Source organism: Xanthomarina sp. (genome assembly GCF_035306605.1).
Classification (GTDB): domain Bacteria; phylum Bacteroidota; class Bacteroidia; order Flavobacteriales; family Flavobacteriaceae; genus Xanthomarina.
This window is the reverse complement of sequence record NZ_DATGNR010000024.1, coordinates 1-56,693: the sequence shown is the minus strand read 5'-3', so window position 1 is coordinate 56,693 and position 56,693 is coordinate 1. Positions and strand designations below refer to the sequence as shown.

54 protein-coding genes and 1 pseudogene are annotated in these 56,693 nt (G+C 33.7%); 33 read left to right on the top strand and 22 right to left on the bottom strand.

Annotation, left to right across the window (positions count from 1 at the left end; all coding sequences use genetic code 11):
- The 3 genes and pseudogenes from VKY41_RS03440 to VKY41_RS03430 all read left to right on the top strand — a co-directional run.
- Positions 1 to 95 (top strand): annotated as a pseudogene (locus tag VKY41_RS03440) (bifunctional phosphoribosyl-AMP cyclohydrolase/phosphoribosyl-ATP diphosphatase HisIE); the annotation flags it as partial.
- Between the two features lie 520 nt (positions 96 to 615).
- Entirely contained in the window at positions 616 to 1,401 is a 786-nt protein-coding gene (locus VKY41_RS03435; protein ID WP_500813036.1) for a tRNA pseudouridine synthase A, read from the top strand.
- 242 nt (positions 1,402 to 1,643) lie between these two features.
- Complete coding sequence (locus VKY41_RS03430; RefSeq protein WP_500813035.1) at positions 1,644 to 2,192, top strand: hypothetical protein; 549 nt, start codon at positions 1,644 to 1,646, stop codon at positions 2,190 to 2,192.
- A 54-nt stretch (positions 2,193 to 2,246) separates the two neighbouring features.
- On the opposite strand, the gene VKY41_RS03425 is transcribed toward VKY41_RS03430, so the two are convergent.
- The 10 genes from VKY41_RS03425 to VKY41_RS03380 all read right to left on the bottom strand — a co-directional run bounded on the left by VKY41_RS03425 (position 2,247) and on the right by VKY41_RS03380 (position 13,347).
- A complete protein-coding gene (locus VKY41_RS03425) occupies positions 2,247 to 3,092 on the bottom strand; it encodes an ATPase (RefSeq protein ID WP_500813034.1) in 846 nt (281 codons plus the stop codon).
- A gap of 147 nt (positions 3,093 to 3,239) precedes the next feature.
- Positions 3,240 to 4,361, bottom strand: a complete 1,122-nt coding sequence (locus VKY41_RS03420; protein WP_500813033.1) for an ABC transporter permease — start codon at positions 4,359 to 4,361, stop codon at positions 3,240 to 3,242.
- 1 nt (position 4,362) lies between these two features.
- A complete protein-coding gene (locus VKY41_RS03415) occupies positions 4,363 to 5,469 on the bottom strand; it encodes an ABC transporter permease (protein ID WP_500813032.1) in 1,107 nt (368 codons plus the stop codon).
- Positions 5,466 to 6,194, bottom strand: a complete 729-nt coding sequence (locus VKY41_RS03410; protein ID WP_500813031.1) for an ABC transporter ATP-binding protein — start codon at positions 6,192 to 6,194, stop codon at positions 5,466 to 5,468. The genes VKY41_RS03415 and VKY41_RS03410 overlap by 4 nt, the downstream gene beginning before the upstream one ends.
- Before the next feature lie 72 nt (positions 6,195 to 6,266).
- Positions 6,267 to 7,169 (bottom strand): ABC transporter ATP-binding protein, encoded by a 903-nt coding sequence (locus VKY41_RS03405; RefSeq protein WP_500813030.1) that lies wholly within the window; start codon positions 7,167 to 7,169, stop codon positions 6,267 to 6,269.
- Positions 7,170 to 7,654: 485 nt separating this feature from the next.
- Positions 7,655 to 8,161, bottom strand: coding sequence for a hypothetical protein (locus VKY41_RS03400; RefSeq protein ID WP_500813029.1), 507 nt, complete (start codon positions 8,159 to 8,161; stop codon positions 7,655 to 7,657).
- A gap of 24 nt (positions 8,162 to 8,185) precedes the next feature.
- Positions 8,186 to 9,079 carry an HlyD family secretion protein gene (locus VKY41_RS03395; protein ID WP_500813028.1) on the bottom strand — a complete coding sequence of 298 codons (894 nt, stop codon included), beginning with the start codon at positions 9,077 to 9,079 and terminating at the stop codon, positions 8,186 to 8,188.
- 1 nt (position 9,080) lies between these two features.
- Positions 9,081 to 10,334: a TolC family protein gene (locus tag VKY41_RS03390; protein WP_500813027.1), complete on the bottom strand. Its 1,254-nt coding sequence runs from the start codon at positions 10,332 to 10,334 to the stop codon at positions 9,081 to 9,083.
- Between the two features lies 1 nt (position 10,335).
- The gene (locus tag VKY41_RS03385) at positions 10,336 to 10,950 is read right to left on the bottom strand and encodes a TetR/AcrR family transcriptional regulator (protein ID WP_500813026.1); all 615 of its coding nucleotides are present in this window, start codon (positions 10,948 to 10,950) and stop codon (positions 10,336 to 10,338) included.
- Between the two features lie 108 nt (positions 10,951 to 11,058).
- Complete coding sequence (locus tag VKY41_RS03380) at positions 11,059 to 13,347, bottom strand: type IA DNA topoisomerase (RefSeq protein ID WP_500813025.1); 2,289 nt, start codon at positions 13,345 to 13,347, stop codon at positions 11,059 to 11,061.
- Positions 13,348 to 13,493: 146 nt separating this feature from the next.
- On the opposite strand from VKY41_RS03380, the gene VKY41_RS03375 reads away from it, so the two are divergent.
- The 4 genes from VKY41_RS03375 (at position 13,494) to VKY41_RS03360 (ending at position 17,110) form a co-directional block, all read left to right on the top strand.
- The gene (locus tag VKY41_RS03375; RefSeq protein ID WP_500813024.1) at positions 13,494 to 13,829 is read left to right on the top strand and encodes an ArsR/SmtB family transcription factor; all 336 of its coding nucleotides are present in this window, start codon (positions 13,494 to 13,496) and stop codon (positions 13,827 to 13,829) included.
- A 39-nt stretch (positions 13,830 to 13,868) separates the two neighbouring features.
- The gene (locus tag VKY41_RS03370; RefSeq protein ID WP_500813023.1) at positions 13,869 to 14,477 is read left to right on the top strand and encodes a low molecular weight phosphatase family protein; all 609 of its coding nucleotides are present in this window, start codon (positions 13,869 to 13,871) and stop codon (positions 14,475 to 14,477) included.
- 263 nt (positions 14,478 to 14,740) lie between these two features.
- Positions 14,741 to 16,369, top strand: a complete 1,629-nt coding sequence (locus VKY41_RS03365) for a transcriptional regulator (protein ID WP_500813022.1) — start codon at positions 14,741 to 14,743, stop codon at positions 16,367 to 16,369.
- Positions 16,370 to 16,597: 228 nt separating this feature from the next.
- Positions 16,598 to 17,110, top strand: a complete 513-nt coding sequence (locus VKY41_RS03360; protein WP_500813021.1) for a hypothetical protein — start codon at positions 16,598 to 16,600, stop codon at positions 17,108 to 17,110.
- A 55-nt stretch (positions 17,111 to 17,165) separates the two neighbouring features.
- Here VKY41_RS03360 and VKY41_RS03355 read toward each other — a convergent pair whose 3' ends face one another.
- Entirely contained in the window at positions 17,166 to 18,107 is a 942-nt protein-coding gene (locus VKY41_RS03355) for a peptidoglycan DD-metalloendopeptidase family protein (RefSeq protein WP_500813020.1), read from the bottom strand.
- Between the two features lie 273 nt (positions 18,108 to 18,380).
- On the opposite strand from VKY41_RS03355, the gene VKY41_RS03350 reads away from it, so the two are divergent.
- The 4 genes from VKY41_RS03350 (at position 18,381) to VKY41_RS03335 (ending at position 20,735) form a co-directional block, all read left to right on the top strand.
- Positions 18,381 to 18,908 (top strand): glutathione peroxidase, encoded by a 528-nt coding sequence (locus tag VKY41_RS03350; protein ID WP_500813019.1) that lies wholly within the window; start codon positions 18,381 to 18,383, stop codon positions 18,906 to 18,908.
- Complete coding sequence (locus tag VKY41_RS03345) at positions 18,905 to 19,366, top strand: TspO/MBR family protein (RefSeq protein ID WP_500813018.1); 462 nt, start codon at positions 18,905 to 18,907, stop codon at positions 19,364 to 19,366. The genes VKY41_RS03350 and VKY41_RS03345 overlap by 4 nt, the downstream gene beginning before the upstream one ends.
- Positions 19,367 to 19,384: 18 nt before the next feature.
- The gene (locus tag VKY41_RS03340; RefSeq protein WP_500813017.1) at positions 19,385 to 19,867 is read left to right on the top strand and encodes an SRPBCC family protein; all 483 of its coding nucleotides are present in this window, start codon (positions 19,385 to 19,387) and stop codon (positions 19,865 to 19,867) included.
- A gap of 262 nt (positions 19,868 to 20,129) precedes the next feature.
- A complete protein-coding gene (locus VKY41_RS03335; protein WP_500813016.1) occupies positions 20,130 to 20,735 on the top strand; it encodes a hypothetical protein in 606 nt (201 codons plus the stop codon).
- Between the two features lie 91 nt (positions 20,736 to 20,826).
- On the opposite strand, the gene VKY41_RS03330 is transcribed toward VKY41_RS03335, so the two are convergent.
- Together VKY41_RS03330 and VKY41_RS03325 are read right to left on the bottom strand one after the other, a co-directional pair.
- A complete protein-coding gene (locus VKY41_RS03330; RefSeq protein WP_500813015.1) occupies positions 20,827 to 21,303 on the bottom strand; it encodes an Hsp20/alpha crystallin family protein in 477 nt (158 codons plus the stop codon).
- A gap of 191 nt (positions 21,304 to 21,494) precedes the next feature.
- The gene (locus VKY41_RS03325; RefSeq protein ID WP_500813014.1) at positions 21,495 to 22,268 is read right to left on the bottom strand and encodes an XRE family transcriptional regulator; all 774 of its coding nucleotides are present in this window, start codon (positions 22,266 to 22,268) and stop codon (positions 21,495 to 21,497) included.
- A gap of 52 nt (positions 22,269 to 22,320) precedes the next feature.
- Between VKY41_RS03325 and VKY41_RS03320 the strand changes: the two genes are divergently transcribed.
- The 11 genes from VKY41_RS03320 (at position 22,321) to VKY41_RS03270 (ending at position 35,915) form a co-directional block, all read left to right on the top strand.
- Entirely contained in the window at positions 22,321 to 23,535 is a 1,215-nt protein-coding gene (locus VKY41_RS03320) for a DNA polymerase Y family protein (RefSeq protein WP_500813013.1), read from the top strand.
- Positions 23,535 to 26,492 (top strand): DNA polymerase III subunit alpha, encoded by a 2,958-nt coding sequence (locus VKY41_RS03315; RefSeq protein ID WP_500813012.1) that lies wholly within the window; start codon positions 23,535 to 23,537, stop codon positions 26,490 to 26,492. Before VKY41_RS03320 ends, VKY41_RS03315 begins: the two co-directional genes overlap by 1 nt.
- A 344-nt stretch (positions 26,493 to 26,836) precedes the next feature.
- Positions 26,837 to 27,052, top strand: coding sequence for a cold-shock protein (locus tag VKY41_RS03310; protein WP_500813039.1), 216 nt, complete (start codon positions 26,837 to 26,839; stop codon positions 27,050 to 27,052).
- Between the two features lie 156 nt (positions 27,053 to 27,208).
- Positions 27,209 to 28,540 carry a DEAD/DEAH box helicase gene (locus VKY41_RS03305; RefSeq protein ID WP_500813011.1) on the top strand — a complete coding sequence of 444 codons (1,332 nt, stop codon included), beginning with the start codon at positions 27,209 to 27,211 and terminating at the stop codon, positions 28,538 to 28,540.
- A gap of 5 nt (positions 28,541 to 28,545) precedes the next feature.
- The gene (locus VKY41_RS03300) at positions 28,546 to 29,859 is read left to right on the top strand and encodes a DEAD/DEAH box helicase (RefSeq protein ID WP_500813010.1); all 1,314 of its coding nucleotides are present in this window, start codon (positions 28,546 to 28,548) and stop codon (positions 29,857 to 29,859) included.
- A gap of 80 nt (positions 29,860 to 29,939) precedes the next feature.
- Positions 29,940 to 30,389, top strand: a complete 450-nt coding sequence (locus tag VKY41_RS03295; protein ID WP_500813009.1) for a KTSC domain-containing protein — start codon at positions 29,940 to 29,942, stop codon at positions 30,387 to 30,389.
- Between the two features lie 179 nt (positions 30,390 to 30,568).
- A complete protein-coding gene (locus tag VKY41_RS03290; RefSeq protein WP_500813008.1) occupies positions 30,569 to 31,969 on the top strand; it encodes a nicotinate phosphoribosyltransferase in 1,401 nt (466 codons plus the stop codon).
- Positions 31,970 to 32,044: 75 nt separating this feature from the next.
- A complete protein-coding gene (pncA, locus tag VKY41_RS03285; protein WP_500813007.1) occupies positions 32,045 to 32,650 on the top strand; it encodes a bifunctional nicotinamidase/pyrazinamidase in 606 nt (201 codons plus the stop codon).
- 148 nt (positions 32,651 to 32,798) lie between these two features.
- The gene (locus VKY41_RS03280) at positions 32,799 to 33,884 is read left to right on the top strand and encodes a nickel-binding protein (protein WP_500813006.1); all 1,086 of its coding nucleotides are present in this window, start codon (positions 32,799 to 32,801) and stop codon (positions 33,882 to 33,884) included.
- A 236-nt stretch (positions 33,885 to 34,120) separates the two neighbouring features.
- Entirely contained in the window at positions 34,121 to 34,495 is a 375-nt protein-coding gene (locus VKY41_RS03275) for a group I truncated hemoglobin (RefSeq protein ID WP_500813005.1), read from the top strand.
- Positions 34,496 to 34,526: 31 nt separating this feature from the next.
- Positions 34,527 to 35,915, top strand: coding sequence for an FAD-binding oxidoreductase (locus VKY41_RS03270; RefSeq protein WP_500813004.1), 1,389 nt, complete (start codon positions 34,527 to 34,529; stop codon positions 35,913 to 35,915).
- Positions 35,916 to 35,965: 50 nt separating this feature from the next.
- Here VKY41_RS03270 and VKY41_RS03265 read toward each other — a convergent pair whose 3' ends face one another.
- From VKY41_RS03265 to VKY41_RS03245, 5 genes are all read right to left on the bottom strand, one after another.
- Entirely contained in the window at positions 35,966 to 36,829 is an 864-nt protein-coding gene (locus VKY41_RS03265; RefSeq protein WP_500813003.1) for a hypothetical protein, read from the bottom strand.
- A gap of 226 nt (positions 36,830 to 37,055) precedes the next feature.
- On the bottom strand, positions 37,056 to 37,700 hold the full coding sequence (gene thiE / locus VKY41_RS03260; protein WP_500813002.1) for a thiamine phosphate synthase: 645 nt from the start codon (positions 37,698 to 37,700) through the stop codon (positions 37,056 to 37,058).
- 96 nt (positions 37,701 to 37,796) lie between these two features.
- Positions 37,797 to 38,537, bottom strand: a complete 741-nt coding sequence (locus VKY41_RS03255; RefSeq protein ID WP_500813001.1) for an acyl-CoA desaturase — start codon at positions 38,535 to 38,537, stop codon at positions 37,797 to 37,799.
- Positions 38,538 to 38,615: 78 nt separating this feature from the next.
- Positions 38,616 to 39,185 carry a Crp/Fnr family transcriptional regulator gene (locus VKY41_RS03250; protein WP_500813000.1) on the bottom strand — a complete coding sequence of 190 codons (570 nt, stop codon included), beginning with the start codon at positions 39,183 to 39,185 and terminating at the stop codon, positions 38,616 to 38,618.
- A 196-nt stretch (positions 39,186 to 39,381) separates the two neighbouring features.
- Entirely contained in the window at positions 39,382 to 40,125 is a 744-nt protein-coding gene (locus VKY41_RS03245) for an arylesterase (RefSeq protein WP_500812999.1), read from the bottom strand.
- A 26-nt stretch (positions 40,126 to 40,151) separates the two neighbouring features.
- On the opposite strand from VKY41_RS03245, the gene VKY41_RS03240 reads away from it, so the two are divergent.
- Together VKY41_RS03240 and VKY41_RS03235 are read left to right on the top strand one after the other, a co-directional pair.
- A complete protein-coding gene (locus tag VKY41_RS03240) occupies positions 40,152 to 40,841 on the top strand; it encodes an ABC transporter ATP-binding protein (protein ID WP_500812998.1) in 690 nt (229 codons plus the stop codon).
- Between the two features lie 46 nt (positions 40,842 to 40,887).
- Positions 40,888 to 43,383, top strand: a complete 2,496-nt coding sequence (locus tag VKY41_RS03235) for an ABC transporter permease (RefSeq protein WP_500813038.1) — start codon at positions 40,888 to 40,890, stop codon at positions 43,381 to 43,383.
- A gap of 147 nt (positions 43,384 to 43,530) precedes the next feature.
- Here the strand turns inward: VKY41_RS03235 and VKY41_RS03230 are convergent, their stop codons facing one another.
- From VKY41_RS03230 to VKY41_RS03215, 4 genes are read right to left on the bottom strand one after another with little or no spacing between them, the layout of a single operon-like run.
- On the bottom strand, positions 43,531 to 44,691 hold the full coding sequence (locus tag VKY41_RS03230; protein WP_500812997.1) for an iron-containing alcohol dehydrogenase: 1,161 nt from the start codon (positions 44,689 to 44,691) through the stop codon (positions 43,531 to 43,533).
- 26 nt (positions 44,692 to 44,717) lie between these two features.
- Positions 44,718 to 45,716 carry an NADP-dependent oxidoreductase gene (locus tag VKY41_RS03225; protein ID WP_500813037.1) on the bottom strand — a complete coding sequence of 333 codons (999 nt, stop codon included), beginning with the start codon at positions 45,714 to 45,716 and terminating at the stop codon, positions 44,718 to 44,720.
- Between the two features lie 11 nt (positions 45,717 to 45,727).
- Complete coding sequence (locus VKY41_RS03220; RefSeq protein WP_500812996.1) at positions 45,728 to 46,360, bottom strand: nitroreductase family protein; 633 nt, start codon at positions 46,358 to 46,360, stop codon at positions 45,728 to 45,730.
- Between the two features lie 24 nt (positions 46,361 to 46,384).
- Positions 46,385 to 46,969 carry a TetR/AcrR family transcriptional regulator gene (locus tag VKY41_RS03215; RefSeq protein ID WP_500812995.1) on the bottom strand — a complete coding sequence of 195 codons (585 nt, stop codon included), beginning with the start codon at positions 46,967 to 46,969 and terminating at the stop codon, positions 46,385 to 46,387.
- A 282-nt stretch (positions 46,970 to 47,251) separates the two neighbouring features.
- Here VKY41_RS03215 and VKY41_RS03210 point away from each other — a divergent pair, with 282 nt between their 5' ends.
- The 9 genes from VKY41_RS03210 to VKY41_RS03170 form a co-directional block, all read left to right on the top strand.
- A complete protein-coding gene (locus VKY41_RS03210) occupies positions 47,252 to 48,817 on the top strand; it encodes an SDR family NAD(P)-dependent oxidoreductase (protein WP_500812994.1) in 1,566 nt (521 codons plus the stop codon).
- Between the two features lie 230 nt (positions 48,818 to 49,047).
- Complete coding sequence (locus VKY41_RS03205; RefSeq protein WP_500812993.1) at positions 49,048 to 50,052, top strand: LLM class flavin-dependent oxidoreductase; 1,005 nt, start codon at positions 49,048 to 49,050, stop codon at positions 50,050 to 50,052.
- A 19-nt stretch (positions 50,053 to 50,071) separates the two neighbouring features.
- Positions 50,072 to 51,271 (top strand): acyl-CoA dehydrogenase family protein, encoded by a 1,200-nt coding sequence (locus tag VKY41_RS03200; RefSeq protein WP_500812992.1) that lies wholly within the window; start codon positions 50,072 to 50,074, stop codon positions 51,269 to 51,271.
- A gap of 112 nt (positions 51,272 to 51,383) precedes the next feature.
- A complete protein-coding gene (locus tag VKY41_RS03195; protein WP_500812991.1) occupies positions 51,384 to 52,898 on the top strand; it encodes a catalase in 1,515 nt (504 codons plus the stop codon).
- A 125-nt stretch (positions 52,899 to 53,023) separates the two neighbouring features.
- On the top strand, positions 53,024 to 53,593 hold the full coding sequence (locus VKY41_RS03190) for a YceI family protein (RefSeq protein ID WP_500812990.1): 570 nt from the start codon (positions 53,024 to 53,026) through the stop codon (positions 53,591 to 53,593).
- Positions 53,594 to 53,595: 2 nt separating this feature from the next.
- Positions 53,596 to 53,976, top strand: coding sequence for a nuclear transport factor 2 family protein (locus VKY41_RS03185; protein WP_500812989.1), 381 nt, complete (start codon positions 53,596 to 53,598; stop codon positions 53,974 to 53,976).
- A gap of 260 nt (positions 53,977 to 54,236) precedes the next feature.
- The gene (locus VKY41_RS03180; RefSeq protein WP_500812988.1) at positions 54,237 to 55,484 is read left to right on the top strand and encodes an amidohydrolase family protein; all 1,248 of its coding nucleotides are present in this window, start codon (positions 54,237 to 54,239) and stop codon (positions 55,482 to 55,484) included.
- 66 nt (positions 55,485 to 55,550) lie between these two features.
- A complete protein-coding gene (locus tag VKY41_RS03175; RefSeq protein ID WP_165149213.1) occupies positions 55,551 to 56,282 on the top strand; it encodes an MgtC/SapB family protein in 732 nt (243 codons plus the stop codon).
- A 55-nt stretch (positions 56,283 to 56,337) separates the two neighbouring features.
- Positions 56,338 to 56,693 (top strand): MFS transporter (locus VKY41_RS03170; protein ID WP_500812987.1); only part of this gene is annotated, 356 nt, incomplete at its 3' end.

Here is a 56,693-nt window from a genome sequence, read left to right as displayed (position 1 = left end):
CCGACTTACTTTTTCATTATTTGATTTTACTTCAAGCCAAAGGATTTCAATTTAATGATATTATAAAGGTTTTAGAGAAAAGGCATTTAAAATAAAAATGGAAGTAACTTAAGAAATCCAATTTCTAAAAATACATCTATTAGCAAATGTTACTTGGTAAATACCAATTAAAATAATAAAAACTGTAATAGCCATGACTATTGGGCCATACAGTTTTCTAACTTTGCTTTTGAAAAAGCTATAATTCATTTAAACTATAATTCCAATTAATGAGATTATAAAGAATATGAGCGCTGTTTTTTTCTTAAACAATAAGGATATCGCTACTAATGTGCCTGCAAAAACAGCTACTGAAGCCCATATTGGAATATGAAATAATGCTTGATGCTTTTGGATTAATTAAGCTAATTGATCGTCTGTTATAAAAGCCTGTTTTAAATACGCTGTGACTCCAATAAGATTCCTAACCAATGTGGCAATTGCTACAAACCAAAGCCATAAAGCAGGCTTATTAGCCATAATGATAATATTTAGGATTCTTATTTACATACAGGGTATAAAAAATTTGGCAGTTCTCTAAAATGCCTTATTTTCCCCAAATAAAATTATATCGGCGTGTTTAATAAAAGATACTACTACATTATAACGGTTCAATATTTAGGTTATAGATTTCATGGTTGGCAAAAACAACCGAATTTAAAAACCGTCCATTTAATGATAGACCGAACTCTAAACTTTATTTTTGAGGGGAAACGTTTTAAAACGTTAGGATCGGGTAGAACAGACGCTATGGTTTCTGCTCAAGAAGCTGCGTTCGAGTTGTTTGTTTATGAGCCTTTAGAGGATTTAGATGAGTTTTTGACACTGTTTAATTACAATTTACCCCAGGATATTCGTGGACTTTCTGTTAGAGAAGTAACCAAGGAGTTTAATGTTATTAATGACGCAAAAATAAAAGAATACCTATATGTTTTTGCTCATGGCGAGAAATACCACCCATTTTGTGCACCCATTATGACTACAATTTTAGATGAACTGGATATAGAAATCATGAAACAAGGAGCTAAGCTATTTGAAGGCTTTCACAACCTGAAAACATACTGCTATAAAGCCACAGATAATGGTATTTACAACAGAGAAATACTGACTTGTGAAATAGTCGAAAACACACTATTTACGGCTAATTTTTTCCCCGAAACCTCCTATTTACTTCGAGTTAGGGGACAAGGTTTTATGCGAAATCAAATCCGATTAATTATGGGAGCCCTAATAAAACTCGGGAAAGGGGAGATTACTCTAGATTATATATCTGAATCCTTAAAGCCAGAAAGTACAGAGGTAATGGATTATATAGCGCCAGCTTCAGGTTTAATTCTTAATAAAATTGATTTCGAATTATAAGTTTTCACAAAAAAGTGTTGGTTCTAAAACACGAAAACATACTTGGTGTTTTTCAAGCCTGATAATTATTGATAACAATGCTATCTAAAAATAATGAATCTACTTCTACTGTATTAATTAGGGTTAGAGTTAATATATTTTCTTTTAAGGTTAAGTTGAATACTATTTTTACTTCATATTTGTATTACAAGCTTGATAGTCAGGCTTGCTTAAAAACAAGTAATCTTTTAAAATTTATCAAAATGAAGAATATATTATATATAGTAGTATTGATGTTTACTACGGTAATTTTCGCACAAAATAAACCTAAAAACGTTTCGGAAGAAACAACAACCAAAACCATTAAAGTAGATGATGGAAGTCAAGTATTAGAACAAAAGGTAAAAATTACTACACGTGAAGAACAACAAATTGAGTTGGATGCAAAGGATAAAAATAAAGTGAACCAGGATATTGTTAGTTCTCCTTCAAAAGTTACACAAACTATTGAAGTTGCAACTGAAAAGGATCCGATGTACGATTCTAAAACAGAAACTATTTATTATAATTATAACGACGAGAGCTATATTTTCAAGAAAAATAATAAAGGATTTTTAGTTTCCGAGTTAGCCTCAGATTCAGAAATGAATTTTGGAAATGTTTTAAGAACTAGTAGAGCGAATAACTACTATTTTGTTTCAGATGATTATACTGGAATAGGGCATTTCGATTCAAACAATAATTTTGTTATTGAATATTACGATGCTAGTAAAGAAGCTATTGTAAGAAAGGTTTTTAACTTGAATAAATAATTATATACAGTATTATATAAAGGAGGCTGTTTGAAAAGACAGTCTTTTTTTATGTTATTGTATCATCAAACATAATTTTTTAACTTCATTAACAACTCTTTTTATTCGTGTTTCTGACACGCCAATATGTTTCAAGGTCTCTATAGAAAGGGCCAATTCTTTAACCAAAACAATGTTTTTTTCTATGAGTTCGTGTTTCTCCTTTTTAGTTAAGCTTGTTAAGGTGGTAACAGGATACAAGGCATAACTGTCAATATTTGCCTTTAAACCATCGTTTTTAGGGTAATCCCAACTCAATAAAGTAAGCCCTACACATTTTGCATAATTAACCGCATCTTCAGTAAATCTGGTATTAGTGATCAACCATCCTTGCTTTAAAACAGTTTTATTGTTTGGGTTTGAGTTCCATTGTTCTTGGATATCTAAAAACCTTGAATTAATATATAAAGGCACTCTAACATTACTGGTAGCTCTAGGATCCGAATGAAATTTACATTCAATGGCATATACATTGTTATCTATTTCGGCTAGTACATCAATTTCATGAGTAACACACTTTCCTTGTAAAATAACGCCAACCTCAGTGTTAAAACCCTTTTCTTTTAAAAGGGCACCTATTAGCCGTTCAAAAGGAAAACCCGTAGGACCTAAATCGAAAATAGCTCGTTTTAAACTATATCTGGAAGCAGATATCCGATTATTCTTTTTTAATAGAGCAAACGCTTTTTTATAGATTTCATTAGATGACATCCCATCATAAACTTCTTGTTTAATAGTTGTTACTATAGGGTCAACCACATCTTTAGGGGCTCCAGCAGAATGCAGAGAGTTTCTTAGTTTATCAAACGAGAAAAGTTCAACATCGCCGTTAAACTTCTTAATATAAACTTGCTTTTTCATCTTTATATATTTTTTCTAAAACTTTAGGATGCCAGTCATCATTTCAAAGCTAACGATTGTAACTTGGTAGTCAAAACAAAAATGAAATTAATCCTCATGATAGTAATACCACATATTTGACTTATAAAGACAATAGCTGTTTTGTAGTTAATTTGTTTTTTTATAACTCCAAATAGCTAATCCATTGGTTACTATGGCAAAAACAAGGGTTTTAATAAATTGTGGAAGTATATCCATAAATACAGAACCTTTTAGCATAACCATACGCATGACTTCAACATAATATTTAATTGGATTAAATTCTGTAAGAGTTTGTGCCCAATCAGGCATACTTTCTATAGGTGTAAACAAACCACTCATGAGTATGAATATCACGACAAAGAACCAAGCAATAAACATGGCTTGCTGTTGCGTATCTGTAAAATTTGAAATAAATAATCCCATTCCAAGAATTACTGCTATATAAATAGAAGTATAAGCGTACATTAATAACAAACTCCCTACCATTGGAACATCAAATATTAACCTTGCTAAAATTAAACCTATAGTTAGTAAACCCATGCCTATAAGCCAAAATGGAAATAATTTTCCAATTATGAATTGACTTTTTTTAATTGGTGTTACGTTTATTTGTTCTATGGTACCAATTTCTTTCTCTCTAACGATATTCATTGCTGAAAGAAATAAAGTAATCATAGTAACTAACAAAACAAGAATACCTGGAACCATAAAAGTTTTATAATTCAGGGTTTCGTTGTACCAAAATAACGGGATTGTTACCATGTTAACGGGCTGAATTTTTGAATCAGATATTTGCATTAAATCTGATTGAATATGCTTGTTATAGCTTTTAATAATTTGTGTAATATATACATTTTCTACACCTGCAGCAGCGCCATCTATGGCATTTATAGTTATACCAAGATTTGCTTTTTTGTTATTTTGTAAGTCCCGTTCAAAATGTAAGGGAACGTTTAATACAACATCTACCTCGCCTTTTAACATGGCTGAACTCGCCTGAATTTCCGTAGGAAAGTAGGTTATCACATTAAAATAAGTAGAAGCCTCAAATTTTTCTATTAATGCTTTAGATGAAGAACTGTAATCGTTGTCTATATAAGCGAATCTGATATTTTTTACTTCAAAAGTGGCTGCATTTGATAAAATAACCAATTGGAGTAGTGGTAACACAAAAATAATAGGAAGCATGCCTTTATTTCTAAAAATTTGCTTGAACTCCTTTTGTATGATGTAGAAAATTATCTTCATGTTATTCTAATCGAATTTTATACCTTCTCACACTTAATCCAATAAAAAATATCGTCATTCCTAATAAAATCAAGGTTTCCTTCCAAATAAATTGTAAACCAACACCTTTTAGCATAATCCCTTTTAAAATGATGATAAACCATTTCGCTGGAATGACATGACTAATTATTTGTAAAGGTAGTGGCATGCTTGAAATAGGAAAAATAAAACCAGACAATAAGATAACAGGAAGCATGAGACCCATTAAGGAAATCATCATAGCCGTTTGCTGGCTTGCTGAAATGGTTGAAATTAAAATTCCTAAGGCCAAAGCCGAAATAATAAATAACACACTTACTAGTCCTAATAAAAGCAAACTTCCTTGTACGGGCATTTTAAAAATGAAAATGCTTAATAATACAATTACAACAGCATTAATTATAGATAGAAAAATATATGGAAACACTTTCCCAATAATGACTTGAAAGGGTTTTAAAGGAGACACTAATAAAATTTCCATAGTACCAAGCTCTTTTTCTCTGGTTATGGAAATAGAAGTCATCATAGCCGAAACCAACATTAAAATAATAGTCATAACCCCAGGAACAAACATATAGACGCTTTTTAATTCTGGGTTGTAAACCATTCTTGGTTGTGGGGTAATTACATAGTTGATGGCAATAGCTTTGTTTTGCTCTTGCTGGTAATTTTGTAAAATAGAATTTACATAATTACTAATAGTACTTGCTGAGTTAGGATCTGTAGCATCTGTAATTATTTGTATAGTAGCTTGATGTTCTTTGATAAGGTTTTTATTAAAATCTTTTTCAAAATTTAAAACAGCCCTTACTTTTCCTTTTTTGAAAACGGCCTCTATGTTAGCTTCACGATCAATATGTTGATTTATGCTAAAATATCTGGAAGCGGAAATTTTATTTATAATCTCTTTGGTAGTGGCGTCTTTAGAATGATCTAATATAGCGATATCCACCTTGTTGATTTCATTGGTTATAGCAAAACCAAAAAGTAAAACTTGAACGATAGGCATCCCGAAAAGTATAAACAACGAACGTCTATCTCTAAAAATGTGGTAAAACTCCTTCGTTACAAAGCCTTTAAATCGTTTCATCCTCTAGCTAGTTTTAAAAACACATCGTTCATGCTGTCCACATTAAACTGTTTTTTTAATTTCTTTGGTGTATCTAAAGCTTCAATTTTACCATTTACCATTATGGAAACACGATCACAGTATTCGGCTTCATCCATATAGTGAGTAGTGACAAAAATGGTTGTACCTTGATGTGACGCTCTGTAAATTAGTTCCCAGAACTGACGTCTAGTTATAGGATCAACACCTCCAGTAGGCTCGTCTAAAAACACAATTTTGGGTTCATGTAATAAAGCCACAGAAAATGAAATTTTTTGTTTCCAACCTAAAGGCAAGGAACCAATCAACTGATCGGATACTTCCTTCAACCCTAAATCTTCTATAAGCTCTTTGGTTTTTTCTTTAATTCTTACTTTTGATAGCCCATAAATTCCACCAAAAAATGTAATATTTTCTTTAACGGTTAAATCATCATACAAAGCGAATTTCTGACTCATGTATCCAATGTTTTTCTTGATGTTTTCAGCTTGTGTAAAAACATCAAAACCAGCTACTTGTGCAGAGCCGGAAGTAGGGGTAGAAATACCTATAAGCATTTTCATAGCTGTCGTTTTTCCTGCCCCATTTGCACCAAGAAACCCAAATATTTCCCCCTTTTTAACATCAAAAGTAATAGCATTTACAGCCATAAAATCTCCAAACATTTTGGTTAAGCCTACTGCCTGTATAACGTTGGTTTTTTTCATTTAGATTTTAATTGTCGTAGCGATTGCAGTTGAGATGTTTCATTAAGCTTTGATTGCATTCGAACTAACTAGTTATTTTGCTAATTCCATAAAACTATCTTCTATGGTTGCTTGTGTTTGCTCTATGGTAATATTAGAAAGGTTGTTTTCTTCTAAATATATTTTTAAATCATTGGGATTAAAATCTAAACGTGTATCAGTGTAATGCACAAACTCACCAAAAGGATACACACTATATTGATGAGGATAGGTTTTTAAGCTATTTATTAATTGGTACATATTGTTGGCACTCACATCATATATGGTTTTAGGGTATTGTTTCACAATGTTTTCAGGAGTATCAATCAGTAAAATTTTTCCATCTTGAATGAGTGCAATCCTATCACATAAAGCGGCTTCATCCATATATGGTGTCGAAACCAAAATGGTAATACCTTTTTGTTGTAAGCGCTTGAGCATTTCCCATAATTCTTTTCTTGAAACAGGATCTACTCCGGTTGTAGGCTCATCTAGAAACAAAACCTTAGGTTTGTGAATTAAAGAACAGCATAAGGCTAGTTTTTGTTTCATACCACCAGATAATTTTCCGGCTCTACGGTCTTTAAAAGGTTCTATTTGAACGTAAATATCTTCTATTAACTCGTAATTTTCTTCTAGGGTAGTTCCGAAAATGGTGGCAAAGAACTTTAGATTTTCTTCAACAGTTAAATCTTGATATAATGAAAATCTACCCGGCATATAGCCCACATGTTTTCTAATGTCTTTAAAGTCATCCAACACATCAAAACCTGCTACAGTGGCTTTCCCTTCATTAGCAATTAATAAGGTAGTTAGGATCCTGAAAAGCGTTGTTTTACCAGCCCCATCAGGACCTATAAGCCCGAAAAGTTCATTTGGTTTTACTTCAAACGAAATAGTCTGTAGGGCTTTGACCTTTTTATAGGATTTTGATATGTTAGAAACAGTAATTCCCACGGTTTTCTAGTTGTACACTGGTATTTTAGTTGTTAAAGTAACTTTAGATGTATGGAGTGTGAGATTAAACAAACTTTTTCAGATTTCTCTATTATTCACTCAGCACGATCTCGTTGGTTTTTATCTGAATCAACAACTTCTGGAAATAATAGAATTTCACTCATTACAAATTTACCATCTACTTATTTTAAAAGACCTTTCGAAGGGATTAAAAACTGATGAATTGCTATTTTGAATATTCAGAGATTGCTGAAAAAGTCGTCATGAAATAATTACACTAACGGCACCTGTAAATAGATGTTCTGGCAACCATATAGGTGGTATGCGATTAGGAAACTCAGGTGCTGTCGCAACTTCCTAACAGTTGGTTTCCTGAGTCTCCTAATTATCTATTTCTAGAGAACACATGTTTTTCATTTCGGTCTTTTGTTCAAATAATACCTACATTATAAACTTGTTTTTCCATAGTGATTTTTATTTAGAGATTATTTGAAATAGGTGGTATAAGCATTTAGGTTGTCCGTAATACTTTTTAAGACTTTCGCGCCTTCCTCAGTAGTTTTTGTCTCCAAAAGCACATCAATTTTTTCAATTAAAGGATGTAAAAACACATGAAGGTTGTCGTGAGATGGTCCGGTCATTGTACATTCCTTTACTAAGGTGTTTTTTCTAGTATTCAGTTTATCGGCTAAACTTAAATAGTCTTCAATACTTTCTGTTTTAGCTTCAGAAATTAACTTAAGCATATCATTTACACCATCCGTAGTTTCTATATTGGCTAACCATTTAGAACCATTATCCAATTGAATCTCATTCATCCAATTGTTGTTCAAAACAGAACTTGCATCATGAGAATCATGATTTTCATGTGAAACAACTTCGGTATCTTCTTGAGTGATTTGTTCTGCAGCAGGTGCTTCCTTTTTGTTGTTGTTGTTACAACTTGTAAGAATAAATGCCATCATTGCGATTGATAAAAGTGTTTTTTTCATAATATGTAATTTTAAAGGTTATTTTTAATTGTTAAGCCACATTTCGGCTGGCATACCTATTTTTAAGCTACCATCATTTTTAACAGAAATTTTTACTGCATAAACTAAGGCTACTCGTTCTTCTTTTGTTTGAATAATTTTTGGTGTGAATTCGGCTTCTGATGCAATCCAAGTAATTGTTCCTTCATAATCCTTCATGTCATCTTGATCATCTATCTTTACAGTAACTTTTTCACCAATCTTTAAATTAGCCAATTGAGTTTCGCTTACAAAAACACGTAATTCCATGTTGTTTAAATCGGCTATTTTGTATAGAGGTTTGCCAAAAGATGTAGTTTCACCGGGTTCTGAGTATTTGGTCAAAACGGTCCCGTTTATGGGATTGATAATTTTGCATTTTTCAATCTGGTCTTCTACTTGCTTAATTTGTACATCGATGCTTTTTAGTTCATTTACAACAGGTGCATTTTGGATTTCTACACTTCTAATTTGTTGTTTTATGACGTCTATTTCACCCAAAACATCGTCTAATTGCTTTTGTGTACCAGCATTATCTTTAATAAGGTTTTTAGTCCTAGTTTTATTGATATTGACCGTATTTAATCTTGCATTTAATACGGCAATTTGTGATAAAACGCCTTGAGATTTAGAGCTTACAAGATCTTTTGAAACTAAAAGTTGTTCGCGTTTTAAAGACAGAGGAATGGTGTCAATATAACCAATAAAGGTTCCCTTTTTTATTATGTCCCCTTCATTTATTTTAAACACCATAAGTTTTCCATTATTTTCAGCAGAAACCGTTATTTCGGTGACTTCAAAGTTGCCGTAACCATCAGCTTTTAGACTAGAATCATTACAAGATACTAAGCTTAAAATGGATAGGCTAATTCCAATAAAATATGTGTGTATTTGTTTCATTTTATTGTCCTTGAGTGATGTTGTAATTTGCTTTTGCTAATTCTAGCTGAATATGGTGCGTAACAAGCATATTTTCTGCTTCAAACAAATTTGTTAGTTCAGTAATATAGGTTGACGTTGTAATCACGCCATGTCGCAATTGAGATTCTGTGGCTGATAAAACGTCTTTTCTAAGGCTGATGATTTCAGAATCAATCAAAATATTTTCTGAGATTTTAAGGATTTCTGTTTCATATTGGTTCAATTCGATATGAGTGTTTAGTTGAAAAATCTCCGTTTCGTTATCAATAATATCTTTATGAATCAATAAAGATTCTCGTTTCTTTTTATTGGCATTCCAATCGAACACATTCCAGTTTAATTTCACGCCAACGGTATAAAATGGTTGAAATGAATTATCTAACATGTTTAAACCTGGGTTTCCAACGCCTCCCGAGGCAAATCCCAATAGTTTTGGAATGTTTTCCTTTTGAATGAGTTGTTCCTGACTCTCAATTTCTTCTTTTTTCAACTGGAACAACTCCATTTCTGGGCGTTGAACTGTAGGAGTGAGGTTGGTTGAAATTTGAGGTTCTTGAAACTTGGTAGACTCATCTAAAGACTGACCAATTAAAGAAGACAAAGTTTTAACTAATACCTTTTTATTGTTGTTGATTTCAGAAAATTGCTGTCTGATTCTCAATAATTCGGCTTCAATAACTTTATCTGATGAAGGTAAAATGGTTCCATACTGAATCCCCGATTTCACTTCTTTGAGCTTACTTTCTAATTGGGTTTGCTTTGTTTTTAATAAGTGAACCGATTCATCAGAAAGTAAAATAGAAAAATAAAGCTGATTGACCTGCTGTTTTAATTGATACAAACTGACTTCCAATTGTTTTTGTTGGGTTTTTAATTGAGCCATTTTTACTTTTGAAGAGGCATCAATAGAACCTCCATTATATATTAGCTGATTCACCGAAAGTGTGGCGCGATATTGATCGTTGTTTGGTGGCTCGACTCCTGTATTTGGCAATGGGACCTGGGTAACATCTGATAAATAAGCAGCTTGGGCATCGAAATCAAATTGAGGTAATTTCCCTGCATCTATGGCTTTTAATTCTAATTCATTTTTACTTTCCAATAAGGCTTTTTGTTTGACCAACGGATAATTTTCCGAAACCAATTGATAACAAGTTTCCAATGTAATTTGTTGTTGCGACCAACTAGCAATAGGGAGTAAAAAGAAAACCAAGATGCTAATAGATGTTTTCATTTTAATATTGTTTTATGGCTTGAGTTATAAATTCTGAAACCTCTGTTTTTCTCTGTTCCATAATTTGTTTAAAGCCTTTGTCGTCTTCTTTAGTAAAAGCTTTTATAAGAGGTTTTGCTACAAAAGGGAAAATGTTTAAGGCTAGTATATTTATAAATAATTGCTCACCTTTAATGGGTTTTAGAATTCCTTTGCTAACTTCCAACTCGACCTGTGATTTAAATTTTTCAATATTTAATAGAGTGGTGTTTTCTTGAATTTTTAGAATAAAGTCAGGATTCCTATTAAGTTCTTGAATGATAAAATTTGGTAAATAAGGATGTTTAAGTATAAAAGAAATATAATTAGAGGTAAAATTCTTCACCTTGTTCTCTATAGAAGAATCATCATTTAAAATCTTATTTAATTCTGGAGCCAATAAAGAAAAGGCACTCTTAAAAACGGCCTCAAATAATAGTTGTTTGGTTTTGTAGTAGTAATGAAGCATAGCCTTATTAATACCAGCCTCATCTGCAATTTCTTGCATACGTGCGCCATCCATGCCTTTAGATTGGAATATATTTTTAGCAGCAATTAAAATTTGCTCTTCTGTTGTATTATCTTTTGATTTTGCCATTGTCAACTATTTGGTTTAACCATTTGGTTAATAAAGATAACAATTAATTTCAATATGGATCAAAAAACTAGAAATATAATTAAAACAGTAGAGTTACAGTAAGATTAATTAAGCTTGGTTTAAAATACTAAACACCAATTCTCTGGTAGGTTTCTGGTTCCCTAGTTTACTTCTTAATTCCTCGAAAGAATACCTGAAATCACAGCCATCTTTATAGGCCGAACAACCGTAAGCAGTCTTGCCTTTTACTACAGTTCCTTTTTTACATTTAGGACATGTTAAAGTATCAGGAATGTTTTTTGATTTAGCTTTCTTAGGCTCTAAAACCAACTGAAAACTATCGTTAAAACGCAATAACCCATCCACTTTTTCATTGTCTTTAGTAAATCCTTTTAAATTCACTGTAGATCCTTTTTGTAGCAATCTTAGAAATTGCTTTTCGGAAATCTTTTTATCATATACTTCAAAGGGTAAAATAAATTTACAACCTTCTTTATAGCTAGAACATCCATACGCTGTTTTTCCCTTTATTAAGGTTCCATTCTTACATTTTGGACAGGTTTCTGCTGTAAGTCCCGCTTTCTTTTTGTTTTCGCTTTTTACTTGTCGTTGTTTAACAACTGTGGCTTGTGAGATGTTAGCTCGAGTAGTTTCACTTCTTACTTCATAAACTAGCTCATCAACCATTTTTTTCATGTTGAAAATGAATTGACTAGCACTAAATTCGCCTTTTTCAATATCCTTTAATTGCTTTTCCCATAAACCAGTAAGTTCGGCAGATTTTAATAGTTCATTTTGAATGGTATCTATTAAGGCAATTCCGGTAACGGTCGGTAATATTTGTTTTTTATTACGCTTAATATATTGACGCTTAAATAAGGTTTCAATAATATTGGCTCGGGTTGATGGTCGGCCAATCCCGTTTTCTTTCATCAAATCACGTAACTCATCATCGTCTACCTGTTTTCCGGCCGTTTCCATAGCACGTAGGAGAGAGGCTTCAGTAAACTGATTGGGTGGCTTGGTTTGTTTTTCAAGAAAGCTAGGCTCATGTGGCCCCTTTTCACCTTTTACAAAAGTTGGAAGGATATCTGATTCTTTTTTGTCTTTCTCATCCGATTCAAAAACCACACGCCAACCTTTTTTTAAAATTTCTTTTCCTGTTGTTTTAAAGTTAACATCTGCGACTTTTCCAATTACAGTGGTGTTAGAAACGGAGCAATCATCGTAAAATACAGCAATAAAACGCTTAACAATGATGTCGTAAACCTGTTGTTGATTGTATTGTAAGTTCGTTTGAATACCAGTTGGAATAATAGCGTGGTGATCGGTTACTTTTTTATCGTTAAATACTTTCGACGACTTTTTTATTTTCTTTCCTAAAAGAACTTGGGTCAGAGTAGAGTAATTAGTCAGTTTTTGAAGAATTCCAGCTACTTTTGGATATACATCGTTTGGTAAAAAGGTAGTATCAACTCTCGGATAGGTTACCACTTTCATTTCATACAATTTCTGTACAAGTTTTAAGGTTTCATCTGCTGAAAACCCAAACTTCGTATTGCAATACACTTGTAATCCGGTTAAATCGAAAAGTTTTGGTGCATATTCCGTACCTTTCTTTTTAGTAATGGATTCAATCTCAAACTCATGTTCTTTAACTTTATTAGCTAAAACTTCACCATCTTCCATTTTAGTGAAACGCCCTTCTTCATAAGCAAACAAAGTGTCGCGGTACATGGTTTGTAATTCCCAATAGGGCTGTGGCTTAAAGTCTTCAATTTCTTTAAATCTATTTACAACCATGGCAAGTGTTGGAGTTTGAACCCGTCCTATAGAAAGTACTTGCTTATAACCTCCATGCTTTACAGTGTATAACCTTGTGGCGTTCATTCCTAAAAGCCAATCGCCAATAGCTCTAGAAAACCCCGCATAATAAAGATTATCGTAATTCTCTGAAGGTTTTAAATTTTCAAACCCCTCCTTAATGGCTTCGGTAGTAAGTGAAGAAATCCAAAGTCTTTCAACCTTACCTTTATATTTTGCTTGATCCAAAACCCAACGTTGAATAAGCTCTCCTTCCTGGCCAGCATCCCCACAGTTTATAACAACATCGGCTTTATCGAAAAGACTTTTTACAATTTTGAATTGTTTTTGTATTCCAGAATTGCTAACCACTTTGGTTTTAAATTTTTCTGGAAGCATGGGTAAGTTGTTTAAATCCCAGCTTTTCCAATGTGGTTTATAGTCACTTGGCTCCATTAGTGTGCACAAATGCCCAAAAGTATAAGTTACAGCATAGCCATTGCCCTCATAATAACCATCATGTTTGTTCGTAGCTCCAAGAACAGAAGCTATTTCTCTGGCTACACTAGGTTTTTCGGCAATACAAACTTTCATTTCTTACTTTTTTATTAGTCATGCAAAGTACATCTTTTTTCTAAAAATTGTAAGTCTATTTCAAAGACAATTATCAAGTTTTATTAAGATTGTTTTCACCTAAACTTAGTTAATCGTAATATTGCAATGATTTATTAATTCACGATATGGGACTGACTAAAACAGAAATTTTTACCGAAGAAAAAAATAGAATAGCTTCAATAGCGAAAGCTTTTGGACATCCAGCAAGAATTGCTATTATACAGCACTTATTTAAAATAGAAAGTTGTGTTTGCGGCGATTTAGTAAATGAAATAGGCTTAGCACAACCAACCATTTCACAACATTTAAAAGAGCTTAAAAATCTTGGGATAATAAAAGGGAATATTGAAGGAACTAAAGTGTGCTATTGTATAGACTTTGATGAATGGCAAAATGTTAAACAGTTGTTTATGCAGTTTTTAGAACAAGACAATAATAGGGTAGAAGGTTGCTGCCAATAAAATGTAGTCAATTATATGTAAGAAAATGAAAGCATAAGTATGTATAAAAAAACTGTAGATATTATTAATTCTCTAGATATTAAAAGTATTTCTAATGAGCGTAAAGCATTACTAAAACCGCTGATAGACTACATTCAGGAGAAAATCTTAAATAAAGATAAAGTTCTATTGAATTTTATTTGTACCCATAATTCTCGACGGAGCCATTTATCGCAAATATGGGCTCAAACTTTAGCACATCATTTTCAAATTAAAAATGTATTCTGCTATTCGGGAGGAACTGAAGCTACGGCATTGTATCCAATGATAGTAACAACTTTAGAGGAGACGGGCTTTCAAATAGAGAAATTGTCTAACGAGAAGAATCCTGTTTATAATATAAGGTTTTCAGAAAATGAATCTCTAATTATCGGGTTTTCTAAAGTTTATGATAATATCCTAAATCCGAAAACTAATTTCGCAGCTATCATGACTTGTTCTCAAGCAGATGAGGGGTGTCCTTATATACCAGGAGCTGAAAAACGTATTCCAATAACTTATGAAGATCCAAAGCATTCAGACAACAGTCCTAATCAGAAAGCGGTATATAAGGAACGAAGCTTGCAAATAGCCACCGAAATGTACTTTGTTTTTTCACAAATTAAATAGAACTTACTTTATTAGTCTATCTTGATAAGTTTCGGGTGTGTTTCGAGTGTCTTAAACCTTAATATTAAGGAGTATATGTCAAGATTATGTTGCAATTATCTTGTATATTTGAGTAAAGTAAACAAATAATTCTATTTTATACAGTGGTATTTATCAGGTACTTGCAACTAATTGTCTTTTTAATTATTAGCAGTGTTTGTTATGCCCAAGAAGTACTTAAAAGCAAACAAGCATTAAAAAAATATGATTCTATAACGGCTGTTATGGAACTATCATTTCCTGAAAATGAATATAAAACATACAAAAGAGAATCGTTTTCAGAACAACAACTACAAACCTACTTATCTCAACATTTTCAACGTTTAGATTTATTACCATTAATAGAAGGACATCACTATTTTAAAATTCAAAATTATTTACATTCTGGTAATTGGTTTCGGCAAATAGGCTTCCCAAAAGAATCCATTAAATGGTATAAAGTTTTCTTTGAATATTATAACCAACATCAACAGGATTTAAGTTTTTCAGAAAAATATGCCTTAGTTAAAATGCAAACCTATTCCTATGGTATTTTAGCGGAAAATTATGCCAATGTAGGATATTTAGACAGTGCTGCTTTAGAGCATAAAAAAAACATTCATTTTGTTAATGAATTAAATACCATATCAAAACCATCCGCTTATAACAATTATGGATTGTTTTTTTATTGGTCAAAAAAGGATTTAGATTCGGCCTTAATTTACATTAATAAAGCTTTCGATTTAACTACCAGTAAGTTCCCAAACCACTCATTGATAGGTAGTATTCGAGATAATTTAGCTGATATTTATAGAGATAAAAATCAAATAGAAAAAGCATTACCCTTATATCGTGCTAATTTCTTGTTCTACCAAGCCTATAAAAATGATGAGTCTGGGAAGATAGATGTAGAGAGACTTATAAGTTCAGGTTGTCAGTTAGTGGAAGCAGAAATTGCTATAAATAAGTTGGAAGATGCACAATTATCTTTTAATGAACTTAACAAGCAAATCTCTAAATTTTCAAACGAAATAGGACCGAAGTCTAAACTAGAGTTTTTAAAGACGGAAGAGAAATTGCTCGTGGTGCAACAGAATTATAAAAAAGCCTATGAAGTTTCTAATAAACGACACTTTTTAACAGATAGTTTGAATGTGCTTTCAAAAATTGCAGATAAAAAATGGCAAGAAGAGTTGAATTCTATTTCTTTAGATCGTGTTGCTTTAAATTTTAAAATAGATAAAATAGAGAAAGAGAATAAGATTCAAAATCAACGATCAAAACTTTTAATTGTAAGCTTATTATCTTCTTTAGTTCTTATTTTATTATTATCCTTGTTTTTAAGAAGACGTCAGCATATAATAAATGCAAATAACAAGCAATTACTTGCTGAGCAATCTCGAGATTTAACAGCATTAAAAAACAAGCAGTTAGAGTCTGAAATTGAATCTAAAAAGCGGGATTTGTCAGATTTCGCCATCAATCTAACTCAAAATCAAGAATGGGCAGAATCTCTGGCCGAAAAGTTGACAGCTATAAAAGAAGCCGGTTCTAAAGAACAAGGTTTGTTAATTGAGGAGTTAGAAGAAGCGATTAAAAATAAAATAACTTTCGATAGCGATACCAAGTTTTTTTACGAACGTTTGGATAAATTAAGTGATGCCTTTTACAGTAACCTTACCAAGCAATTTCCTAATTTAAGTAAAAATGAAATCCGGTTATGTTCATTAATTCGTTTAAAAATGGACAGTCGGAGTATTGCAACACTCCAAAATATCACCGTATCTTCTTTAAATACAAGTAGATATCGTCTTAGAAAAAAACTTCATTTGTCTGAGAATGAAGATTTAGATGAATTTATCCAAAACATATAACTCAGTATTCTAAACGTGACTTTATAGTCTTTTTATTGCGCTCAGTCTATCAATTGTCTATAGTCTGTACATTACGTGTCTATCTGTTTTTCAATGTTTTAACAGCTTATTGAGTTAACTTTGACTCAAGTTAAACGATTAAAATAAGTTTTGAATTTTAAAAGTTTCTCTATCTCTTTTAATTTAAATAATAGCAATCACATTGTATAATCTTAAAATTTAAAACTTATGAAAACGTATGTACTTGGTTTTTTACTTATAGGTCTAACCAACCTAATGATTGCTCAAAATGATTTAGCCATATTAACACCTGCTAACAGAATGATGTATTCATCTAATTATACAGCTCTTAATGCTGATTATTTAAATACAGTCACACATCAAGATTTTTCAAAAAAGATTGAAAAACTTCAAAATCTGGTTGCTAATTATGATATTAAAAGTTCAGAAGTATATCAATCCAAGGGAAATGGTAGCTATACCGTTGATTTTAAAGAAGGGGATAACTATATAACTGCTGTTTATGACAAAAAAGGAACTTTACAGAGTTGCGAAGAAAATTATCAAGCTATTAAATTGCCTTACTCTATAAGTTCAGATTTAATGAAAGAATATCCACAGTGGTCTATTAAAGAAGTAAAATGCAATATTAGATATACTGAAAACAAAGAGCGAACAATTATCTATAAAGTGTTGATTAATAAAGGTAACAAAACAAAAAACATTACCATTAAAGTATAAATGTTACACTTAGTTAATTATTGATTAAAACAGAAATTCAAATATAGATTCTGTTTTAATCAATAATTAATTTCTGGCCAATACGTAAAGTGCTATTTTGCTTTATTTTATTGGTTTTACAAAGTGCCGCTATACTAATGTTATTTCGTGAAGAAATTTTTGATAAGGTATCTCCTTTTTTAACTATATAAACGCGTGTAGGTTTAACGCTTTTTGATACAAGTGCTGCGGCTAAAGCTTCCTCTTCACTAGAATAGATTTCAAGTTCGCTTTGGCGTTTACTGTTGTGAAGTTCTGGTCGTGTCCAGGTTTTAGTAATCCAGATATCTTGAGAACGAACTTCGTTGTTTTCATCAAAACTTAAAAGGTATTCGGGGTTCACAGGAATTCCCTTGTAGTACATTTCTAAATGTAAATGACTGCCTCTAGCATTACCCGTAGCACCTCCTTTACCTAAATAGTCACCAGCTATAAGTGAATCGTTTTCTTTCACCTCTAGGGCAGATAAGTGTGCGTAAACAGTTTCTAAGCCATTAAAGTGCCTTAACACAACCGTATTTCCATGACCATTACTGTAACTAGCAAAACGAACGACACCATCAAACATAGCGTATAAGCTATCGCCTGTTACTAAATCTATATCAATGCCTTTATGTGCGCGACCTCTACGCCAGCCGTAACGAGATGTTACAACTTTATTTCTTGAAACAGGAGATACATAATTTGTTTCTTTAAACTGAATGTTTATTGGGAAACTAACATCGGTATTGTATTCAATTCGAACTTTACTGGTGTCCCAAAACTCTGAAGTAATATCAATGTTTTCTTCAACTTTTTCAGAAGGAATAGGAAGGATGTTTTCATTAGACTCTCCAACGAAAGTTTTATAGTCTTCAATAAGGTTTGCTAATTTTGGTTTGGAAATGATAGTAGGTGTATTTTGACCTATAAATCTAATAGGTAAACAAAATATAAGCAGGAAAAACAATGATCTCATGGGCTATAACTCAATGTACTAGACATTTTTATTGGTTTTTCAAATTTTTGATGGACGAATTTACACAAAAAAACGATGTGCTGCGTTAATTTATTGTTAGAGTAAGTGTTAAATTATTCTTATAAAATTAGAACGCAATCTTTGTTGGTTTTTAACAATTATTTCAGGGAGTTACCCGCTTATTTCAGCTAACTTTGTAACATCACCAGTTGAGCATTTTTAATAACAACTATGAACATTATGAATCCAATTTATCTAACACTTTTTATACTTATGTCTTTTTCTTTTTTTTCTAAAAATAATAACGCTGCAAAAAGCGAACAGGAACCTAAAAGTATTTATAACTTAGCTATAAATAGCTTAGATGGAAGTCCTATTGATTTAAGTAGTTTTAAAGGGAAGAAAATCCTAATAGTCAACACAGCATCCGAATGTGGATTTACTGGGCAATATGAAGGCTTACAAGAACTATATGATACGTATAAAAACAACTTAGTAGTTATAGGAGTTCCATGCAATCAGTTTGGTGGTCAGGAACCTGGTTCAGCATCAGAAATTCAAACCTTTTGTAAACAAAATTATGGAGTAACTTTTTTAATGACTGAAAAAGTTGATGTTAAAGGAGATAATCAACATCCGCTATATACTTGGCTTACTAGTAAAGAGTTAAATGGAGTAAGTAGCTCTTCAGTAAAATGGAATTTCCAAAAATATTTAATTGCTGAAGATGGAAGTTTTATAGATTATTTTTACTCTATAACGAAGCCTAATAGTTCTAAAATTACAAAGTATTTAAAATGAAAACCTACCAACTAACAATTATTTTTCTTATTATTAACTTGGCAGCTCTAGGTATTGGTAGTTGGCTTATGGATAATGGAGCAACCTCTAAGTGGTATTTAATGCTAAATAAGGCTCCATGGACACCTCCGGGTTGGGTTTTTGGTGCTGCTTGGACTGGTATCATGATTTGTTTTTCGTTTTACATGGCAAATTTAGTAAAACAACAGGCTAGCACGTTCGTTTTTGGCTTGTTTGCTATACAATTTCTGTTGAATGTATCTTGGAATTACATCTTTTTTAATCAGCATTTAGTTAGCTTTGGCTTAATTACCATTATTTTATTAACTTTAGTGGTTGGTTTTTTCATGTTTAAATATGCACCCGTATTAACTGTTAAAACTTGGTTGATTGTGCCTTATTTTACTTGGCTGCTTATAGCTACTAGCTTAAATGCCTACATACTGTTAAATAATTAGTTTTAATTATATTCTTAAATGAATTTCTCCACAAAAGGTAAGATTTACACCTTAACTTCTAAACAAAAACTTCCCATCACTATAGATGAAGCATGGGAGTTTTTGTCAAGTCCTAAAAATCTTAAAACTATTACGCCAGATTATATGGGGTTTCATATAATTTCGGAATCCAACAAACCCATGTTTGCTGGTCAAATCATTCAATACATAGTCACGCCCGTACTTGGAATTAAAACCCATTGGGTAACAGAAATTACACATGTTGTGGAAAAACAGTACTTCGTAGATGAGCAACGTTTTGGACCTTATGCTTTATGGCATCATAAACATTTTTTAAAGGAAATTGATGGTGGAGTGGAAATGGAAGATATTATCGACTATAAAATACCTTTCGGATTTTTAGGAAGGTTAGTGCATCCTATTTTAGTTAAACCCAAACTCACCGAAATCTTTAATTATCGTACCAAAAAGCTAAACGAACTATTTGGTACATGGATTTAATAGGCTAATAACACAAGGGTTTTAATTTAAAAGAATCAAGCTAGTACTCAAGAGCGGTAATCTCAGTAAATGATTTTGATTTTAAGGTTTCTGTAAGCCTTTTAATTGTGTTAAAACAGGTAACTATCAGGTTATATGTGTATTACGTCGATAGTTTTGTAATATTTTTTCATTTCATCGGGTAATTTTATAGTTCATAAGATTTTTTTTGAGTGATAGATCTAATACTATAGTTTTAAGAATATTAAATGTCTTTTAACTTATGAAAAATCTCTTTATCACTTTATCAATGGTCCCTTTTTTATATTTTTCACCTACATTAAAAGCTCAAGATTCGGCCAGTGTTTTAGAGGAAGTTCCTTTTGATTATAGGTCTAGAAGTCCTATTTATGATTATTATGAAAAACATTTGAGTAATACAGATACTATTCCCGATTTTGAAACCATGGAAAATAAGTTGAAAATCACAGGAACAGTTTATTTAAACGATGGACTCACACCTGCAAAAGATGTAATTCTATTTATAAACCAACCCAACGAGGATGGGGAATATGATTTGAAATTTGAAAACGATAAACGCTATGTTTACCACAGAGGATGGGTTAAAACCAACGCTGATGGAGCTTATACCTTCTATACTTTTATTCCTGGATCTTATAGGCATTCCAAGGAATTAAGGCGAATTCACCCTATAGTTAAGGAAGCTGGAAAACCAGAATACACCTTAAACTCTTTAATTTTTGAAGACGATCCGTTTTTAACCAAAGCATGTCGAAAAAAACTAAAGAAAAAAGAAATCAACAACATACTTACTACCTTAAAAAAAGGTGATATGTACGTAGCTAATTATAATATTATTTTGGAATAAAAATAAAAAAGACCCGATAAGGGGCCTTTTTTATTTATTTTAAGTTTAATAAAGGGCTATCAATAGCTGTGCTCAGACTTAATTTTTATAATTAAGATATTTCAATACTTCTTGCTGGTTTTTTCTTGGCTCCTTCTTTTTTTGGCAATAAAATACTTAATACGCCATCTTCATGCTTTGCCTCAATCTTTGCTTCATCTACCGTTTCAGGTAGTGTAAAAGTTCTCTTAAAACTTGAGTAGCCAAATTCTCTTCGTGTAAAATTATCTTCTTTATGTTCTGTTTCTTCTTTCATTTCAGTTGAAATAGAAAGAACATCATTATCAAGGTCGATATTTAAATCGGATTTCTTAATTCCTGGAATAGCCATTTCTAAAATAAATGATTCTGATGTTTCTTTAATATTTATCTTAGGTGAAGAAATAACATGATCAAAATTTGAAGTAAATACATTTGGAAGATCCTTGTTAAAAACATCTTCTATCCAATTCGTCCAAGTAGGAAGGTTAACGTTTGAGTTAGTGCTTGATAAACCCCCATTTTTAGGAACATTAACTAAAGTGCTCATAATAATAAAAATTTTAAGTTAAACAATAAATCAAAATTTTGAAGTTTGAAGCTTCGTACTTAAATGAGCAAACAAAGTACCAAATGGAGTTTTTTGTTTATTGAACTGATTTTCGTGCTGTTCGACTGTCATTTTGGCAATTTTTATAAAGTTTAAATGTCAAATTGACACCTTTAAGCTTGTAATAAGATTTACTTAATTGCTTTTTCTAAAGCTTTAAGTTCAATACCCAATTCGTTGAACATGCTTATAATACTACTTATTTTTAATTCTTCTTCGCTGTATTCCTGAGTGTTAATGCTGCAAGTAAATTCCCATAACTCTAAAACTTCATCTATAGGCACGCTGTAATCATGATACATTTTATTATCAGACATCAACAAAAGAGAATTATTAAACTCAATGTTGTTCATCACTCGCTTATATACCATTCCATCATTCAAGGTTAATAAAACATAGGTTTTACCTGTTTTTATGTCTTTTCTATCTTCTACAAATCTCCCTATTACAAAAGAACCATCTTTCATAGGAAGCATGGAATCTCCCTTTATAGGAAATGCACGATGTTTTCCCACAGGTAAAAATGGAAGTTTTATTTTTTGCAATTGCTCAATATATTCAGGATCATCGTAACCAGATAAGTAACCTGCACTAGCCTTGACAGGAACAACTTCTATCAGATTCTCGTTGTCAGGGTCTACCAAAATAGGAAATAATACGCGCTGATTACCTATTTCAATAAATGAAGTGGTTCCTGACTTTCTTAAATCGTTTCGAACTAAGATGTCGATTGGAATTTTTACATAATCCGATAATTGAACGAGCTTTTCTATAGAAGGGAAGGAGCGCCCTTCTTCATAAGCTCCAACTTGCGATTTAGACCAATCCAATGCCTCCGCAAATTGTGCTTGCGATAAACCTTTCTGATTTCGAATAAATTGGATATTATTTTGAATAAACGACATAAAACTTATTTTTTGAGTCAATTGAACTACAAATTTAAGCTAATTTTGTCAAATGCAAAAGAATATTTTACATCTAGATTTAGACACTTTCTTTGTTTCTTGTGAAAGACTCATAGATAGTCGGTTAAAACACAAACCTCTTATGGTTGGAGGTGTAGGAGATAGAGGCGTTGTAGCTGCTTGTAGCTACGAAACCCGTGCTTTTGGCGTGCACTCAGGCATGCCTATGAAAGTTGCTAGACGGCTCTGCCCTGAAGCTGTAGTTATTAAAGGAAATGCAGGTATTTATACTAAATATTCTCAAATGGTAACGGAAATCATTAAAGAGAAAGTACCCGTTTTTGAAAAAGCCAGTGTAGATGAATTTTATGCCGACCTAACAGGTATGGATAAGTTTTATGGCACTTATAAATATGCTTCAGAACTAAGACAAACCATTATTAAAGATACAGGACTTCCAATTTCTTTTGGCCTGTCTACAAATAAAATAGTTTCTAAAGTGGCTACGGGTGAAGCAAAACCAAATAACCAATTAAAAATAGATTCTGGTTTTGAAAAGTCGTTTTTAGCTCCTTTGTCAATTCGAAAAATACCTTCTGTTGGAGAGAAAACATATCAAATACTAAGAAACTTAGGTGTGGATAGAGTAAGCATGGTTCAGCAAATGCCTGTAGAAATGATGCGAAGCGCTTTAGGACTTCAAGGGGTAACCATCTGGAAAAGGGCTAACGGACTTGATAATCCTCCCTTGATTCCCTATCATGAAAGAAAATCTATTTCTACAGAAAGAACCTTTAATAAAGACACTATTGATGTTGCTTACTTAAGAACCATCATTTTTGCTATGGCAGAAAACTTAGCCTTTCAATTAAGAAGAGCAGATAAATTGGCAAGTACTATAAGTGTGAAAATTAGATATTCAGACTTTAATACATATAACAAACAAGTGAAGATAGCCTATTCAAGTGCCGACCATATTATTATTCCAACTGTATTGGAACTGTTTGAAAAGCTTTATAACAGAAGGTTATTGGTAAGATTGGTGGGGGTGAAAATAAGCGATATTGTTAGTGGAAATTATCAGATAAATCTTTTTGATGATACCGAAAAAATGTTGGGCTTATACAAGGCTATGGATGGTATTCGAGGTAGATACGGCGATTCTAGCATTATGAGAGCTTCCTCTATAGGGGCAAAAACCATCGGTAGATTTCAAAATCCTTTTAATGGCGAACCTCCAATTTTATTAGCACATAGAAAACAATAATGTATTTAAACTGTCATTCATATTACTCCCTTCGCTATGGCACATTTTCTGAAAATGAATTATTGGAACTGGCCAAAAGCAACAACATATCGTGTCTGGCCTTAACAGATATCAATAACACTTCTGCTTGTCTAAATTTTATTAAACAAGCTGAAAAATATAATATCAAACCTCTAGTAGGAATCGATTTTAGAAATGGAGCAAAACAGCAATTTGTAGGAATAGCTAAAAACAACACCGGATTTCATGAGCTAAATTACTTTCTTTCTCAACATTTAGAAAACAAACAATACATTGCAAACAAAGCCCCAGAATTTCAGAATGCTTTTGTAATTTATTCTTTTGAAAACGTATTAGAATACGAAATTACTTCGTTTAGAAGCAATGAATTTATTGGTGTTTCGGTAGAGGAGCTCAGAAAACTTCCCTTTTCAAAACTGAAAAACCTTACAGACAAATTAGTTATACAACAACCAGTTACCATTAGAAATAAAAAAGATTTTAATGCGCATAGGCTGCTTAGAGCTATTGACAACAACTGTTTGTTGAGCAAGCTTCCAACCACAGAAGAATGTCTTCCTACTGAAAAAATGCTTTCCAAAGAAGACCTCTTACATGCATTCTCTAGTTTTCCACATATTATTGAAAACACAAAATACCTCATAAATCAATGCCAAATTCATTTCGGATTTGGCGCAGAAAGAAGTTCCCAAAACCTAAAAATTTACAAAAGTAGTTTGGAAACCGATTTTGAATACCTCAAAAAATTGTGCTTTCAGGGTTTGCCTAAACGATATAAAAATCCAGATAAAAAGGTTTATGACCGATTAAACAAAGAATTGGAAGTCATAAAGTCTCTAGATTTTGTAAGTTTCTTTTTAATAAACCACGACATTATTTCTTATGCCAAACATCAAGGCTATTTTCATGTGGGACGTGGCAGTGGAGCCAACAGTATTGTGGCTTATATTATTGGCATTACAGACGTGGACCCGATTGAATTGGATTTGTATTTTGAAAGATTTATAAACCCTTTTAGAGCTTCTCCTCCTGATTTTGACATCGATTTCTCTTGGAAGGATAGGGAAGACGTTACCAATTATATTTTCAACCGATTCAAAAACACAGCGCTTTTGGCTACTTACAACACCTTTAAATTTAAGGCCGTTGTTCGAGAATTAGGAAAAGTTTTTGGTTTGCCAAAAGAGGAAATTGATAAGCTAAGTAAAGGAAAATCAACCAACAACTCTTTAGACGACATTGGGAAGCTTGTTTTAAAATACGGGGAATTAATTGAAGGTTTTCCGAATTATTTAAGTGTGCATTCGGCTGGTATTTTAATTTTAGAAAAACCCATACACAACTATTCTGCTACTTTTTTACCTCCAAAAGGTTTTCCAACCGTACAATTTGACATGATGATAGCAGAAGAGGTTGGGATTTTTAAATTCGATATTTTAGGACAAAGAGGATTAGCTAAAATTAAAGATGCTCTAGAAATTATAGCTGAAAACCGACCAGAAGAACCAATTATAGACATCCATGATGTAGAGCGATTTAAAAACGACAAAAACATCAATAAACTTCTTAGAACAGGAGGAGCTATAGGTGCTTATTATGTAGAATCTCCAGCCATGCGAGGATTGATGATAAAACTACAAACCCAAGATTATTTAGGTTTGGTAGCAGCAAGTTCTATTGTTCGGCCAGGAGTTTCGGGCTCAGGAATGAAAGATGAGTTTATAAAACGTCACCGATTTCCAGAACAAAGAAAAAAAGCACATCCCATTCTTATGGAAATTATGCCAGAAACTTATGGCGTAATGGTTTATCAAGAAGATGTGTTAAAAGTAGCCAATCAGTTTGCCGATTTAAGTCTGGGTGAAGCAGATGTTTTAAGAAGAGGAATGAGTGGGAAGTATCGCTCCAAAGAAGAGTTCTTGGCCGTAGAACAAAAATTTATTTCTAATTGTAGAAAGAAAGGATATGAAGACAGCTTGATTTTCGAGGTTTGGAATCAAATTAAAAGTTTTGCTGGTTATGCCTTTGCTAAAGGGCACTCAGCATCTTATGCTGTGGAAAGCTATCAGAGTTTGTTTTTGAAATGCTATTATCCTATAGAATTTATGGTGGCAGTACTTAATAATGGCGGTGGATTTTATAGTGCAGAACATTATTTACACGAAGCCAAAATGCAGGGAGCAGAAATTAAACTTCCTTGTATCAACAATAGCGATCATCCAAATAGGGTTAAAGGCAAGGTTATTTATTTAGGTTTGGGGTATTTAAAGAATCTAGAAACCTGGATGGTTCAGAGAATTTTAAACGAACGACAGATACATGGCAAATTCCTTTCTTTAGAAGATTTTATAAATCGTGTGCAAATAAGTATCGAACAATTATCTATTTTAATAAGAATAGGTTGTTTTCAGTTTACAAACAAATCGAAAACCGAACTTTTATGGCAAGCTATTTTTAAACTTCAAGCTAGTAAAACACTTAATAAACAGCCGAAACTATTTCAAACCAAACATAGAAATTTTGAGCTTCCAGAACTCCCTGAAAATGCTATTGAAAATGCCTATGATGAATTGGAATTACTAGGTTTTCCTTTAGGTGGTTATTTTGAGTTAATAGATGAAACTATGGAGCAAGATATTTGTGCAAAAAACATGCATCAATACGTAAATAAAGAAGTTATTATTTATGGGAATTTAGTAACCACACGATACAATATCACTTCGCAAGGAAAACGGATGCGCTTAAGCACTTTTGTAGATAAACACGGAGTCTATTTCGATGCAGTTCATTTTGCCGAAACAGTTTACAATTACCCGATTAACGGATTGGGTATTTATAAGTGCTTAGGAACCATAACCGAGAAATTTGGGTTTTGCAGTATGATTGTTTTAAAAAGTAGAAAAGTGAAAATTAAAGCAAACCCTAGAGCCATGTAATTCCATAGAAAACTCACACTACATTGGAAATATCTAATTAAATCAATTTAAATAAACTACAACTTTATAGCTCAAAAAACAACTCACATAAGGTTCTAAATTTTTAAAAAGAACAGGGAATCAATCCATTCTCTCTAGGACTCATCATGTTTTTATATAATTTAAATAATAATTTCATATATTTGCCCTTTAATATATTCAGATTGCCTTCTTTTTTAATATTCCAAAAATTTTAAACAATCCATCGCTTTCTTCTATAATTTTAACATGGACGTAGTATATTAGACCTTTATTTATTAAACATAAAATGAACAAAAATGATTAAAAAAATATTTAACAAATTAATTGGTAAAAAGAAAGAAAGCCAAACGAAAGAAGGCACTGTGAAGTTTTTCAATAATGCCAAGGGGTTTGGTTTTATAATCCAAGCAGATTCTGATGTAGAAGTTTTTGTACATAAAAACGATCTTATCGATAAAATCCGTGAGAATGACAAAGTTATATTCGAGATTGAGCAAGGAAAAAAAGGACTTAATGCCGTAAATGTTAAATTGGCTTAATCCATTATTATAATAAACACGTATTGAAAGCTATCATTCTTTGATAGCTTTTTATTTTAACTTAACAAATATATTACAGACGGTAAATTCTGAATAACTCATTGATACAGAAGTGCTTATTTTTAAACTGTAATTATCTTCATTGAAAATTATTAGATGTCAAAAACATTTTCAGACTTAGGGATTAACGAAAACTTACAACAAAGTTTAACTGCTTTGCAAATTTCTGTACCAACAGACATTCAGCAAAAAGCAATCCCAGTATTACTCAACCAAAAAGAGGATGTGGTTGCCTTAGCAAAAACGGGAACTGGTAAAACAGCCGCATTTGGTTTACCATTATTGCAGTTAATAGATGTAAAATCTTCAGATATTCAAGCAGTTATTCTAGCACCAACACGGGAGTTAGGACAACAAATTTTCCACAACTTAGTAGCTTTTGCAGCTAATAACCAGGAAATTTCAATTGCAGCAACTTGTGGTGGTATTCCAATTAAACCACAAATAGAACGCTTAAAATCGGCAACACACATAGTTGTAGCTACTCCAGGACGTTTGGCTGATTTAGTTGAACGTAACGCTATAAACATCAAAAATATCTCATACCTTATTCTTGATGAAGCAGATGAAATGGTGAGCGCTTTAAAAGAAGGTTTAGATAGTATTATAAAAGAAGTTCCAAAATCTAGAAGAACTTTACTTTTTACTGCTACCATGCCAGGAGCAGTAAAGCAATTGGTGCAAAACTATATGTCAAAACATGTCGTTCAAATTGAAGCCGATATGTCAACGGTTGGACACCAAGGAATTGATCACCAATACGTGGTTGTGGAACCTATAGAAAAGTTAGATGTTTTACTTCACTTTTTAAATTCTAAGGAAGGAGAAAGAGGAATTATTTTTTGTAAAACTAAAGCCGCTGTTAATAAGCTAGCAAAAAACCTAGCTATCAATAAATTTTCATCCGGTGCACTTCACGGAAGTTTAACCCAAGGGATACGCGATCGTATCATGGGACAATTCCGAGAGGGACATATTGATATACTTGTGGCTACAGATTTAGCTGCTCGTGGAATTGATGTTAAGGAAATTTCATACGTAGTAAATTATCATTTACCAGACACTTACGACGCCTATGTACACAGAAGTGGGCGTACAGCTAGAGCAGGTGCTAAAGGCCTTTCACTAACTATTTTACAACAAGAAGAGGTAGACGACATAGCTGATTTTGAACAAGAATTAGGGATTACTTTTAAGAAGTTTAAAAAAGCAGATGCCCTCAGTATCGAAGAGAACAATGGCTTGCTTTGGGCTAAAAAAATATTCAAAACCAAACCAAATCGCCATATTTCAGAATCATATAAAAATAAGATAACAACCATTTTTCATCATTTAACAAAAGAAGAGTTAATTGAAAAAGTATTGGCTGATTACTTATCACAAACAAACATGGGTAATCCAAAGGCTGACAAGGCACAAAAGAAATAATTTTTATGGCAAACAACATTAAAGATCAGCAGGATATTTTAGAAAAATTAAATATCCAAGAGCTAAACCCCATGCAAGAGGAGGCCATCTCAGTTATTGAAACAACAACAAATACGGTGTTACTTTCTCCAACAGGCTCTGGAAAAACTTTGGCGTTTTTATTACCCCTTATAAATTTACTTAAAGCAGACTGTGAAGAGGTACAAGCCCTTATTTTAGTACCATCAAGAGAATTAGCTATTCAAATTGAACAAGTAGCTAGAGATATGGGGTCCGGCTTTAAAGTAAATGCGGTTTATGGAGGTAGATCCATGTCTAAGGACAAAATTGAAATCAAACATGTACCAGCTATTTTAATTGGAACTCCAGGACGAATTGCCGATCATTTTGAAAACGAAAGATTTTCATTGACGAGTATAAAAACCTTGATTTTAGATGAATTTGACAAGTCATTGGAAGTAGGATTTGAACAAGAAATGAAACGCATTATCAATCAATTGCCTGCTTTAAATAAACGCGTCTTAACCTCTGCAACTCAAGGTGTTAAAATTCCAGGTTTTGTAAGATTAGATAAGCCTACAGTTATTAACTATTTGAATGAGAAAAGGGAGTCTAAATTAACTATTAAAACAGTTGTTTCTCCTACAAGTAATAAATTACCAACCTTATTAAATTTACTTTTACATCTGGGAAACCAACAAGGAATTGTGTTCTGTAATTTAAGAGACAATATCGATTTAGTTAGTAGATTTCTAGATAGAAACAAAATCAGCCACACCTGTTTTTCTGGGGGTATGGAGCAAAAGGACAGAGAGCGCTCACTAATTAAATTTAGAAATGGAACAAGTCAGATATTAATTGCAACAGATTTAGCTTCAAGAGGAATAGATATTCCTGAAATGAATTTCATTATCCATTACGAGCTCCCTTACGCTTTAGAAGAGTTTACACATAGAAATGGCAGAACAGCAAGAGTAAATGCAAAAGGCACCGCTTATATTATAAAAGCGGAGGACGAACACCTTCCTGAATTTATTGGTAAAACCAAAATAGAGAATATAACAAAGAAAGCTCCTTTAAAACCACAGTTCTGGGAAACCTTATTTATTTCAGGAGGAAGAAAAGATAAAATTTCTAAAGGGGATATTGCAGGATTGTTTTTTAAAGAGGGAGGTTTAACAAAGGACCAATTAGGAACCATTGAGCTAAAACAGGATTGTGCTTTTGTGGCGGTTCCGCTTAGTATTGCTGAGTCTTTAGTAGATAAATTGAATAACAGTCGATTAAAAAAGAAAAAGGTTCGTGTAACCATTTTATAGTTGTTAAATTATTTATAGGCTAGCATAGTAATTCATCTTAAAATAACACGTACTTTTGCGCCCTTGAATAAAAAATTGATATGAAGCGCATAAACGAATATAAAAAACTCTTTGGAGTGGAAAATGAAGTCGAATTAAAGACTTTGAAAAAGAGTTACCGTGATTTAGTAAAGGAATGGCATCCTGATAAATTTCAAAATGGCGATGCTTTGCAAGAAGAAGCAGAGATAAACAGCCGAAAAATTATTGATGGTTACCACTTTTTAGTAAGTATTGCGCCAGAAACAATTGCTGCTAATTTAGAAGACTATACGGAAACGATTACCAATTCTGGTATCGCAGATTTTTCTCATAAAGGATTGTTGTTGGAAATTACCTTTCAAGATGGCTCTACCTACGAATACTTTGGAGTTACTAAACAAGTCTATATTAAAATGATTAATAGTGATAAGCTAAACCGTTTTGCAAAACGTAACATCTATCCTAATTACACTTATAGAAAAACAAAAAGAGTGATGGAAGAAGTATAGTTCCTTTTTTAAACTATAACCATAACAGAAACAATACTGCCTATAAAATTATATAGAAAGTATTCCTCTTTAAGCAAAGGGAGAAAGTATAAAACTACTTTCTCCCTTTATTTTTTAGTAAACTTACTAAGAGATTATTTAATTTTTGGATATCTTGAGGCGTTAAAAAAATAAATCACATGCAAATCACAGCAGCTTATACAGACCTGTATCAACTTACTATGGCTCAAGTCTATTTTAATACTAAGCCAAACGGACAAGCGGTCTTTGATTATTATTATAGAAGCAATCCTTTTAATGGGGGATATGCCATTTTTGCCGGATTAGAGGACGTTTTAAACATTCTTGAAACTCTAAAATTCTCTGATTCCGATATCACCTATTTGGAACAACACGGATTCGAAAAAGAATTCTTAGATTATTTAAAAGATTTTAAATTTCAAGGAACCATTTACTCAAGTAAAGAAGGTGATGTTGTTTTTCCAAACCGACCAATTTTACAAGTTGAAGCCAATATTATTGAAGCCCAAATAATTGAAACACTTTTACTTAATCTTCTTAATTTTCAAACGCTTATCGCTACCAAAGCAAGCCGAATGCGTCACAGTGCGAAAAACGAAGTTTTATTGGATATGGGACTACGTCGTGCGCATGCAACTGGTGGATATTACGCATCAAGAGCTGCAGCTATAGGTGGTTTTGATAGTACAAGTAACGTAAAAGCAGCCGAAGACTATAACATCCCAGCTTCAGGAACCATGGCCCACTCATTTATACAAAGTTATGAGGATGAATTACAAGCTTTTCGCGATTTTGCTAAAATACGTCCTAAAAATTGTGTGCTTTTAGTAGACACATACAATACACTAAAAAGTGGATTGCCAAATGCGATAATTGTTGCCAAGGAAATGGAAGAAAGAGGTGAGCAGTTATTAGGGGTTAGATTGGATAGTGGTGATTTAGCCTATTTGGCAAAAAGAACTAGAAAAATATTAGATGAAGCTAATTTGGACTATGTAAAGATTGTGGTCTCCAACCAATTGGATGAATACGTGATAAAAAGTTTGAAAGAACAAGGTGCTCCAATTGATATTTATGGGGTGGGAACAAACCTTGTTACAGGAAAACCTGATGCCTCCTTAGGAGGTGTATATAAGTTGTCAGAATATAATGGCGAACCTAGAATCAAACTTTCCGAGAACATTATTAAGGTGTCACTTCCTTCCAAAAAACAAGTTTATAGAATGTTTGATGAAAATGGAATGTTTTATGGCGCAGACGCTGTAGCACTTTTTACAGAAGAAAACGTCACTGAAATGGAACATGCCTACGATCCGATTAAAAAATTACGCCTCAGTACGTTTACACAAGAACCTCAACTTGAAAAAGTTATGGTGAATGGAAAAAGGATAAAACCAACACGTACCGTAACCGAAATTGCTGAATATTCTCAATCCCGTTTAAAGAAACTTCCTGAAGAATATAAACGTTTTCAAAATCCTCATATATACAAAATTGGGCTTAGCACGAAACTAAAAGAAGAACGAGACAAATTAGTTCAGGCTCACAAATTCTTGTAGATGTAAAGTTCTTTAAATGATAATTTGTAAAGGATAAGAACACTTTAATATAAATACAGAAAATAATAAACATCCATGAAAACTCTTATTATAATTGATGTTCAGAACGATTTTATGCCTAATGGTTCCTTACCGGTTCCTAATGGAGATAAAATAGTACCCATCATTAATAAAATTCAACATAAATTCGATTTGGTGGTTGCTAGTCAGGATTGGCATCCAAAAGACCATGTTAGTTTTGCTTCAAATCACGAAGGTAAAAAGGTTTTTGATGAAATTGAACTTCATGGGAAACCACAAACCTTATGGCCAGATCATTGTGTTCAAGGAACAAAAGGAGCCGAGTTTCATCCTGATTTAAAAACCGAAAAATGGGAAGCCATTTTTAGAAAAGGAACAGATAAGCAAATAGATAGTTATAGTGCGTTTTACGACAATGGACATATAAAATCTACCGGATTGGCTGGTTATTTAAAAGAAAAAGGAGCTACCCAAATTTTTCTTTGTGGTCTTGCTGCCGATATTTGCGTTTATTTTTCAATTCACGATGCCTTTAAAGAGGGTTTTGCCTGCTTTTTTATTGAAGATGCTTCACAACCTTTAGATAATAATGAATTTAAAGAACTAAAAAAGAAAATGGAATATTTAGGAATTCAAATCATTTCTTCAGAAGACATTTAAAGAAAAATTTTACTAAACATAATTGGTTATCAACAGTTTAATTGGGAGGTCCATAAACATATCTGATACAGACGAAAACCTAAAATGAACTAGATGTTTCAGTAATAAACGGCTAAAAAAACCGTATATTACACTCAAAATCAAATAGATGCCATTATATTTAGATTTGCACGACCTTCCTGATGGGGTTTCAGCCAAACATGTTGCAGAAATGCATCAAGCAGATCTAGGTATAGAGCACAAATATAATTGTCGCGGCCTAACTTATTGGTGTGATGAAAAAAGAAAAACTGCGTTTTGCTTAATTGAAGCACCTAATAAGGAGTCGGTTTTAAATTTACACAAAAATTCTCATGGAGCTGTTCCACAGCGTATTATTGAAGTCAATGATACCATTGTAGAATCCTTTTTAGGACGTATTGAAGATCCAGAAAAATCACAAAATACACATCTAAATATTATTAATGACCCAGCTTTTAGAACAATAATGGTCATTAAAATATTAAATAATTCCCTAAAAACCCTTCATAAAAACACTTTCAAAACAGCCAATAGGAACAATATAAAATTAATAAACTCCTTAATTATAAATTTTAATGGACGTTTGGTACAGCATACTAACAATTCGTTTTTAGTGTCCTATGCTTCAGTTACAGACGCCATTCACTGTGGAATAAAAATTAAAGAATACCATTCTAGTGTTACTTCTCCTCATGTAAAGTTTAAAATAGGAATAAGTGCAGGGATTCCTGTAACGGAAAAAGAAGGCCTTTTCGAGGATACCATAAAAACTTCTAATTATTTATGTAATATAATTAAAGGCGATTTTACTATAACTAAGGCCGTTAAAGATCTCTATGAAGGTGAAAATCAAAACAAACCCGTATCTGAAAACAAGCTCATTCGTGTTTTAAATAATACCGACATGGAGTTTATAAACCATTTAATGGCTTATACCGAAAATATATGGTCCTATATGACAACAAACGTAAATAACTTCGAAGAAAACCTTGGTTATAGTAAATCGAAATTATACAGAACCATGATGCACTTGGTGGGAAAATCTCCAAACATTTTCTTAAGGGATTATCGCTTGAATAAAGCTTTAGAACTATTAGAAAAACAAAGTGGAAATATTTCCGAAATAGCTTACCAAACAGGTTTTAGCAGCCCAGCATACTTCTCTAAATGTTTTCAAAAAAAATACGGAATTCTACCCTCTAATTTTTATTAAACATTCTTAACCTATTCTATTCCTTTATAGTAGCAACAGCTTATTTCTTGGTCTAAAAGTGTATTTATTTGGTCTAAACGTAGAAGCCTAAAAAGCAATTCTATGCTACTTTTGATTAAAACCAATTAATTATATAAATCAAAAATTTAAAGGGGATATCACTAATAGTTGTTGGAAAAAAAGTTCACAAACATCATTCTCCTTTGACAACTCATTAATTTCTAAAAAATATAATTATGAAAACGACACTTTTTGAACGTCTAGGAGGAGAGGCAGGCATATCATCTATTGTAGATGATACCGTAGCTGCACATATGGAAAACCCCGCAGTAAATGCCCGATTCCTACCATTTAAAGACCAACCAGAACGTTTGGCAATGATAAAAAAACATACGGTAGACTTTTTTAGTATGGGTAGTGGGGGACCCACTAAGTATTCGGGTAGAGATATGTTAACTACCCATACCGGAATGAATATAAGTCCCGCCGAATACATGCATGTTATGGACGATATCTTTCTGGCATTAGATAAAAATGACATTACACCCGATTCCAAAAAGGACGTATTAGAAATTTTATGGTCTTTAAAAGGAATGATTATTTCAAAATAAATTGAGTACATAATTCTTAAAACCTGTTATCATGAAAAATACTGTAAAAAACCTTGATCCAAAAAAAATAGAAGCCTTTGCATCACAACTAAAGGGAGACCTAATCTTACCTTCAAATAAAAAATACAATGAAACACGCCAAGTGTTTAACGGAATGATCGATAAACACCCAGGAGTATTTGCTATGTGTGAAAATACACAAGATGTGATAGCCTCTGTTAATTTTGGAAGAGCTAATAATTTATTGGTTGCTATTAGAGGTGGAGGACACAATGGTGCAGGTTTAGGTTTGTGTAACGATGGTTTAGTCATCGACTTGTCTCGAATTAAGCATGTAAATGTAGATACTTCAAATAATACGGTAAAAGTTGGAGGTGGAAATATTTGGAAGGAAGTGGACTTAGAAACCCATAAATTCGGTTTAGCCATTCCATCTGGAATGATATCAACAACTGGAGTAGGAGGCTTAACGCTTGGAGGTGGAATAGGATATTTAACGCGAAAATATGGACTAACTATCGATAATTTATTAGAAGCAGAAATGGTTTTAGCAGATGGAAGTTTTCTTACCGTAAATGCTAAAAATAACACCGATTTGTTTTGGGCAATTCGCGGAGGAGGAGGAAACTATGGGGTCATTACTTCCTTTAAATTTCAAGCCCATCCGGTTAAAATGTTAATTGGCGGCCCAACCTTATGGCCAATTGAAAAGACAGAAGAAATAATGGCTTGGTATGATAGCTTTATTCAAAATGCTCCGGAAGATTTAAATGGCTTCATCTCTACCATGATTATTCCTGGTCCACCATTTCCAGAACAACTGCATCATAAAAAATTCTGTGGAATTGTTTGGTGTTATTTGGGAAATCCTGATAAATTTGAGAAATTATTTAAACCCGTTTTAGACCTTCAACCTGTATTTGCTCATGTAGGAGAAATGCCATATCCAGCTATTCAAACCATGTTCGACGGCTTGTTTCCAAAAGGTTTGCAATGGTATTGGAGAGGAGATTTTTTTAACGAAATAACCCCCAAGATAAGTGCTATCCATTTAAAATTTGGGTCGTCCATACCAACACCACTGTCACAAATGCATTTGTACCCTATAAATGGAGCTGCTAGTAAAGTAGGTTCTACAGACACACCTTGGGCTTATAGGGATGCCAAATATGCAGCTGTGTATATTGGAGTAGATCCTGATCCTGAAAATGCAACTAAAATCACCAATTGGTGCAAATCATATTATGAAGCTTTACATCCGTATGCTTTGGGTGGTGCTTATTCAAACTTTATGATGGAGGAAGGTCAGGATCGAATAAAAGCCAGCTACAAACACAATTATGATAGATTAGTTAAAATTAAAACAACCTACGATCCAGAAAACTTTTTTAGAGTGAATCAGAACATAGTACCAAAATAACATAAAGACTAAGACCGCGAGGGAAAAATAGTTGTTGGTAATTTATAAAACTATTGTTTTTTACTCGTGCGTTTTAACTTGTAAGTAATACCGAAATTAATTCCAAAGGAGGAATAGGGAACTTTTTGCGACAGTTTTTTAGAAGGATCGGTGTTGTCATTATCTAAATGATCAACGTAGGTGGTTTTTTTAACATAACCCTCAGGCAGGTTATCTAAAGTATAAAAGCCTTGCACAGCTACAGTTCCATCTGGTAAAACTATATCCGTGTTAAATTCAGAAAGTTCAGAATCTTTACGTTTTAAACTAATTCCATAATATTCTGCTTCAACAAAAAGACTAAGTTTGGTGTTTATGTCGTACTTGTAACCAAGAGCTCCCGTAAAACCTAAAGGAAACTGTCCGTGAAAATCTTCTTTGTAATTTGTTTCAGAATACGATCCTAAAGGAAGGCCAAAAGCATCAGCTTCTTGTTGCGAAAAAACCGATTTTTGATACACGACCGCTTCAGTTTTACCGCCTAATTTTAGTAAAGCTCCAAAACGACCGTAAATATTATTGGTAAATCTATAAACAACAGAAACAGATGAGCCATAAGCGCGAGCTCTTGCAATCGCGTCTACCTCTCTGTTAGGTAGGTTTACTTTAGATATGGTTTGGTCCGTGCCATACAGATAACCAAATCCTAAATCTAATCCAAATGATTCATTTAAGAAATAGGTCCCTCTTAATTGCATACTTAAGCCTTCACCATAACTACCATAAGAGTTTTCCGTTTCAGAAATATTGACCGTTTCTCCTAATTTCATTCCTGCACTGCCAATGGCGTATCCAGTACTAACCGAAACTTGTATTTGAGAATAAGACACTGTAGCGACTAAAAAAGTTAAAAACACGAGTGTTAAATGTTTCATATTGAAATATTTACCTTTAAATTATAAAAAATAAATGAAATTATAGAGTGAATCACCATAAATTTCTACGGGGCGGCAAAGATACTTTTTTTACTAAAGTGAGATTTATAAAAATTTAAATTCTTTTAAAGAAGAATCTATTCACCTGAATGAAACCTTGATTTGTTAAAAAAGAAAAATGCTTGGAGTAACAAACGGGTTCTCTTAGCTAAACCTAGTATTTGATTTATTTAAAAGTATGACGTTGCTCTTTTGTGGAAGATGCTTGTAACAATTGATTAAAGGTTTTAATACGATTAAAATCTTGAGTAATGGCATCAGATACCGCAATTCCAGATATGCCTGTGTTCAATATGTCTGTTACATCTTCAATGGTAATACCACCTACGGCAATAATAGGCGTTTCAGTTTTTAAGGCGTCTAATATAGTAGTATAACCACTTAAGCCTAAAAGGGTAGGTAAATGAGTTTTTGTTGATGTGAATCTAAAGGGACCTAAACTAATATAATCTACGTCTTTAGTAAGTAATGTTTCACAATCTACTAAGGTATTTGCTGTTCCTCCAATAATCTGCCAAGTGTGTAAATGTTTTCTCGCTATTGTGGGACAGGTGTCTAATGGGCCTAAATGAACCCCATCCGCTTTAACTTCTTTAGCTACTTTATAATTATCGTTAATAATCAGTCTCGTTTGATAATGAGAGGTAATATCTATAGCTTCTTTGGCTAATTTTAAAAGCTTTTTATCTGAAACATTTTTAAAACGTAACTGAACTAATTCTGCACCAGAAGTACAAGCCTTTTGAATGTTTTCAAGTTGCTCTTTTAGAGAATTTCCTTGGGAAATATAATGTAGTTTAGGGATAATCATGTCTTAATTGCTTCTAGTGAAATTATTCTGTCTACCGACAATATTTAAGACACAAAAATACAATTATTATAATGGACCTATAAGTTTAGACCTGTCTTATTTCTTAACAGGAAGCGCCTTCAATTGGATGACTCCAAAACTGTTTAGAATTCTCATAATTACATAAGTCATATCAATCTCGTACCATTTCACCCCAAAATTAGGACTACTAGCAAACTTATGATGGTTGTTATGATAGCCTTCTCCCATCATTAAAAAATCGAATCGGAATAAGTTTTTACTAGTATTCTTCATTTGGTAATTTACATAGCCATAAATATGGCCAAACCAGTTAATAATAACCCCATGAATTGGAGCCATTAGAAAGGTGATAGGTAAAAGTAACCATTGCCACCAAGCGGTAACAAAAAACACAAAAAACAGGGTATATAAGCTAATCCAAAGAAATCTCGAGAAGCGCGAACTAGCAAAATTATCAAAAGACTTCCACTGAGGAACGTTCTTTTTAAACCGTGGATCAACAGGAACACGATCCTCATTAATATCTTGATAAATGGTTTTAGTTTTCCACATCATGGCAAATAAATTGGCATCGTACTTTGGAGAGTGTGGATCTTGTTCTGTATCAGTATAAGCATGGTGCATGCGATGCATAATTCCATAACCATAGGCACTTAAATAACTAGCTCCTTGAAAAACCCAAGTTAATATAAACGTCAAGCGCTCCATGGATTTTGACATAGTAAAAACCTGATGCGCTGCATAGCGATGTAAGAAGAAGGATTGAAAAAATAAACCTCCATACCAAAGCACTAATACAAAAATAACAACCGCCATATCTTTTTTTACAAAGATAACCTGATGCTTTGAGGCAAACAATGAACCCAAATCAATTAAATGCTTATAAAACCTGCTTTATAAGCGTTTTCTAATTCTACTTAAGGCTTGCGGAGTGACACCAATATATGAACTGATGTATTTCAGAGGAATTACTTTTAATAGTTCTGGACGTTCTTTAAATAATTTGATATAGCGCTCTTCTGCCGTTAGATTCAATAAGTTTTGCTCGCGTCTAGATTTGATCAAAAAGAGCCGTTCTGCTGTAAGTCTACCTATTAAATTACCAATTTGTGTGTGTTTATAAACATCTTGCAAATCTTCATAGGTAATACTTACTAAGGTAGTTTCTGTTAAGGCTTGTAATTCATAAGCCGAAGGTGATTGTGTTAAAAAGGAATCGTAGGCACTAATAAATTGATCTTTAAAACTAAATCCAAAGGTGATTTCTTTATCAGGATCTTCCTTGGGAATATATACGCGTACTACCCCTGACTCTATAAAGGAGATATGATGTTCAATTTCATGAAGTTTCAAAAAAATCTCCTTCTTTTTAATTACATGGCGATGTAATTTGGACGTAAAATAAGACCAATCAGCATCTGATATGCTGGCTATCTGTTCTAAATACGCTTTTATTTGTTGCACCTAATGGGGGATGTAATTATTGAATTTGCAAAGATAATGATTCGTTTAGCAATTTGGAAGTGTTGGAACTTTTGAAAACCAATTTTACTAAACTATTTAAAACAGTTAGTTTAGCCTGAAGTAACTATGTCTTTCGCCTAAAGACATGTAGTGAACGATCCAAAATTTTAAAACAAAGAATCCTTAAAAAGCTGAACTAGGATTTAAGCAATGGTTTTAAAACCTCCCAAACCGTATTAGCTACGATTCTATGACCTTCAGCTGTAGGGTGAATACCATCGCTTTGATTGAGCGCCGCAATTCCACCGACATCTTTCAATATAAATGGTATAAATTCTAAGTTGTTTTCTTTGGCTAAGTCCGAAAAGATTTGTCGGAACTCATCTGTATATTCTTTACCCATATTAGGAGGTAATTCCATACCAGCAAGAATAATCGTTGTTTCTGGACTTTTTTCTTTAACGGTGTTTATGATAGACTGTAAGTTAGAACGGGTTTCTGAAAGTTGTACACCTCGTAAACCATCGTTCGCCCCAAGTTCTAATAAAAATATGTCGATATCTTGATTTAAAATCCAATCGATTCTCCCTTTTCCACCTGCAGTAGTTTCTCCACTTAAACCAGAATTAATAACCGTATAATTTAAATGTAACGAATCAATTTTTTCTTGTAAAACCACTGGGTAGGCATCTTTATTATCATCCAAGCCATAACCTGCTGTAATACTATCACCAAAACATAAAATTGTTTTAGTTTGGGCTATAGCTATAGTTGTTTCTTCAGTTTGGTTTTTAGTTTCCACATTTGTCTTTTTCTCGGTCTTATCATTTCCGCAAGACAATATCAAAACGGCTAAAATAAAATAACAAAACTTTATGAGTTTAGTGCCTATAGTTATTGGTAGAATTGAATGTATTTGGTTATTTTGAGCCTTAGACATAAATGGTCTTCTTAAATTTAAATTATATGCCAAAGATATTAAAGATTACTGGGCTAGAAAAGACATATACTAGCGGTAATAAACAATTAACAGTTTTAAAAGATATTAACTTCGAAGTAGAAAAAGGACAAACTTTTTCTATTGTAGGGCCTTCGGGATCTGGTAAAACGACTTTATTAGGACTCTGTGCAGGTCTAGATGAACCCAATGCAGGCCGTGTAGAATTGTGTGGCGAAGATTTAAGTGGATTAAATGAAGACCAACGCGCTCAATTACGAAATAAGGAAGTGGGATTTATATTTCAAAACTTCCAGTTACTTCCAACCCTTACAGCTCTTGAAAACGTGAGTGTTCCTTTAGAACTACAAGGGGCTAAGGACGCCGTAAAAGCAAGTATGGCTTTATTGGAAAAAGTAGGACTAGCGAATCGGTTTCATCATTATCCATCACAACTTTCAGGAGGTGAGCAACAACGTGTGGCATTAGCTCGTGCCTTTGCAAATGCACCTTCCATACTGTTTGCAGATGAACCTACAGGAAATTTAGATGAAGAAACAGGGGAGAAGGTCATTCAGCTTTTATTTGAACTGAATAAAGAAGCTGGTACCACATTAGTGATTATAACTCACGATTTAGATCTAGCGAATCGTACTCAACAAATCCTGCGTTTAAAAGGCGGACGAATTTTAACCAACGAACCTACTGAGGTACTGTAATTCTTGACTACACATTATGAATAGAAATACAACTTGGTTATTTAAAATGGCTTGGCGTGATGCCAAAGCAAGTAGAGTGCGATTGCTGTTGTTTATGGCCTCAATCATCTTAGGTATCGCTGCAGTGGTATCTATACAACTATTTAGCGCCAACCTTAAAGACAATATCAAATTACAATCTAAAGCCATAATGGGTGCCGATTTTATTATTGATACCAGGCAAGCACCAACAGCTCGTGCACAAGCTATAATTGACTCGCTAGTGCCGGATGCTTCAGAAGTGAATTTTGTGTCCATGGTTGCTTTTCCTAAAAATGGAGGCACCAAATTGGTGAAGGTACGAGGTCTTGAAGGGGACTTTCCTTTTTATGGAAAAATGGATACACAACCTTCCTCAGCTGCAAGCACTTACCAAGGGTTAAATGGAGCATTAGTTGATGCTACCTTAATGCTTCAATTTAATGTAAAACCTGGAGATTCTATAAAAGTAGGAGAGCTTACAATTCCAATATTAGGAGCCCTAAAAGCCATTCCTGGAAGTACGGCAATTTCAACATCTGTGGCACCACCAATTGTGATACCGCTCCAACTTATTGAGGAAACAGGATTACTACAGTTTGGCAGTCGTAAAGAATATCAATACTTCTATAAAACGGAAGAAAGCTTAGATTTAGAATTATTAGAAAAGCAATTACAACCTGAATTAGAACTTGAAAATGCGGACTTAGATACACATACAAGCACGAGTAGACGTTTGGGCCGTAGATATGATAATGTTGGTAAGTTTCTTAATCTAGCTGCTTTTATCGCTTTATTACTAGGCTGTATTGGTATTGCAAGCTCGGTTCATATTTATATTAAAGAAAAATTAAGTGCCATTGCTGTCTTAAAATGTTTAGGGGCTTCACGCATGCAAAGTTTCTTAATTTTCCTGATCCAAATTGCAGGAATTGGTATTGTTGGAGGCTTAATTGGCGCTTTGATTGGCATAGGCGTACAAGAATTATTTCCATATTTTTTAAAGGACTTTTTGCCGTTTTCAGTTGAAATTTCTATTTCGGCTCAACCAATAATTATCGGGGTGTTCCTAGGACTGTTTATGTCCGTTCTATTTGCTTTACTTCCTTTGCTTAGAACCTGGTATGTATCGCCATTAGAAGTCTTACGAGTTGATGAACAAGCCACTCAAGAGCCTTTAAAAGTACGAATAGTAGTGTTCTCAGCTATTTTAGCATTTCTAGTCTTGTTTTCGTTCTGGCTGTTGAATGACATCCTTTACGCTTTCGGATTTGTACTAGCAACATTAATCACTTTTGCCGTTTTAGCAGGTATTGCTTTGTTAAGTATAAATGGAATTAGAAAGTTTTTCCCAAAAAGCTGGAGTTTTACAGCTAGACAGAGTTTGTTGAATTTATTTAGACCAAACAATCAAACCGTTGTTCTGGTGGTTGCTATTGGTTTAGGAACATTTTTAATAAGCACTTTGTATTTTACCAAAGATATTCTCTTAGCTAAAACAGAGATTGAACAAAGTTCCGATAATGCCAATATCATTATTTTAGATGTGCAATCGGAACAACGAGAAGCCGTAGAAGAACAAATTAGATCTAATGGTTTACCAATTGTTTCCAACATTCCTTTGGTAACCATGCGAATGCATAAAATTAAAGGTAATTTGGTGAACGAATTACGACAAGATTCTACCAATCAAATTCGTCGATGGATTTTAAATCACGAGTTTAGAACGACCTATCGTGATTCGCTTATTGATTCTGAAGAAATTGAGGAAGGCACATGGACAGCTCAATTAAAACCTAATGAACCCATTGTTATTTCGATATCAGACAATCTAGCAAAAGATGCTCAAATCGGCATAGGAGATGAATTGGTATTTAACGTGCAAGGCGTTTTAATGGAAACTACGGTTGGTAGTATTAGAACCGTCGATTGGAGTCAATTACAACCTAATTTCACCATAGTGTTCCCAAAAGGAGTATTAGAACAAGCGCCACAATTCAATGTGATTTCGACCAGAGTAAAAGATGAGGCAAGTTCCGCGGCATTACAACGGGATTTGGTATCAAAGTTTCCGAATGTGTCAATTATCGATTTACTACAGGTGTACACCATTGTTGAAGACATTTTAGACAAGGTGTCTTGGGTGATTAATTTTATGGCCTTCTTCAGTATTATTACAGGAATTATTGTTTTAATAGGGTCTGTACGCACGAGTAAATACCAGCGCATAAAAGAAAGCGTGTTATTGAGAACACTCGGTGCTAAGAATACGCAAATTTTACAAATTTCAGCATTTGAATATCTGTTCCTTGGTTTACTTGGAAGCTTAGTTGGTATTTTATTGGCTTTGTTAAGCAGTTTCAGTTTAGCACTCTTGGTATTTAAAGAGCCTTTTGTGCCTTCAGGCATTCCGTTTTTAGTGTTCGTACCTGGAATAACTGTATTGGTCTTAGCAATTGGTTTATCTAATATAAGAACCGTATTGAAAAGTTCACCATTGGAGGTACTGCGACGTGAAGGGTAGTGGTCGCTAAAATATAGATGTCATGAGATTTTAGCTCAACGTAAAAAACAATAAAAGCCTGTAAACATTAGAGTTTACAGGCTTTTTACTTGTAGTTAAATGACTCACATTAAATAGCCATTTATTAAAGATAATCTCACTTTTATTTTAGTAAGCCATTTTTACAATAGCTTGTACCTTATCTGGAGATAAAGATTGATGTTCACCTAATCCTAACCAACCACGATCAGTAAATCGTTTTGATATCATTTCAGCAGTTCCTTCATAATCTTTTGTGTAATCAGACAGTTTAGTATCAATACCTAACTCGTGGAAAAAAGCCTCTGTTTTTTCAATAGCAGCATACGCTTTATCATCTGTACTTCCTTCAGTTATATTCCAAACTCGCTCACCATATTGAGCTAATTTTTCCTTCTTAGCTTCAAAATTATATTTGTAATGACTTGGAGCAATAACTGCTAAAGTACGTGCGTGATCAATTCCAAATAAAGCTGTTAACTCGTGTCCCATAGCATGAATAGCCCAATCTCCAGGAACCCCTTTTTGAATCAATCCGTTTAAGGCCATGGTACAACTCCACATAAAATTTGATGCTGCTTGATAATCGGTAGGATCTTTTAATACCTTTGGTGCCACCTCAATTAAGGTTTGTAAAATACTTTCAGCAAAACGATCTTGTAATAAACCGCCAACAGGATAAGTCATATATTGCTCTAAAACGTGTGTAAACGCATCGGTTAGTCCATTTGCTAATTGACGTTCTGGGATGGAAGTTATTACTTGAGGATCTAAAATTGAGAATTCTGGAAATAAACCAGGACCACCCATAGCAAGTTTTTCTTGAGTTTCTTTTCTAGTAATTACAGCTCCTGAATTCATTTCAGAACCTGTAGCCGGTAAGGTTAAGACAGTTCCAAATGGCAAACCTTTCTCAGTTCTTACATTATCGGTTAAAATATGCCATGGAGTAGGACCTTCATAAAGTGCGGCAGCAGATAAAAATTTGGTGCCATCAATTACAGAACCTCCACCAACTGCTAATAAGTAGCTAATGTTTTCGGTTTTAATAACTTCTAAAGCTTCCATTAAAACCTCATATTCTGGGTTTGCAGGAATACCACCAAACTCGATGACTGATCTTTTTGATAAAGCCATTTTTACTTGGTCGTAAATCCCGTTTTTCTTAATGCTTCCCCCTCCATAAAGCAAGAGTACTTTAGCATTCTGAGGAATTTCCTTTTCTAATTGTTCTATACTATCCTTCCCAAAAATAATTTTGGTCGGGTTTTTAAATTCAAAGTTGTTCATTTTATTTTATATTTTTTTATTTAACATTATACCTTAACTATCATTTTTCCTGTGTTTTTACCTTCAAATAAATCAATGAAAGCTTTTGGAATCATATCAAAACCGTTTACAACAGTTTCTGTATAGCTAAGTTTATCTTCTGCTAACCAACCAGCCAATTGCGCCATGGCTTCTGGAAATTTTTCAGCATAATTAGATACTATAAATCCTTGCATTAAAGCACTGTTACGTACTAGAAAAGGCTGTACACTTAAGCTCTTTGGAAGTTCTTTATTGTTGTAAATAGAAATAGCTCCACAATTTATAATCCGTGCAAACTGATTGATATTAAATAACACGGCATCTGAAATTGGACCTCCAACATTATCAAAATAAATGTCAATGCCGTTTGGCGCAGCTTTTGCTAAATCAGCACGAATATCTTTGCTAGTGTTATAATTGATTCCTTCATCAAACCCGAATTTGGATTTTAGTAAATCTACCTTGTCATCTGTACCTGCAATTCCAATAACCCTAAGTCCTAGTATTTTTCCTATTTGTCCTACAACGGAACCTACAGCACCAGCTGCTCCAGAAACTACTAAGGTTTCCCCCGATTTAGGTTTACCAATTTGGGTAAGTCCCAAATAAGCTGTTAAACCAGTCATTCCTAAAACTCCTAAGTAAGCGCTTAATGGAGCCTTTGAAGGATCTACCTTTAAAAGGCCTTCGTCAGAAACAACTTGTTTGGTTTTCCAATCTAACATGCCTAAAACAAAATCACCTGGCTTAAATTGGTCGTTTTTAGATGCGATTACTTTAGCAATCACACCCGATTGTATAGGCTTATTAAGCGCAAAAGGAGGGATATATGATTTGGCATCGCTCATGCGACCTCTTAAATAGGGATCTACAGAAACATAGGTAGTTTCTAAAAGAAGTTCCCCTTCATTAATGCCTAATTCAGCTTCTTTTGAAATAAATTCAAAATCTGAAAGAGTAGGCCTTCCTTCTGGTCTATTTTTCAATAAAATTGTTTGTATCATCATAGTTAATTTTATTCTATTACAGTTACTAAATGTTCCATAGGTTTTCTAACTTTTACTAGATTTACTAACCAATCTTCATTTTCTTTTCTATATCCCAAGGGTAATAATACAGCACTGCGCAGGCCCTTTTCACGCAAGCCTAAAATCTCGTCTACGGCATCTGGATCAAATCCTTCTAAAGGTGTTGCATCTACGCCTTCAAAAGCAGCGGCTGCAATGGCTTGAGAAAATGCGATATAGGCTTGTTTAGCGGCATGATTATAATTTTCTTCGGCATCTTTTTGAGGATAAGAATTTAATAACATTTGACGGTAATTTTCCCAACCTTCATTTTTAAACCCACGTATGTCATTCGTTAAATCAAACATATAGTTAATTCGTTCAGCGGTATAGGTATCCCATGCAGCAAAAACGAGTAGATGAGAACAATCAGTAATAACAGATTGGTTCCAAGCAACTGGCCTAATTTTTTCTTTTAATTCTTGATTTTTAATCACAAAAATTTCGAAAGGTTGTAATCCGCTTGAAGTTGGTGCCAATCGGGCCGCTTCTAAAATACGTGCTATTTTCTCATCAGATACAGGCTCTCCGTTCATGGCCTTTGCGGCATATCTCCAATTTAATTTATTTAATAATTCCATAGGGGTTATTTTGTTTTTTAATGTCTATTTGTTGTTTTTTATACTGCTCCATGCCGATTGATATGCTTCCTCTATTTGCGTTTTATCTAATTGAAAGACACCTCGTTTTTGGTTAACCATTAAAAAAGATAAAGGGTTTATAGAATAAGCATACAAAATGTAATTAGACACAGGTTTAATTACACCTTCTTTTTTACCTCGATCCCAAAGATCGAGTAGGGGTTGTAAATGTTTAATACCTTCTTGCAAACTAGGTTCGTCTATTATGGGTGTGTTGTCACATTGTGCTAAAAACATCGCGTTTTCAGATTCGTTGAGCTTAAACTGGGCAATGCGCTTCCAAATGGTTTCAAATCCTTCTTCCACAGACATTCCAACATCATAGTCTGCAAATGTAAAAGCCGTGTACTGTGCTTTAACCTCAATATAGGTTTTATTCACCAAATCTTGCTTATTCTCAAAATACAAGTAAATAGTTGCGGGCGACACATTAGCCATTTTTGCTATTTTACTCATAGGAGTTGCGTGAAACCCATTATTATTTACCAATTCGATGGTGGCTTTTATAAGCGCGTTACGCTTGTCTATACTTTTTTGAAGTTTTGCCATGTTTTTTTAATTATGATGCAAAGATACATCAAAAATGAATGTTCATTCTTTTTTTAACATAAATTTATTCTCCCGATATTACAAATCCTTGTATATCCGGATCCAACTCCAATAATTTGTTCTGAACTTAAATAAATTTTAAATAGGTTGAAGTGCTAAGCCACTAGTTAACAATACAAAATATTATTACGCTTAATTAATAATTTTGATTGAAGCTTATAACTATATTTGACAAATTAAATTTTGTATCAATTAGCTAACCTATTACACGGTTAATAACTTATGCTTGAACAATTAAATCCATTAGAACAACCACAAATCGTGTCTTCCGAAGAAATAGATAAGTGTATTTCTATATTAGAACAATTAGTGGCCGACACCAATCAAATTTTTGAGCTTCCTCAAGATAAAAGAACGGCTTTATTAAAGGCATCGGGAATGCTTTCAAGACCAAATAGGGAGGAGTTTGAACGTCGTAAAAAAGATGCCAAAAAAGCAGCTAAACGTAAAATGATAGCTCGGGATAAAATGGCTCGTAAAGAAACAGGAATCCGAAGTGCTCGGGAAGCCGCTTTTTTTGAAGCACCCAAACTATTGGGTACATCTGAAATTGAAAAGAAAGAACCCTTAGAATTGGAATCACCTAGAAACTGCTATGTATGTAAAGCCGTTTATACCAAACTGCACCATTTTTATGATAGCATGTGTACTGAGTGCGGTGATTTAAATTACGCTAAACGATTTCAAACAGCCGATTTAAAAGGCCAAGTGGCTGTAATTACAGGTTCTAGATTAAAGATAGGGTATCACATTACCCTCATGCTATTACGTTCTGGAGCTACAGTAATAGCTACAACCCGTTTTCCAGCCGACTCTGCAATCCGTTTTTCTAAAGAAGAAGATTATAAGGATTGGTGTGATCGGTTACATATTCACGGATTAGATTTACGCCACATCCCAAGTGTTGAAATTTTCTGCAATTATATAGAACAGAAATACGATCGCTTAGATATTTTAATAAATAATGCTGCGCAAACAGTAAGAAGACCTTCAGGCTTTTACTTCCATTTAATGGAAAACGAAAACTTGCCGATAGACCAGTTACCAAAACTAGCGCAACCTTTATTGCAAAATCATCTTAACTGTTTACAGGAATTATCAGATTTAAGTATCAGCACCTCAAAAACAAGTAAAAATAATGTGCTTCCAGTAACTTGGCACGGACCTGAGCCTGGAATTGGTTTACGTAATTCAGCTGCACTTTCACAAATTCCTTATAGTTTTGATAATTCTTTACAAGCATCCGAAGTGTTCCCAGAGGGAAAACTAGATGCCGATTTTCAACAAGTGGATTTAAGAAAAACCAATAGCTGGCGTTTAAAACTAGGAGAAATTGAAACCACAGAAATGGTAGAAGTTCAACTGGTAAATGCTGTGGCTCCCTTTGTGTTATGTAACCGCTTGTCTCATTTAATGATGAAAGAGAACACTGGTAAGAAACACATTATCAATGTATCAGCTATGGAAGGGAAATTTCATAGGTTTAAAAAAGTAGACAGGCATCCACATACAAACATGGCTAAAGCAGCCTTAAACATGCTTACACATACCTCAGCAGCTACTTTAGCAAAGTCGGGAATTTACATGAACGCAGTAGACACCGGTTGGGTAACGGATGAAGACCCTGCGGAATTGTCTAAAAAGAAAGCAGAAATTCACGATTTTCAACCTCCATTAGATATAGTAGATGGAGCAGCTAGAGTAATGGATCCGTTGATAGATGGTATTAACACTGGAAAACATTGGTCTGGTAAATTCTTAAAAGATTATTTCCCTATAGATTGGTAATAACTAATGGTCCTTTGGAACCGTCATCCCTTTCTAATTATTAAATAATAACCTACCCCCAATTTATAATAAAGTCCATCAAATGTTTGATGGACTTTTTTTATTGTAATGGCTAATTAGTCTCTCCAAATTATAAATATTATCTTTATCTAAATCAGTAAAACAAACTAACTCGTTGTTAATTCTTATCAATATATTTTGACAAATATTACAACGGAGTATTCTCAGTTATGAAGACAAAAAAAATACTTTATTCTATTTTAGATCTAGCTTTGGTTTCGGAAGATCATACACTTAAACAAACCTTTAACAATGTACTTAAATTAGCGCAACATGCTGAAAACTATGGTTACACGCGTTATTGGTTAGCAGAACATCATAATGCCCCTAACATTGCCAGTAGTGCTACTTCCGTGTTAATTGGCTATGTTGCCGAAGGGACAAAAACGCTTCGTATTGGCTCTGGTGGCGTTATGCTGCCAAATCATTCTCCATTAATTATAGCAGAACAATTTGGGACTCTAGGATCAATATATCCAAATCGAATTGATTTGGGTTTAGGTAGAGCGCCTGGAACAGATAGAGAAACAGCACAAGCCATACGTTCTGATTTTATGCAAGCAGCTCATGCGTTTCCTAATGAATTAGAAAAGATCGAAACATATTTTTCTTCTGAAAATTCAAGTGCTAAAGTCCGTGCCACCGTGGCAGAAGGAGTGGAGGTGCCAATTTATATTTTAGGCTCTAGTACAGATAGTGCACATTTAGCTGCAAAAAAAGGATTACCTTATGCTTTCGCTAGTCATTTTGCAACAGCTCATTTATGGAATGCTATAGACATTTACCGTAAAGAATTTCAACCATCAAAGAGTTTAAATAAACCTTATGTCATGGCTGGAGTCAATATTATAATTGCTGATACGGATGAAGACGCCCAAAGATTATCAACTTCCTTAATTCGTATGGTAGTTAGTCTTTTTACGGGAAAACGTGATTATGTAAAACCACCAACAGATATGACCGAGGATCTAAAAGAAGTTTTGAAACACCCACAAGTACACCAAATGCTAAAGTATTCTTTTATTGGTAGTAAAGCCACAGTTAAAGCTCAGGTCCAAGAGTTTTTGGAGCAAACTCAAGCAGATGAACTTATTGCAGTTACTAATATTTATGACATCAAAGATAGAATACGATCGTATGAACTATTTGCGGAAATTATGAAGGAATTGAATTAATCCATTTAAACCCATTGATATGTTACACAATATTTTATTAGAACGCGAAATATATGCCTCAGAAGAACATAAAATGATGCAGCAAATGATCCGCGATTTCATCCACAATGAAATTATTGATCAAACAGATGAATGGGAAAAAAATGGCATGGTTAACCGAGAAATTTGGGAACGAGCCGGTGAATTGGGACTACTCTGTATGGATATGCCTGAAACGTATGGAGGAAGTGGTTTAGATTTTAGTTTTAATGCGCTATTTATTGAACAACTAGGGAGAGAAGGAGTTAACGGTCCTGGTTTCTCTTTGCATTCCGATATTGTAGCTCCTTATATCTTAAAGTATGGGACTGAAGCTCAAAAACAAAAATATTTACCTCAAATGGCTACTGGAAAAATGATTACTTCCATTGGAATGACAGAACCAAATTGTGGAAGTGATTTAAAAGCCATTAAAACTACAGCCGTAGACAAAGGCGACTATTATTTAGTAAACGGCCAAAAAACCTTTATAACTAATGGTTTTATGTGCGACATGTCCATTGTAGCCGTAAAAACAAAACAAGGAACCGAGAACGAAGCTGTGTCTTTATTAATTATGGAAAGTAATTTTGAAGGCTTTACTAAGGGAATACCCTTTAAAAAAATAGGAATGAAAGCGCAAGATACCTGCGAATTATTTTTTGACAATGTAAAAGTTCCAAAAGAAAACTTATTGGGTGAAGAAGGCTTAGGTTTCAAAATAATGATGACAGAATTGGCCAGAGAGCGCTTAACAGTAGCACTAAATGCCATTGGTGGGGCAGAAGGTGCCATTGAAAAAACGGTTGATTACACATCTACAAGAACAGCTTTTAATCAACCCATTGCAGGTTTTCAAAACTCTCAATTTAAGTTAGCCGAATGTGCTACACAATTACAACTTCATCAAGCTTTTTTAGATCGTTGCACTTTATTATTATCCCAACAACAACTTACAGCAGAAAGCGCTTCAATGGCTAAATACTCAGCAACAGAAATGCATGGGAAAGTAGTCGATGAATGTCTCCAGTTATTTGGAGGTTATGGTTATATATGGGACTATCCAATTGCTAGAATGTATGCCGATAATAGGGTAGCTAGAATTTATGCAGGAACCAATGAAATAATGAAAGTACTAATAGCGCGAGGCTTATTTAAAGAGTTGTTTCAGGAATTACGAGCTAAGAAAAAAAACCAATAAAACGAAACAAACTGTAGTTAGAACTTTAACTCAAAACTGACTTACCTTATTGGACATATGAAAGAATAATTGTATCTTTACGAACATCAAAAATATTTAAAACCAACAAGATATGGACGACAAAAAACCTAAATTAACTAGGCAAACAGGAGCTCCTGTTCCAGATAATCAAAATGTACAAACAGCTGGGCCACGTGGCCCCATGTTAATGCAAGATGCTTGGTTCCTTGAAAAAATGGCAAACTTCGACAGAGAAGTTATTCCAGAAAGACGAATGCATGCAAAAGGTTCTGGTGCTTTTGGAACCTTTACAGTTACACACGACATCACGAAGTATACAAAAGCTGACATTTTTAGCGAAGTAGGGAAAAAAACAGAAATGTTTAGCCGCTTCTCTACCGTTGCTGGAGAAAGAGGTGCAGCAGATGCAGAAAGAGATATTAGAGGATTCGCGCTTAAGTTTTATACAGATGAAGGAATTTGGGATTTGGTAGGAAATAATACACCAGTCTTTTTCTTCCGTGACCCTATGAAATTCCCAGATCTAAATCACGCTGTAAAACGCGATCCTAAAACAAATATGCGAGACGCTAATAACAACTGGGATTTTTGGACCTTACTACCCGAAGCACTTCACCAAGTAACAATTATTATGAGCGATCGTGGTATTCCAAGAGGATACAGACATATGCACGGATTCGGTAGCCACACCTATAGCTTTATAAACAAAGACAATGAAAGACATTGGGTGAAATTTCATTTTGTAACGCAACAAGGTATTGAAAACCTATCCGATGAAGAAGCCGCTAAAGTTGTGGGCATGGATAGGGAATCTTCTCAGAGAGACTTATTCGATGCCATTGAAAGTAAAGATTTCCCAAAATGGAAAATGTATATTCAAGTAATGACGGAGGAAGAAGCAAAAACTTACCGTTTCCATCCTTTCGATTTAACGAAAGTTTGGTCTAAAAAGGACTTCCCTTTAATTCCTGTAGGAGAATTTGAGCTAAATAGAAACCCAGAAAACTATTTCCAAGATGTAGAGCAAGCGGCTTTCAATCCGACGAATATTGTTCCTGGAATTGGTTTCTCTCCAGACAAAATGCTACAAGGAAGATTGTTTTCTTATGGAGATGCACAACGCTATAGACTTGGCGTAAACCACTATCAGATTCCAGTAAACAAACCAACTTGCCCTTACCACGCATATCATAGAGATGGAGCGATGCGAGTAGATGGAAATTACGGAGGAACAAAACATTACGAGCCTAATAGCTATGGCGAATGGCAAGAACAACCTCAGGCCAAAGAACCGCCTTTAGAATTAAATGGCGATGCTTACGCTCATAACTTTAGAGATGATGATGAAGATTACTTCACCCAACCTGGTGATTTATTCCGCATTATTAAAGCCGACGGAAAAGCTGATGTTTTATTTAAAAACACGGCTGCACAAGTTGGTGGTGCCGAGAAGTTTATTCAAATCCGACATATTAGAAATTGCTATAAAGCCGATCCAGAATATGGCGAAGGTGTAGCAAAAGCACTCGGCTTAACAATGGATGAAGTGAATAACTTCGATATGACGCCTTATAACAAATGGGCACCAAGACCTAGCAATGGGTAACATTTTTTAAAAAACAAACCTGATGTAAATACAAATGCCATAAATAATCGAGCTTCGAGTATATATGGCATTTTTTTAACCTCAGATATTTATTAACTAATAATAACTTTTAAAATTTAGATACTATGAAAAAAATTATGTCATTTGTTGCAATTGTATTCTTTACAATAGGTTCATTTGCACAAACACAATGGAAGGTAGATCCTTATCACTCCTCGTTAAACTTTAATATTTCCCATTCAGGAATTAGTATTGTAAACGGGAAATTTTTAGAATACACAGGAAATTTAACTACCGATGGAGAAGCGTTAAATAATGCAAACTTCGATTTTACTGTAAAAGTAAACAGTATAAACACCAATGTAACGGATAGAGACAATCACCTGAGAAGTGCTGATTTTTTTGAGGTAGAGAAATATCCTAATATGACTTTCAAAAGCACTAAAGTGCTAGCTACAGGAAAGCCAGATAAGTATTTACTATATGGTAAATTAACCATTAAAGACGTTACTAAAGATGTGATTTTTGATGTGCATTATGGAGGATCTGTTAAGAGTGATAAAGGTGAAAAATTAGGTATGAAAGCCAAAACCACCATTAATAGATTTGACTACAACATCAATTTTGATCCAGCTGCTGCGGGTGTTGGAAAAGACGTAACTATTGTTGTTCACTTGCAGTTTGCAAAACAATAATTATGAAAAATTCATCAAAAGCCGTAGTCGAGAAAATGTTTGAAGCCTTTAGTGAAGGGGATGTAGAAAAATTGGTAGGCACGGTTTCCGAGGATACGGTTTGGATTTATCACGGAACCCAAATAATTCCCGCCGGTACTTTTGAAAAAAAGGAAGGTGTTAGAACCTTTTTCACTAATATCATGGAAAGGACTGAGATAATCAATTTTGAACCTCAGCAATATATCGTTGAAGACAATATGGTTGTGGTATTGGGAAAGGAACACCAAAAGGTTAAACGTTCTGGAAGAGAACTTAAGCAAAAATGGGTTCAAATTTATACCGTTGAAAACAATTTAATTACGAAAATGGAAGAGTTTGCTACTTCGGAAGAGGTATCATAAACTTTGTGTTTTCTTTTACAAATGAACCTAGTGTTAGCAGTTTATAGCACTAGGTTTTTTTATTTAAAATATTTTCAACTCATCTAAAATGTCATTTCACACAACAATAATTTACTTCCAACCAATGTGTAATATGACATTTATCATTGCAAGTTTCACCTTTAAGGTTTAGATTGTGAACTTGCCCTAACGCCTATTGTATAGACGATTTTTAAATTTAGGGGCATTACTTAATAGTATTAACTTTAAATGAATGTATAATGAAGAAGAAGTTTTTTAATGCGAAAATCTATCGCAATGATGAAGCCACTGAAATGATAGTAGAAAATGGTAAAATCACCCAAATCGGGAAAAATTTACCTAAATATGAGGAAGAAATTGATTTAGGTGGAAAACTGGTTTTACCTCCTTATGTAGACCCTCATTTGCATTTGGACTACGTTTATACCTTATCGGAACTAGGACAAGAAGGCGCTGGCTCAGGAACCTTATTTGAAGCGATAGAACTATGGCCAAAGTTTAAAGAAACCTTGACTGTTGAAAGTGTGAAAAAACTTGCAATGAAAGGAATTCACGATGAGGTTTCTCAGGGTGTGCAGCACATACGTACACATATAGACGTTACCGACCCAAATTTCACAGCCTTAAAAGCGATGCTTGAAATGAAAGAAGATTTAAAAGACACGGTTGATATTCAAATTGTGGCTTTTCCGCAGCAAGGAATGTATACATATAAGGGCGGATTAGAATTAGTAGAAGAAGCATTGAAAATGGGAGCTGACGTTGTTGGAGGAATTCCACATTACGAACCAGCTAGGGAGTTTGGAGAAAAATCTGTTCACGACATTGTTAATCTCGGATTGAAATACGACAAGATGATTGATGTTCACTGCGATGAAACAGATGATACACATTCGCGTTTTGTGGAATTACTGAATGCACTTGTTCTTATGGAAGACTATGGCACTAGAACTACCGCGAGTCATACCTGTTCATTTGGTTCGGCAGATAACTCTTATGCTTTTAGAATGATGGACCTGTTCCAAAAGAGTAAGATGAACTTTATCGCTTGTCCTACCGAAAACGTTTACTTGCAGGGCCGTCAAGACACCTACCCAAAACGTCGAGGATTAACTAGAGTAAAAGAATTTATAGAATTAGGTATTAATGTTGCCTTCGCACAAGATTCCATAAACGACCCATGGTATCCAATGGGGAATGGAAATATGATGAATATTCTGGATAACGGAATCCATTTAGCGCAAACCATGTCGCCAGAAGAGATAAAAACAAGTTTTGACTTGATTACCTACAATGGCGCACGCTGTATGAATATTCAAGATAGCTATGGGTTAGAAGTAGGAAAAGCAGCCAATTTTATTGTGCTTAACGAATCTACAGTTTATGAAGCAATAAGAAAAAGAGTAGATGTATTGGCGTCAGTTCGAAATGGTGAGTTTTTATTCCGACGTAAGGAGGTAGAATATGACGTGCCATTAAATCTTTAAACTTATCTTGTACACTTCTTTTAGGAAAAGCATAATAATTTCAAACCACTAATTTTTCAAAGATTTATGGATGGATTTGTAGAGTTATCAGAATACATTTTTCGCATAGGCACTGCTTTTATATTAGGCGGAATTATTGGTTTTGAAAGACAGTGGCAACAAAAAAACGCAGGATTACGAACCAATACTTTAGTGGCGATTGGCGCTGCTTCGTATGTATTACTATCTATAGACCTTTATAGTTTAGCGGGTGGAGACCCTGGTAGAGTAACGGCGCAAATTGTTACGGGTATTGGTTTTATTGGGGCTGGGGTTATAATGAAAGATGGGTTTAATGTTAGAGGACTTAACACCGCAGCCACCATATGGTGTTCCGCAGCAGTGGGAACTTTGGCAGGGATGGGCTTTTTGCTTGAAGCCTTGATTACTACCATCGCCGTGGTTTTATCTCACCTAGTCTTAAGACCGATAAGTGTTCGTTTATCAAAGCTTTCAGCATATAAGAAAACCAAAGTAAAAGAAACGTACTACCAAGTTTCTATCCAATGTCTTTTAAATATGGAATCAAACGTTCGGTTTTGGCTATTAAACCATATTGAAGCGAATGATCAGTTATTGGTGCGTTCAATTAATAGGAATACGCTAGAATCTAATCCTGAAGAAATAGTTATTCAAATTGAAGTGGCAACTATTGGCGAACAAGAAAACTTATTAGAAAACTTGGTTACAGGTCTTACTATGGAACTCGAAGTAACTCGAGCAGGCTGGAAATTGGTAGGACGAGAAACAGAGTATTAGCCCCAACTCATTCTATTAAATTATTTGTGTATTCCACACAGTTAAAAACAAAACTATGAGCAAACAAAATATTGCGGAAAAAACTAAAAGTGCTTTTCCGTGGTTGATAATGATTTTAATGTCGTCTGTAACCTTTGTGGGAATTCTCTCTGAATTAATGCCATCGGGGGTTTTACCTCTTATGATGAACGATTTAAATATCAACGAAGTTCAGACAGGGAATTTAGTTGGGTATTACGCCATAGCTTCGGCCATTTTTGCAATTCCGCTTATTTCCTTGACGATGCAGTTCAACAGGAAATATTTATTACTTCTCTTATTAGGTGGTTTTGCTATTTCCAATATTATCTCAGGACTCGTTTACGATTACACCATCATCATTATACTTAGAGTTATTGGTGGTATTTGTGC

Excerpts from the sequence above, each read along its gene's own strand:
- VKY41_RS03200 (WP_500812992.1), top strand. The coding sequence starts at position 50,072 with ATGTTACACAATATTTTATTAGAACGCGAAATATATGCCTCAGAAGAA.
- VKY41_RS03180 (WP_500812988.1), top strand. The coding sequence starts at position 54,237 with ATGAAGAAGAAGTTTTTTAATGCGAAAATCTATCGCAATGATGAAGCC.
- VKY41_RS03320 (WP_500813013.1), top strand. The coding sequence starts at position 22,321 with ATGCAAAAGAATATTTTACATCTAGATTTAGACACTTTCTTTGTTTCT.
- VKY41_RS03225 (WP_500813037.1), bottom strand. The coding sequence starts at position 45,716 with ATGATACAAACAATTTTATTGAAAAATAGACCAGAAGGAAGGCCTACT.
- VKY41_RS03365 (WP_500813022.1), top strand. The coding sequence starts at position 14,741 with ATGGAACTATCATTTCCTGAAAATGAATATAAAACATACAAAAGAGAA.
- VKY41_RS03395 (WP_500813028.1), bottom strand. The coding sequence starts at position 9,079 with ATGAAACAAATACACACATATTTTATTGGAATTAGCCTATCCATTTTA.
- VKY41_RS03255 (WP_500813001.1), bottom strand. The coding sequence starts at position 38,537 with ATGGCGGTTGTTATTTTTGTATTAGTGCTTTGGTATGGAGGTTTATTT.
- VKY41_RS03325 (WP_500813014.1), bottom strand. The coding sequence starts at position 22,268 with ATGTCGTTTATTCAAAATAATATCCAATTTATTCGAAATCAGAAAGGT.
- VKY41_RS03280 (WP_500813006.1), top strand. The coding sequence starts at position 32,799 with ATGCCATTATATTTAGATTTGCACGACCTTCCTGATGGGGTTTCAGCC.
- VKY41_RS03300 (WP_500813010.1), top strand. The coding sequence starts at position 28,546 with ATGGCAAACAACATTAAAGATCAGCAGGATATTTTAGAAAAATTAAAT.
- VKY41_RS03370 (WP_500813023.1), top strand. The coding sequence starts at position 13,869 with ATGTATAAAAAAACTGTAGATATTATTAATTCTCTAGATATTAAAAGT.
- VKY41_RS03360 (WP_500813021.1), top strand. The coding sequence starts at position 16,598 with ATGAAAACGTATGTACTTGGTTTTTTACTTATAGGTCTAACCAACCTA.
- VKY41_RS03400 (WP_500813029.1), bottom strand. The coding sequence starts at position 8,161 with ATGAAAAAAACACTTTTATCAATCGCAATGATGGCATTTATTCTTACA.
- VKY41_RS03380 (WP_500813025.1), bottom strand. The coding sequence starts at position 13,347 with ATGAAAGTTTGTATTGCCGAAAAACCTAGTGTAGCCAGAGAAATAGCT.
- VKY41_RS03205 (WP_500812993.1), top strand. The coding sequence starts at position 49,048 with ATGAAGACAAAAAAAATACTTTATTCTATTTTAGATCTAGCTTTGGTT.
- VKY41_RS03215 (WP_500812995.1), bottom strand. The coding sequence starts at position 46,969 with ATGGCAAAACTTCAAAAAAGTATAGACAAGCGTAACGCGCTTATAAAA.
- VKY41_RS03355 (WP_500813020.1), bottom strand. The coding sequence starts at position 18,107 with ATGAGATCATTGTTTTTCCTGCTTATATTTTGTTTACCTATTAGATTT.
- VKY41_RS03420 (WP_500813033.1), bottom strand. The coding sequence starts at position 4,361 with ATGAAGATAATTTTCTACATCATACAAAAGGAGTTCAAGCAAATTTTT.
- VKY41_RS03275 (WP_500813005.1), top strand. The coding sequence starts at position 34,121 with ATGAAAACGACACTTTTTGAACGTCTAGGAGGAGAGGCAGGCATATCA.
- VKY41_RS03240 (WP_500812998.1), top strand. The coding sequence starts at position 40,152 with ATGCCAAAGATATTAAAGATTACTGGGCTAGAAAAGACATATACTAGC.
- thiE (WP_500813002.1), bottom strand. The coding sequence starts at position 37,700 with ATGATTATCCCTAAACTACATTATATTTCCCAAGGAAATTCTCTAAAA.
- VKY41_RS03385 (WP_500813026.1), bottom strand. The coding sequence starts at position 10,950 with ATGGCAAAATCAAAAGATAATACAACAGAAGAGCAAATTTTAATTGCT.
- VKY41_RS03185 (WP_500812989.1), top strand. The coding sequence starts at position 53,596 with ATGAAAAATTCATCAAAAGCCGTAGTCGAGAAAATGTTTGAAGCCTTT.
- VKY41_RS03195 (WP_500812991.1), top strand. The coding sequence starts at position 51,384 with ATGGACGACAAAAAACCTAAATTAACTAGGCAAACAGGAGCTCCTGTT.
- VKY41_RS03175 (WP_165149213.1), top strand. The coding sequence starts at position 55,551 with ATGGATGGATTTGTAGAGTTATCAGAATACATTTTTCGCATAGGCACT.
- VKY41_RS03235 (WP_500813038.1), top strand. The coding sequence starts at position 40,888 with ATGGCTTGGCGTGATGCCAAAGCAAGTAGAGTGCGATTGCTGTTGTTT.
- VKY41_RS03390 (WP_500813027.1), bottom strand. The coding sequence starts at position 10,334 with ATGAAAACATCTATTAGCATCTTGGTTTTCTTTTTACTCCCTATTGCT.
- VKY41_RS03335 (WP_500813016.1), top strand. The coding sequence starts at position 20,130 with ATGAAAAATCTCTTTATCACTTTATCAATGGTCCCTTTTTTATATTTT.
- VKY41_RS03430 (WP_500813035.1), top strand. The coding sequence starts at position 1,644 with ATGAAGAATATATTATATATAGTAGTATTGATGTTTACTACGGTAATT.
- VKY41_RS03315 (WP_500813012.1), top strand. The coding sequence starts at position 23,535 with ATGTATTTAAACTGTCATTCATATTACTCCCTTCGCTATGGCACATTT.
- VKY41_RS03345 (WP_500813018.1), top strand. The coding sequence starts at position 18,905 with ATGAAAACCTACCAACTAACAATTATTTTTCTTATTATTAACTTGGCA.
- VKY41_RS03425 (WP_500813034.1), bottom strand. The coding sequence starts at position 3,092 with ATGAAAAAGCAAGTTTATATTAAGAAGTTTAACGGCGATGTTGAACTT.
- VKY41_RS03340 (WP_500813017.1), top strand. The coding sequence starts at position 19,385 with ATGAATTTCTCCACAAAAGGTAAGATTTACACCTTAACTTCTAAACAA.
- VKY41_RS03230 (WP_500812997.1), bottom strand. The coding sequence starts at position 44,691 with ATGAACAACTTTGAATTTAAAAACCCGACCAAAATTATTTTTGGGAAG.
- VKY41_RS03245 (WP_500812999.1), bottom strand. The coding sequence starts at position 40,125 with ATGTCTAAGGCTCAAAATAACCAAATACATTCAATTCTACCAATAACT.
- VKY41_RS03410 (WP_500813031.1), bottom strand. The coding sequence starts at position 6,194 with ATGAAAAAAACCAACGTTATACAGGCAGTAGGCTTAACCAAAATGTTT.
- VKY41_RS03375 (WP_500813024.1), top strand. The coding sequence starts at position 13,494 with ATGGGACTGACTAAAACAGAAATTTTTACCGAAGAAAAAAATAGAATA.
- VKY41_RS03295 (WP_500813009.1), top strand. The coding sequence starts at position 29,940 with ATGAAGCGCATAAACGAATATAAAAAACTCTTTGGAGTGGAAAATGAA.
- VKY41_RS03265 (WP_500813003.1), bottom strand. The coding sequence starts at position 36,829 with ATGAAACATTTAACACTCGTGTTTTTAACTTTTTTAGTCGCTACAGTG.
- VKY41_RS03330 (WP_500813015.1), bottom strand. The coding sequence starts at position 21,303 with ATGAGCACTTTAGTTAATGTTCCTAAAAATGGGGGTTTATCAAGCACT.
- VKY41_RS03305 (WP_500813011.1), top strand. The coding sequence starts at position 27,209 with ATGTCAAAAACATTTTCAGACTTAGGGATTAACGAAAACTTACAACAA.
- VKY41_RS03220 (WP_500812996.1), bottom strand. The coding sequence starts at position 46,360 with ATGGAATTATTAAATAAATTAAATTGGAGATATGCCGCAAAGGCCATG.
- VKY41_RS03210 (WP_500812994.1), top strand. The coding sequence starts at position 47,252 with ATGCTTGAACAATTAAATCCATTAGAACAACCACAAATCGTGTCTTCC.
- VKY41_RS03290 (WP_500813008.1), top strand. The coding sequence starts at position 30,569 with ATGCAAATCACAGCAGCTTATACAGACCTGTATCAACTTACTATGGCT.
- VKY41_RS03190 (WP_500812990.1), top strand. The coding sequence starts at position 53,024 with ATGAAAAAAATTATGTCATTTGTTGCAATTGTATTCTTTACAATAGGT.
- VKY41_RS03270 (WP_500813004.1), top strand. The coding sequence starts at position 34,527 with ATGAAAAATACTGTAAAAAACCTTGATCCAAAAAAAATAGAAGCCTTT.
- VKY41_RS03350 (WP_500813019.1), top strand. The coding sequence starts at position 18,381 with ATGTCTTTTTCTTTTTTTTCTAAAAATAATAACGCTGCAAAAAGCGAA.
- VKY41_RS03415 (WP_500813032.1), bottom strand. The coding sequence starts at position 5,469 with ATGAAACGATTTAAAGGCTTTGTAACGAAGGAGTTTTACCACATTTTT.
- pncA (WP_500813007.1), top strand. The coding sequence starts at position 32,045 with ATGAAAACTCTTATTATAATTGATGTTCAGAACGATTTTATGCCTAAT.